At 70.3% G+C, this 57,671-nt stretch carries 38 protein-coding genes (1 of these 38 running past the window's edge); 19 read left to right on the forward strand and 19 right to left on the reverse strand.

Annotated features, from left to right (window positions below; translation table 11 throughout):
- The 4 genes from AC16DP_RS06825 to AC16DP_RS06840 form a co-directional block, all read right to left on the reverse strand.
- The coding region (locus AC16DP_RS06825) for a hypothetical protein (RefSeq protein ID WP_483956654.1) at positions 1-1,009 on the reverse strand (1,009 nt) is incomplete at its 3' end.
- 236 nt (positions 1,010-1,245) lie between these two features.
- Positions 1,246-1,503 (reverse strand): helix-turn-helix domain-containing protein, encoded by a 258-nt coding sequence (locus AC16DP_RS06830; protein WP_329728190.1) that lies wholly within the window; start codon positions 1,501-1,503, stop codon positions 1,246-1,248.
- Positions 1,504-1,569: 66 nt separating this feature from the next.
- On the reverse strand, positions 1,570-2,511 hold the full coding sequence (locus tag AC16DP_RS06835) for a DUF2381 family protein (protein WP_329728191.1): 942 nt from the start codon (positions 2,509-2,511) through the stop codon (positions 1,570-1,572).
- 89 nt (positions 2,512-2,600) lie between these two features.
- Positions 2,601-4,619, reverse strand: a complete 2,019-nt coding sequence (locus AC16DP_RS06840; RefSeq protein ID WP_329728192.1) for a serine/threonine-protein kinase — start codon at positions 4,617-4,619, stop codon at positions 2,601-2,603.
- A gap of 237 nt (positions 4,620-4,856) precedes the next feature.
- Here AC16DP_RS06840 and AC16DP_RS06845 point away from each other — a divergent pair, with 237 nt between their 5' ends.
- A complete protein-coding gene (locus AC16DP_RS06845) occupies positions 4,857-5,360 on the forward strand; it encodes an aminoacyl-tRNA deacylase (RefSeq protein WP_329728193.1) in 504 nt (167 codons plus the stop codon).
- 10 nt (positions 5,361-5,370) lie between these two features.
- Here the strand turns inward: AC16DP_RS06845 and AC16DP_RS06850 are convergent, their stop codons facing one another.
- On the reverse strand, positions 5,371-7,962 hold the full coding sequence (locus tag AC16DP_RS06850) for an O-antigen ligase family protein (RefSeq protein WP_329728194.1): 2,592 nt from the start codon (positions 7,960-7,962) through the stop codon (positions 5,371-5,373).
- Between the two features lie 91 nt (positions 7,963-8,053).
- Here AC16DP_RS06850 and AC16DP_RS06855 point away from each other — a divergent pair, with 91 nt between their 5' ends.
- Complete coding sequence (locus tag AC16DP_RS06855) at positions 8,054-8,431, forward strand: hypothetical protein (protein ID WP_329728195.1); 378 nt, start codon at positions 8,054-8,056, stop codon at positions 8,429-8,431.
- Positions 8,432-8,662: 231 nt separating this feature from the next.
- Here the strand turns inward: AC16DP_RS06855 and AC16DP_RS06860 are convergent, their stop codons facing one another.
- Positions 8,663-9,961: a UDP-glucose dehydrogenase family protein gene (locus AC16DP_RS06860; RefSeq protein ID WP_329728196.1), complete on the reverse strand. Its 1,299-nt coding sequence runs from the start codon at positions 9,959-9,961 to the stop codon at positions 8,663-8,665.
- A gap of 87 nt (positions 9,962-10,048) precedes the next feature.
- A complete protein-coding gene (locus tag AC16DP_RS06865; RefSeq protein ID WP_329728197.1) occupies positions 10,049-11,020 on the reverse strand; it encodes a nucleotidyltransferase family protein in 972 nt (323 codons plus the stop codon).
- A 190-nt stretch (positions 11,021-11,210) separates the two neighbouring features.
- Between AC16DP_RS06865 and AC16DP_RS06870 the strand changes: the two genes are divergently transcribed.
- From AC16DP_RS06870 to AC16DP_RS06890, 5 genes are all read left to right on the forward strand, one after another.
- Positions 11,211-12,548, forward strand: a complete 1,338-nt coding sequence (locus tag AC16DP_RS06870) for a DUF418 domain-containing protein (protein WP_329728198.1) — start codon at positions 11,211-11,213, stop codon at positions 12,546-12,548.
- A gap of 67 nt (positions 12,549-12,615) precedes the next feature.
- On the forward strand, positions 12,616-12,750 hold the full coding sequence (locus AC16DP_RS06875; RefSeq protein WP_329728199.1) for a hypothetical protein: 135 nt from the start codon (positions 12,616-12,618) through the stop codon (positions 12,748-12,750).
- Between the two features lie 502 nt (positions 12,751-13,252).
- Positions 13,253-14,944, forward strand: coding sequence for an IS1634 family transposase (locus AC16DP_RS06880; RefSeq protein ID WP_329728200.1), 1,692 nt, complete (start codon positions 13,253-13,255; stop codon positions 14,942-14,944).
- Between the two features lie 48 nt (positions 14,945-14,992).
- The gene (locus tag AC16DP_RS06885) at positions 14,993-15,178 is read left to right on the forward strand and encodes a hypothetical protein (RefSeq protein ID WP_329728201.1); all 186 of its coding nucleotides are present in this window, start codon (positions 14,993-14,995) and stop codon (positions 15,176-15,178) included.
- Between the two features lie 45 nt (positions 15,179-15,223).
- Positions 15,224-16,393 carry a DUF2235 domain-containing protein gene (locus tag AC16DP_RS06890; RefSeq protein WP_329728202.1) on the forward strand — a complete coding sequence of 390 codons (1,170 nt, stop codon included), beginning with the start codon at positions 15,224-15,226 and terminating at the stop codon, positions 16,391-16,393.
- Between the two features lie 188 nt (positions 16,394-16,581).
- Here AC16DP_RS06890 and AC16DP_RS06895 read toward each other — a convergent pair whose 3' ends face one another.
- Positions 16,582-17,721: an acyl-CoA dehydrogenase family protein gene (locus AC16DP_RS06895; protein ID WP_329728203.1), complete on the reverse strand. Its 1,140-nt coding sequence runs from the start codon at positions 17,719-17,721 to the stop codon at positions 16,582-16,584.
- A gap of 75 nt (positions 17,722-17,796) precedes the next feature.
- Here AC16DP_RS06895 and AC16DP_RS06900 point away from each other — a divergent pair, with 75 nt between their 5' ends.
- From AC16DP_RS06900 to AC16DP_RS06930, 7 genes are all read left to right on the forward strand, one after another.
- Positions 17,797-18,879, forward strand: a complete 1,083-nt coding sequence (locus AC16DP_RS06900; protein WP_329728204.1) for a hypothetical protein — start codon at positions 17,797-17,799, stop codon at positions 18,877-18,879.
- Positions 18,880-18,893: 14 nt separating this feature from the next.
- Complete coding sequence (locus tag AC16DP_RS06905) at positions 18,894-21,938, forward strand: CehA/McbA family metallohydrolase (protein ID WP_329728205.1); 3,045 nt, start codon at positions 18,894-18,896, stop codon at positions 21,936-21,938.
- Positions 21,939-21,952: 14 nt separating this feature from the next.
- Positions 21,953-22,783 carry a hypothetical protein gene (locus AC16DP_RS06910; protein ID WP_329728206.1) on the forward strand — a complete coding sequence of 277 codons (831 nt, stop codon included), beginning with the start codon at positions 21,953-21,955 and terminating at the stop codon, positions 22,781-22,783.
- Between the two features lie 103 nt (positions 22,784-22,886).
- Positions 22,887-24,332 carry a HAMP domain-containing protein gene (locus tag AC16DP_RS06915; RefSeq protein WP_329728207.1) on the forward strand — a complete coding sequence of 482 codons (1,446 nt, stop codon included), beginning with the start codon at positions 22,887-22,889 and terminating at the stop codon, positions 24,330-24,332.
- Positions 24,262-24,543 (forward strand): ATP-binding protein, encoded by a 282-nt coding sequence (locus AC16DP_RS06920; RefSeq protein WP_329728208.1) that lies wholly within the window; start codon positions 24,262-24,264, stop codon positions 24,541-24,543. The genes AC16DP_RS06915 and AC16DP_RS06920 overlap by 71 nt, the downstream gene beginning before the upstream one ends.
- Before the next feature lie 185 nt (positions 24,544-24,728).
- Entirely contained in the window at positions 24,729-25,241 is a 513-nt protein-coding gene (locus tag AC16DP_RS06925) for a response regulator (RefSeq protein ID WP_329728209.1), read from the forward strand.
- Between the two features lie 132 nt (positions 25,242-25,373).
- The gene (locus AC16DP_RS06930; protein WP_329728210.1) at positions 25,374-25,898 is read left to right on the forward strand and encodes a response regulator; all 525 of its coding nucleotides are present in this window, start codon (positions 25,374-25,376) and stop codon (positions 25,896-25,898) included.
- Here AC16DP_RS06930 and AC16DP_RS06935 read toward each other — a convergent pair.
- The 6 genes from AC16DP_RS06935 to AC16DP_RS06960 form a co-directional block, all read right to left on the reverse strand.
- Positions 25,862-28,108, reverse strand: coding sequence for a type I polyketide synthase (locus AC16DP_RS06935; RefSeq protein ID WP_329728211.1), 2,247 nt, complete (start codon positions 28,106-28,108; stop codon positions 25,862-25,864). The two genes, AC16DP_RS06930 and AC16DP_RS06935, sit on opposite strands and share 37 nt — an antisense overlap.
- Positions 28,109-28,117: 9 nt before the next feature.
- The gene (locus tag AC16DP_RS06940; protein WP_329728212.1) at positions 28,118-37,699 is read right to left on the reverse strand and encodes an SDR family NAD(P)-dependent oxidoreductase; all 9,582 of its coding nucleotides are present in this window, start codon (positions 37,697-37,699) and stop codon (positions 28,118-28,120) included.
- On the reverse strand, positions 37,696-45,405 hold the full coding sequence (locus AC16DP_RS06945; RefSeq protein ID WP_329728213.1) for an SDR family NAD(P)-dependent oxidoreductase: 7,710 nt from the start codon (positions 45,403-45,405) through the stop codon (positions 37,696-37,698). Before AC16DP_RS06945 ends, AC16DP_RS06940 begins: the two co-directional genes overlap by 4 nt.
- A gap of 330 nt (positions 45,406-45,735) precedes the next feature.
- Positions 45,736-46,908, reverse strand: a complete 1,173-nt coding sequence (locus AC16DP_RS06950) for a CaiB/BaiF CoA transferase family protein (RefSeq protein ID WP_329728214.1) — start codon at positions 46,906-46,908, stop codon at positions 45,736-45,738.
- A gap of 112 nt (positions 46,909-47,020) precedes the next feature.
- On the reverse strand, positions 47,021-47,350 hold the full coding sequence (locus tag AC16DP_RS06955) for an SCP2 sterol-binding domain-containing protein (protein WP_329728215.1): 330 nt from the start codon (positions 47,348-47,350) through the stop codon (positions 47,021-47,023).
- Between the two features lie 102 nt (positions 47,351-47,452).
- Positions 47,453-47,827 (reverse strand): response regulator, encoded by a 375-nt coding sequence (locus AC16DP_RS06960; RefSeq protein ID WP_211276549.1) that lies wholly within the window; start codon positions 47,825-47,827, stop codon positions 47,453-47,455.
- A gap of 195 nt (positions 47,828-48,022) precedes the next feature.
- Here AC16DP_RS06960 and AC16DP_RS06965 point away from each other — a divergent pair, with 195 nt between their 5' ends.
- Positions 48,023-49,027, forward strand: coding sequence for a sensor histidine kinase (locus AC16DP_RS06965; RefSeq protein ID WP_414640703.1), 1,005 nt, complete (start codon positions 48,023-48,025; stop codon positions 49,025-49,027).
- A gap of 77 nt (positions 49,028-49,104) precedes the next feature.
- Positions 49,105-49,338 carry a twin-arginine translocase TatA/TatE family subunit gene (tatA, locus tag AC16DP_RS06970; RefSeq protein ID WP_329728216.1) on the forward strand — a complete coding sequence of 78 codons (234 nt, stop codon included), beginning with the start codon at positions 49,105-49,107 and terminating at the stop codon, positions 49,336-49,338.
- Positions 49,339-49,440: 102 nt separating this feature from the next.
- On the opposite strand, the gene AC16DP_RS06975 is transcribed toward tatA, so the two are convergent.
- The 5 genes from AC16DP_RS06975 to AC16DP_RS06995 form a co-directional block, all read right to left on the reverse strand.
- Positions 49,441-51,291, reverse strand: coding sequence for an AMP-dependent synthetase/ligase (locus AC16DP_RS06975; RefSeq protein ID WP_329728217.1), 1,851 nt, complete (start codon positions 51,289-51,291; stop codon positions 49,441-49,443).
- Positions 51,292-51,431: 140 nt separating this feature from the next.
- Entirely contained in the window at positions 51,432-52,181 is a 750-nt protein-coding gene (locus tag AC16DP_RS06980; RefSeq protein WP_329728218.1) for a sigma-70 family RNA polymerase sigma factor, read from the reverse strand.
- Positions 52,182-52,409: 228 nt separating this feature from the next.
- A complete protein-coding gene (locus tag AC16DP_RS06985; protein WP_329728219.1) occupies positions 52,410-53,840 on the reverse strand; it encodes an FAD-binding oxidoreductase in 1,431 nt (476 codons plus the stop codon).
- A 66-nt stretch (positions 53,841-53,906) separates the two neighbouring features.
- On the reverse strand, positions 53,907-54,467 hold the full coding sequence (gene folE, locus AC16DP_RS06990) for a GTP cyclohydrolase I (protein ID WP_329728231.1): 561 nt from the start codon (positions 54,465-54,467) through the stop codon (positions 53,907-53,909).
- A gap of 91 nt (positions 54,468-54,558) precedes the next feature.
- On the reverse strand, positions 54,559-54,900 hold the full coding sequence (locus AC16DP_RS06995) for a Rieske (2Fe-2S) protein (RefSeq protein WP_329728220.1): 342 nt from the start codon (positions 54,898-54,900) through the stop codon (positions 54,559-54,561).
- Positions 54,901-55,027: 127 nt separating this feature from the next.
- Here AC16DP_RS06995 and AC16DP_RS07000 point away from each other — a divergent pair, with 127 nt between their 5' ends.
- From AC16DP_RS07000 to AC16DP_RS07010, 3 genes are all read left to right on the forward strand, one after another.
- Positions 55,028-55,444 carry a hypothetical protein gene (locus AC16DP_RS07000; RefSeq protein ID WP_329728221.1) on the forward strand — a complete coding sequence of 139 codons (417 nt, stop codon included), beginning with the start codon at positions 55,028-55,030 and terminating at the stop codon, positions 55,442-55,444.
- A 69-nt stretch (positions 55,445-55,513) separates the two neighbouring features.
- Complete coding sequence (locus tag AC16DP_RS07005) at positions 55,514-56,845, forward strand: zinc-regulated TonB-dependent outer membrane receptor (protein WP_329728222.1); 1,332 nt, start codon at positions 55,514-55,516, stop codon at positions 56,843-56,845.
- Between the two features lie 26 nt (positions 56,846-56,871).
- Positions 56,872-57,671: the 5' portion of a metal ABC transporter substrate-binding protein gene (locus tag AC16DP_RS07010; RefSeq protein ID WP_329728232.1), read on the forward strand. 124 nt of this gene lie beyond the right edge of the window; 800 of the gene's 924 nt are visible here — the first part of the coding sequence; it begins with the start codon at positions 56,872-56,874; its stop codon lies beyond the right edge, outside the window.

The raw sequence follows: 57,671 nt of genomic DNA on the forward strand, positions 1-57,671 counted from the left end.
GGACGGACAAGCCATCCATGACGTTGTAGCTCGTCTGGAAGCGCCTGGAGCGCAGGGCGATGGCCTTGCGCAGGGGCTCGGCGGCTTCACCGAGGGAGGGCCAGTCCTCGTCCCGCCAGGGGCCGAGCGCCTGGAGGTAGCGGTCGAAGTAGCTCTGCCCGGCCCCGTCCGGAATGTCCGAGCGCTGGGCCCAGCGCAGGCCGCGTTCCACCAGCGCGGCGGCCGCGGCCCTGTCCGGGGCAGCCGCCGAGAGCTGGGAGCGGCTCCAGGCCACATCCGCCTCCCACTGCGCCTCCAGGGCACCGCGCAGGGTGGCGAGCAACCGTGGCACGAGCGCTGGCGGGTGGCGCACGCGCACGCAGAGTTGGAGGACTTCAGCGGCGCTGGAGGGAGGCGCACGGGGCTCGATGTCGAAAGCGCCCGCCGCCGCGCCATCCCCGAAGAGGCGCGAGGCGAGCTCCTCCCGCGAGGCGTACCCAGGCACCCAGAGCAGCTCGGGCCGCTCCGGGTCCACCTGCACGGGGAAGGAAGCCTCCTGGGCCGAGAGGAATGTGAGCGCGCCGTTCTCCCCATCCTCGGGCATGTCCTCCCGCTCCGTTTCAACCCACTCGTCCTCCAGCCACTCAGGTGGAATGTCCTCCAGGGGTGGGAGGCGCCAGGTGCGCTCCAGGGCGGGCGTGTCCCGATAGTCCCAGCCCCACTCAAAGGTGAGGGTGAGCATGGCCCCGGCGCCCATGCCCTCCGGGACGTCTACTTCCACCTCTTCCCGGCCTGGCTCGCGGCTCACCACCCGGGGCAGCGGTGCTGGAGGGTGTCCCTCGAGCGGGTCCACCCGCAGCCGCTTGTCCTCCCCCCAATTCAGCTCGCCCGCGGCGATGACTTCCTCGCCTGCCTTCACCACGAGTCGGCCGGGATCCACCACCCGGAGGGAGAGCGCGCCTTCCTTCCAATCTTCCAGACGGGGACCGCGGGCTCCCCCGCGCATATGTGCGTCGGCCGAGAGCGTCACCCCAACCCGTCTCGGCTCCTCGCCGGCCGCGCTCATGCTGACCACGAGGCAGCTTGCGAGCACGAGGACCTGGAGTGCCCTGGCAGGCAAAGCCACCCGTGCCGGGTGCGGCCGTGTGCACGCGGTGGACGCATCACCTCGACGGGTGGACATGCCGCACCTCCTCACCTGTACCATGCGGGGGCCGCCTGAAACGGCAACCGCCCGGGAACATAGCCCGGGGCACGGGTCCGTCTTCAGCCCTCTGGAGGCTCCTCCCCGCGCGTCACCCGCTCCACCAGGGATGGGTAATCCAGCTTCAACACCTGACATATCCGCTGGAGCGTGGGCTCGGTGGGGATCATCCCCGCGCGCTCGATCCGGCCGTACACCCCCGTGAAGACGTCACTCGCCTCGGCCACCTGCTGCTGGGTGAGCCCCGCATTGACCCGGGTGGCGCGCAACCAGCGGGCCAGTTGGGGCAGATATCGGGTGGGAACGGGAATCGAGGACATGGGCGGCGCTCCGGTGAAGGGACCCGCCGAGGTTAGCACGCGGAAGAAGACCTGTTGAGTCTTCCCTCACGGAAAAGTCACCCCCGAGAGGGTGACCGTCCGGGTCATGCCCGCGTCCCACAGCTCGAGCACGTAGGGGCCAGAGGCCGCGCGCCCGGGCCGCTCCCCCTCCACCAGCACACGGTCCTCCTTGCCCGGCCCGAGTGGCCCCGGCACCCACACCGCCAGGTCCCACCGCGCGCCCTCCCCCACGAGCTGCGCGTGCGTGGGCGTCCACGGTTTGGACCCCTCGTTCCACAGCCTCAGCTCCACCGCCAGCCGTGTCACCTCGGACTCCTTCTCCCCGCCCGTGGCGCGGTAGCTCACCGCGTGCTCCACGTGGAAGGCTTCTCCGGGGCGCGGGGTGACCTCCTCGGTGATGACCTTGGAGCGGATGCCCTCCTCCCCCATCTGCCGCAAGACGAGCAGGCCGATGATCCCCCGGGGCGCCTCCCGCTCCGCGCGCTCGCGTGCCAACTGCGTCTGGCACTGCTGGTGCTTCGCCTCCGTCTCCTCCGCCTGTTGCCGGTACGAGTCGCACGGGCGCAGCTCCCGGTACACCTCCACCTGCGCTTCGGCCCGCGGAGACACCACCAGCGTGAAATCCGCGCTCGTGGGCGTGGCGCCATCCGCGAAGCGCACCGTCAGCCGCAACCGCTGGCCCGTCTTCAGCTCGTCCGAGGGCAGCAGGTTGAGCATGCGCCCGTCCTCCGACAACGACACCTGGAGGAAACGCTCCCGCTCCTCCACCACGACGCCCCCACTGCGCACGGGCATGTTGAAGAGCAGCGCGAGGGCGCGATGGGGGCTGATGAGCACCTCCCGGGCCTCACCGGCCGTGTCCGCCGTCACCGTGAAGCGCGGCGCGCCCGACATGTCCCAGGAGGCCATGGCGGGCTGGGCGGGGGTGGGAAGGCCCGGGTGGAGCAGCAGCAGCAACAGAACGGTGGTGGAGCATGGAACGGGCATGACGGGGGAACCTCCGAAGTGGACACGCTAGCAGAGACTTCTGACGTTGGCCCCGCCCTTCTCGCACTCCCGCCGCGCGCGGTGTCCCGTTACTGGAAGCGCTCCACCGGACTGATTTTCACCGAGGAGAAGATGATGGCGGCGTCCGGAGTGCTTCCAGGCTTCATCACCACACCCCGCTGGCCGTCCACCGAGGCGTCGTAGAGGTCGAAGCAGACGGAGTACGTCAGACCGTCGGGGGTCCGCGCCTGCGTGAAGCGCCCGTAGACACGCCCCTCGCCGAAGAGGAGCTGCCCGGTGTACACGGTTCTCGCTGGGAGCTTCCGAAGCGGCTGGCCCATGGTGAGCGTGACCACCTGCCCCGGGTGCACGGTGATGCGCTGACTGATGACGAGCCTTCCGTCGATGAGGAAGACCGCGCCGAGCTTTCCCCCAAAACCCTCGAACCCCAACACCCGCGTCATCGTCTCCACGGAACCCGCGGGGCACTCGGCGGGCGGAGGCACACGGGGGGCGGGCGCCGTGGGGCGCAACTGGGGCTCGGGGCTGGCGCAGGCGAGCTGACCCGCAGCCCACACCAGGGTGCATGTCTTCGCGGCGGTGTCGAGCAGCGAGCCCTGCTCGCGCCGCGGTTTGCGCTGGGGGGTGGAAGCCTGCTGAAGAGTCCTCACGCGCGTGCCATCCTTCCGGGGCGTCGCCAGGGCGACGGGCGCGGGGGTTGCGGCCTTCTCGGGCGCCGCGCCTCCGTCACCTTCCAGCGGCCCGGCCCCTCCCGCCACTTCCTGGCCGGTTTCCGTCACCCGTCGCATGCGGTCGCCGGACGTCACCTGGGAAGTGGGGACCGGCCACCACCAGAGCCATACCATCCATCCCAGCACCAACGCGGCGGCCCCCCAGGCCAGCGCGCGCCAGGACACGGGCCGTGCTCGCGGCGATGACGGGAAGTCCTCCGCCTTCGCGTCCCCCTCCGCTCCCGGTGGCGGCTCCTCCGGGGAGCGCGACAGCGTAGACGCCTCCGCCAGGGGCTCGGGCCGGCCCCGCCGAGGGAAGCGCCGCGCGTACTCCAGCAGCCGCCGCGCCTTCTCCCGCATGTCACCCCAATCCAGCCACGCCTCCTGGGGCGTGGAGGCATCCTCCGGGCTCCACTGCTCGCACAGCGGCACGTCCCAGGTGGCATCCGCCTCCGCCAGCACCGCCTCCAGCGCCGCCTCCACGGCCCCGGCCTCCGGGAAGCGCGCCTCGGACGACTTCTCGAGCATGCGCAGGCACAGCTCGCTCAGCGCCCGGGGCACGCGCGGGTTGAGCACGTGCGGCGGCGGGGGCTCGTGCTTCAGGATGAGGTCCGCCAGCGCGCCCTCGTCGGGCACCTCCGTGTCGAAGGGGTAGCTGCCCGTGAGCAGCCAGTAGAGGACGACGCCCAGCGCCCACAGGTCATCCGTGGTCCTCGCCGGGGAGTGCTCTCCGGCCCGCTCGCGCCGGAAGCGCAGGGCCTCGGGGCTGCGGTAGTGCCGGGTGCCCGGCAGCCCCAGGGGGTTGGTGATTTCGGGCGCACCCACGTACGTGCCCACCCCGAAGTCCACCAGCACCGGCCGCCCCTCCTTGTCCACCAGCACGTTGCTGCCCTTGATGTCCCGGTGCACCACACCGGCCGCGTGCACCCGCGCGAGCAGCCGCGCCACCCACCGCACCATGTCCGCCACCTGCCTCGCGGTGGGATTCCGTGTCCGGGCCCAGGCATACAGCGAGCGCCCCCGCACATACGGGGTGACGAGGTAGAGGAAGCGCGGGGCCTCGTGCGGCCACAACCCGTGGCACTCCACCGCCAGGCCGCCCACGCGCCGCAACCGCAGCCGCACCTCCAGCTCCCGCCACGCCCAGTCCGGAGAGTCCAGCGGCAGGAACTTGAGGGCGTATAGCCGCCCCGCGCGGCGCGCCCGGTACACCGTGCCCTGTCCGCCCTCGCCCAGCCGCCGCTCCAACCGGTAGCCGTCCACCACCGTCCCGAGCCCGGGGGGCCCTGCCTCCTCCCACTCCCGCTCGGCCCACCGCGGCCACTTCCCCGCCCACCGCCGCCCGGCTGAAAACCGCTCCTCCATGGCCTCGCTCATAAGTACGTGACCTCCCTGGTGGGTCAGTCTAACATGACCGCGCATGATGGGCTGGCGCGCACTCGAGCCCAGGCACGCAGGGCCAGGACCCCGACACCGGACGCGCACTCGTTGACGTCAACGAGTGCGGACATGAGAGGCATGGAGCGAGTACCCGCCCGCCCGGGAGGCACGCGCCCGGCCAGCCATGGCCTGAAGGGCGGGGGCAGTCCAACTTCGAGACAGAAGGTACCGCTCATGATCCCCGACTCCATCCAGCACTATCTCCAGCAGCAGCACGTGCCCTTTCTTCGCCACTGGCATCCGCGCGCGGTGACGGCGCAGGAGCTGGCCCAGGCGCTCCACGTGACGGGCTACCGCGTGGCCAAGTCCGTCATCGTCGAGGCCGACGGGCGGTTGTGCATCTGCCTCATTCCCGCGGCGGACACCCTGGACCTGGAGAAGGTCCGCCAGGTGCTCGGCGCGCGGGAGGCCCGGCTGGCCAGCGAGGGCGCGTTCGCGAACCGCTTCCCCGAATGCGAGCTGGGCGCGGAGCCGCCCTTCGGCCACCTCTATGAGCTGCCGGTGCTCATGGACGAGGGACTCGGCGTGGCGGAGGACCTGCTGCTGCGCGCGGGCTCCCACGAGGAGGCGCTCGAGGTGAGCGTCGAGGACTTCATCGGCCTCGAGTCACCGAGGATGGCCGCCATCACCCACGGGCACGCGGGGCATCAGCCGGTGCATCACGACATGCACCCGTGAGCCGCCGGGCTCAGGGCTGCTCGCCCTCCGCCGTCCCCATGTCCTCCTCCGCGCCCAGGGCCCGAAGGAGCATGGAATCCTTCGCGCCCGAGCCCCCACGCGCCCGGCTCCGCTCCTCCACACGCTGGCGCTCCGCCGCCTCCAGACGCGCCACCCACGCCTCCCCTTCCCCTCGCTGCGCCTCGGGCAGCAGCAACAGGCCCTCGCGCACCGCCCGCGCCGCGGCGTCGAACTGGTGCAGCGACTCGTGCAGCCCCGCCACCTTGAACCAGAGACTCCCACTCGGCTGCATGCGCACCGCGGACTTCCAGGACTCCAGCGCCCGCGCGCGCAACCCCTCCCGCTCGTAGCTGGAGCCCTCGAGCATGTAGAGCTGGGCGCGCTGCGCGTCGTTGGACACGAAGGGATTCACCTGCTGGAGCGACTCCCTCGCGCGCCGGGTCAACCCCAGCGCCACCTGCAGCCGCGCGAGCGCGAAGGCCCGCTCCACGTTGCCCGGAAACCGGGTCCCCACCGCCTCCAGCACCGCGAGCGCCTCGTCCCCACGGCCCAACGCCTGGAGCACGTCCGCGCGCAACAGGTACGAGGAGAGCGCGTCCGGAGCCCTCCGTGACACCTCGGCGCTCGCCGCCTCGGCCTCCGCCAGCTCGTGCCGCTCCAGCCGCACCCGGGCCTCGCGCTCCCAGAGCCGCACCGCCTCGGGCGCCGCGTCGAAGCGCTCGCGCGCCCAGGCCAGCCAGGGAAGGAGCACCTCCCGATGCCCCGCGCGCTGGAGCTGGGCGGCGAAGGTCTCCACGTGCCGCGCCGTGTCCGGCGTGAGCGCCCGCAGCTCCTCGAGGGTCCGCGCCCGCACGAGCGCCTCGCTCCACATCAGCGCATGGTCCCCCGCCTCGAAGGCCAGCCGGTACTCGAGGAAGGCCTGGGTGCGCTGCCCCAACGAGAGCAGGGCCCGCGCGGCCACGCGGTGGGCCCACGCATCCACCGGATTCAGGAAGAGCGCACGGTTGGCGAAGGCGAGTGCCCCGGCCGCTTCCGCACGCCCCGCGTTCGCATGGGCCAGGCCCATCAGGTCCTGCAGGGCATGGTCCGCCGGGTGCCGGTCGATGAGGGCGAGCCCCCGGGCGCGCACCTCGGAGAGCGGGGCCCGCGTGGTGACGAGCGCACCGAGCTCCGCCTCCGCCCTGTCCAGCGTGCTCCAGCCGGGAACCAGCGCCACCAGGGCCACCCCGGTGAGCACCCCGCCCACCGCGAGCACACGCAGGGGCGCATGGCCACGAGGGGCCTCGGCACGCGTCCGCTCCTCGGGGCGGGCCACGCTGGCCAGCGCCACCCAGGCCGCCACGGCGCTCGCGGGCAGCTCCAGGCTGAAGTCGAAGAGCTCATGCAGCCCGAGCGCCGCCACTCCCGCGAGCACCGCCCGCTCCGCCGCGCCCAGCCCCTCCCGGCGCGACAACCGGACGAAGCCCCACAGCATCACGGCGAGCAGCAACAGCCCGGGCACGCCGAACTCCGTGGCGAGCTGCAACACCGCGTTCTCCGGGTGCGTCGAGGTGTTGATGACGGGCCGCGTCTGGTAGCGGGGGAAGACGGACTCGAAGGCGCCGCGTCCCAGGCCGAGCGGGTAGGCCCTCGCCACCGAGGCCAGCACCGGCCACTGCTGGAGCTTGCTCTGGCGCAGCTCCTCCACGCTGTCCGCCGTCTCCAGCTCGGCCGCGAGGTGCTCGGAGGCCAGCAGTCCGCCCACCGCGAGCACCGCGAGGAGACACAGCAGCACCCGGGCGCCCCGGCGCCACGAGCGGGCCCACGGGAGCGCGAAGGCGAGCATCCCGAAGACGAAGAAGACGATGCCCCCGCGCGAGAGGGACAGCAGCACGCCCGTCCCGCCCAGCACCGAGGCCAGCACATGGGGCACCGCGCGCGTCCGCCCCTCGCTGGAGAGCGCGAGCCCCAGGGACACGGTGGCCGACAACCCGAGGAAGGCCGCGAGGTGGTTGGGGTTGCCGAAGGGCGTGACGAGCGGCGGCCGCGCGTGGACGAAGGCGATGACGCCGAAGAGGCTGTCGAGTCCGAGCAGCGCGTGCAGCAGGCCCAGCACGGCGATGGCCGCGCCCGTGAAGCCGAGCGTGCTCAACAGCCGGCGGCGCGCGCGTCCGGAGCGGCACACCTGCACCGCGGCGACGAAGGTGAGCAGGTACGCCAGGTGCCGGGCCAGCTCGCGCCAGGTGGCCGGCGGGTCCATCGACAGGGGCCGCGGGCCGTCCAGCCCCAGGGGCACGAGGACGAAGTCGCGCAGCCCGGCCGCCTCGGGACTGAGCACGGCGAGCAATCCCGGCGGCAACGGGACGAGCTGCAGCGCGCACAGGAGCGCCCCCGCGCCCAGGGGCAGCGCGAGCAGGGGCAGGTGCAGGGAGCGCTGCTGTCTCCACGCCCCCACACACGCCAGCACGAAGGCGAGTCCCGAGAGCACCACCAGCGGCCCGTGCACCCACGTGGGCGCGCTCCCGAGCGACAGGGGCAACACCGCCAGCAGCAACGCCAGCACGGCCTCGGCCCCGAGGGAATACCGGGACGTGCGCGAGCGGGAGTGGGACACGGAGGCCATGGACGGCTCCCGAGTATGGCACGGGTCCAGCGGGTCGCCCGGACTCCCCGCCCGCCTGAGCGCCAGGGCCGCACGGAGGCCGCGGGGCTCGGTGAGCAGCCGGAGAAGCGACCATCCGACCTTCCGGCCGCCATTGCTTGCATCCAGGACGCCTTCTGGCATCTTCGCCCACCCCATGCGCCGCGCCACCGCCCTCACCCTGCTCTGCTCCGCCCTGCTCGCCCTCGCCGGTTGCAAGAGTCCGTGCCGGCAACTGTCGGAGCGGCTCTGCGACTGCGTCGAAGCCTTCCAGCGCGACGACTGCATCCAGGCGGTGGCGGACCGCGAGCGGAGCCTCGAGCCGACCGACGAGGATCTCGCCGCCTGTGAGGAGCGGCTGGACACCTGCAAGATCGACGCGAACGATCGCAAGACGTGCGACCTGCTCCTGACGGACGAGGGCAAGGCCGCCTGCGGTCTGGCGCGCTGAACCCGGTCCTCCTGGCGAGGAGCCCGGCGGCTGCCTGAGCGCCCGCCTGTCTTGTCGCATTCCCGGAACGTCACCGATCCAGGACGGCATCGAGGTGTGCGCGGTGCTGCCCGCCTCCCTGGAGGAATCGGGCGACAAGTACCCGGTGCGGTGGGTGGACGTGGAGCCCCCGCGAAGCTCCGGGACGCGCGCTCCCGATGAGGAAGAGCGCGGTCCCTGGCTGCACTGAGACTACTTCCGGCCCAGGCCCATGTACGTGAAGCCCAGCTCGCGCATGCGCGACGGGTCGTAGATGTTGCGGCCATCGAAGATGACCGGGCTCTTCATCAGCGCCTTCATGCGCTCGAAGTCCGGGTGGCGGAACTCGTTCCACTCGGTGACGACGAAGAGCGCGTCCGCGCCCTCCAGCGCCTCGTAGGGCACCGTCGTGTAGCGGATGCGGTCTCCCAGCACGCGGCGCGCGGTGCGCTCGGCCACCGGATCATGCGCCGCCACCTTCGCGCCCTTGGCCAGCAGGCCCTCGATGACCTCCACCGACGGCGCCTCGCGCATGTCGTCCGTCTTCGGCTTGAAGGCCAGGCCCCACACCGCGAACGTGCGCCCCTCCAGCGAGCCGAAGTGCTTCAGCGCCTTCTGCACCAGCACCTTCTTCTGCCGCTCGTTGGTGCGCTCCACCGCGCGCAACAGATCCAACTCCATCCCCAGCTCGCGGCCCTTGGCCACCAGCGCCTTCACGTCCTTGGGGAAGCAGCTGCCGCCGTAGCCCACGCCCGGGAAGAGGAACGGGTAGCCGATGCGCTTGTCCGCGCCCATGCCCTTGCGCACGAAGTCCACGTCCGCGCCCACGCGCTCGCACAGCGCGGCGATGTCGTTCATGAACGAGATGCGCGTGGCCAGCATCGCGTTGGCCGCGTACTTCGTCAGCTCGGCCGAGCGCGTGTCCATGTAGAGGATGGGGTTCTCCGTGCGCACGAACGGCGCGTACAGCTGGCCCATCACCTTGCGCGCCCGCTCGGACTCCGCGCCAATCACCACCCGGTCCGGCTTGAGGAAGTCATCCAGCGCCGCGCCCTCCTTGAGGAACTCGGGGTTGGAGACGACGTCGAACTCCACCTCCGTCACCCGGGAGATGACCTCGCGCACCTTGTCCGCGGTGCCCACCGGCACGGTGCTCTTGTCCACCACCACCGTGTACTGCCGCATGGCCCGGCCCACCTGCTCCGCCGCCGCCAGCACGTACTGCAGGTCCGCCTCGCCGCTCTCGCCCTCGGGCGTGCCCACCGCGATGAACACCACCTGCGAGCGCGCCACCGCCGGCGCCAGCTCCGTGGTGAAGCTCAACCGCCGGTCCCGCGTGTTCTTGCGGATGAGCTCCTCGAGCCCCGGCTCGTAGATGGGGACTTCCCCCTGCTGCAGCTGGGAAATCTTCCGCGCGTCGATATCCACGCAGACGACGTCGTTCCCCGAGTCCGCGAAGCAGGTGCCCGCGACCAGTCCCACGTAGCCGGTTCCAATGATGGCGATGTGCATGAGCGTCCTGGCTGTCAGCAGCCGGGTACGCTCTTACCCGGGAGTGGCCTCGCGGGGGAAGGGGCGAGTGGCAGCCGGCCCCTCGTCTCACTGCCCGGTCAGCAACCGGCGCAGCCGCTCCGAGCCCCGCACATGGCTCATCTTCCCCGGCACGCTCGCCGGCTGGACGACCAGGCGTTCCAACAGCTCGCGCGTGGCGCGGCGCAGCGGCGGCAGGGCGGGCTCGAGCGCCTCGGCCGTCTGGGGGAAGAGCCCCGACACGATGGACAGCGAGGTGTAGAGGGCGCGCTCCAGCTTCCACGCCTTCGCCCGCTCCAGCAGCACCGCCACGTCCACGGGGCGCGAGTACACGCCGCCCATCGCCTTCGCCCCCGTCATCAGCTCGCGCAGGTCCACGAAGGACAGCCAGGGCACCTGGTAGCCCTCGCGCGCCTGCTCCAGGCACACCAGCAGCACCGCGTCCTCCAGGTCCGGGCGGAACAGGGAGGGGCCGTACATCTTCATGGGCTTCGCACGATCGAAGAGGCCCTGCACCTCGGCACGGCGGCTGGTGCCGAGCACGTCGGCGTAGAGGTGGATGGCGGTGCGGCCATCCGACAGCACCTTGACCGCGCCGTGGGCGGGCGCATCGGGCTCGGGGCGGAACTCGTGCTGGGCGAGGTAGCCCGCGAAGCCGTCCACGTCCATGCGCCGCAGCAACAGCTGAATTTCCAACACGGGGCGGAAGGCCACGTGCGGGTAGAGCGTGTCGGCGAAGGCCGCCGCGCCGATGAGGAGCAGCTTGCGGCCCTCCAGCTCGTCCACGCAGCGCTTGAAGTTGACGAGCTTCATCACGTTGTCGTTGACGGAGCCCGAGTAGATGCTGAGCAGCTGATCCCTCACCCACTCCGGCGCATCCGCTCCGGGCATGCGGTACTGGAGGTTGTAGGAAGCCAGCGGCGCCAGACCCTGGGCGATGGCCCAGTCCACGTACTCCTCCCAGGGAGCTCCACGCAGCGAGACACGGGGCGGGTCGAAGGAGGCGAGGACGCGAAGGGTGTCGAGGAGGCTGGTGGCCATGTCGCCGCAGCTTTAACGACTCCCGCGTACATGACGCAATCGGAAGCCGCACCCCCTGTCACATCGCCACCGCGGAGACGGGGTTGTCCGGATATGGAACGGCGCTGTCCGGATACGGACGGACAGGGGAGCCCCGCGCCCGGCGGTCTCCTGCCCGCTGGGAATGGGGGCGGGCTGGCACGAGTTCGGCATGTCTTTTCCGGACATGAGCCAACCGCCCTCTTCACTCCCCGCTCCGCAGGCCGAAGCCCGCCCCGTCGACGCCAGCGAGCGGCTCGCCCTGCTCGACGTGCTGCGCGGCTTCGCGCTGTGCGGCGTCTTCGTCTCCAACGTCCACATGTGGTTCTCCGGCCGCGCCTACATGACGCGAGCGCAGATGGAAGCCGCCATGGCCTCGGCCACCTGGGTGGACCACACCCTCATGTACACCCTGGGGCTCCTCGTCAACGGCAAGTTCATCACCATCTTCTCGTTCCTCTTCGGCCTGGGCTTCTCGGTGCAGATGATGCGGGCCGAGGCGCGTGGCGCCGCCATCGCCCCGCTCTACAGACGGCGGTTGGTGATGATGTTCCTCATCGGCTGCGTGCACCTGTTCGGGCTCTGGCTCGGCGACATCCTCACCACGTACGCGACCATCGGCTTCGCGCTGCTGCTGTTCCGCGAGCGCCAGGACAAGACGCTGCTCATCTGGGCCGCGCTCCTCATCTTCATCTGCATGCCCGTGGTGAGCGCCGCCATGAAGTACGTGCCCATGCTGCTGAGCGGTGGAGCGGAGGCGGGGCCCGAGGCGGCCAAGGCGGCCATGGAGCGCGGCAACCAGCTCCGGGCCGAGACGATGCAGGCCTTCTCGAGTGGCACCTACGTGGAGATGGTGCGCGCCAACGCGCGCCACTTCTTCGGCCAGTTCCTCCCGGGTCTCGCGGGCTTCCTGCTGCCCATCCTCGGCCGCTTCCTGCTCGGGCTCATCGCCGGGCGGCGGCGCCTCTTCCACGACGCGCCCCAGCACCTGGCGTTCTTCCGCAAGCTGCTGCGCTGGAGCCTGGGCATGGCGGGGATCGGCAGCATCTTCGGAATGGGGGTGCAGTACATGATGCGCCAGAAGATGCTGGAGCCCCAGTCGCCGTGGATGATGTTCCTGAGCCCGGTGCGGCAGCTCAACGAGATGGGGCTCGCCGCCGTCTACGTCGCGGGCCTGGTGCTGCTCTTCCAGCGCGAGGCGTGGCAGCGGCGGCTGATGGTGCTCGCCCCGGTGGGCCGCATGGCGCTGACGAACTACCTGAGCCAGACGGTCATCAGCCTGTTCATCTATTACGGCTTCGGCCTGGGACTCATGGGGAAGATCAGCCCCGGGGCGAGCATCGCGCTCACGCTGGTCATCTTCGCGGTGCAGGTGGTGCTCAGCCACTGGTGGCTGGGACGCTTCCGCTTCGGCCCCGCCGAGTGGGTGTGGCGCTCGCTGACGTACGGCAAGGCTCAGCCGATGCGCCAGCCCGTGGCTCCAACCAGTGCGGCCGTCACGGCCGTCTGACGCTCACACGGGAGAAGAGGCGCGGCACGGCCGCCTGGGAGGCTTGACGTCTCTGGGTGGCCGGAAGTTGGCTGCGCGCGCCATCCGCTCGTTCCTGGGCATCTACTGCAACCACTCTATCACCCTCTCCGGTGACGTGTTCCAGCTCAGCCCGGCCGCGCCCGGCGCGCCGAAGGTGACGAGCGTTTCCCTGTCGCAGTAGTCGGGCCTACTTCAAAAGGAGGCTAGTCGCAGGTGTATCCTACATTCCGCACATCGCGAAGCTGCTTTCGTACTGATTTCAGATGCGGCTCAATCAGGGCAGGCCTCAAATAATCGCGCCTCCGCTTGAAGCTCGAAGCTCGTTGATGGAAGGGACTTCATGGGAGCCTCCTCTCGGGCTCCTCCAATCTCGCGCAATCTCGCTGATGTTCTAGAGCTGCCTGTTTCTGAGCACTCCTGGGTGGATGTTCACCCATCATGTATCCACTGAAGAGGTCCCAGGCGAGCACTACCGCCGCATGCGGTACCTGTCCAATCCCTCCGTCAATGAGCGACCCAGCCCTCGTTCTGCGCCCTGAGGGCGGGCCAGGAGTAGAGGTGTATCCAAGAACAGCCTTGCCCCACCTCTGAAGTCGCCCCATCATCCTGACGTGCGAAGGACGGTTGACAACCACGGGCCTGGTACCTCCTCTGATGCCGATGAACCAGGTCTGGAGTCAAAGGTGGTGGGGGCGCTGCCCATCATCAACCATTTCCTTGAGTTGGCGGGGGTGGACGAGGCCCTCCAGCGCTTTCTGCCCCAGCCAGGCTCTCGCGACCGGCTGGCGCCCGCGGTAGGAGTGGGCATCCTGCTGCGCAACCTTCTGGTAGCCCGCGAGCCGCTGTACAGCCTGCGGGACTGGTGTCGTCGGGTCGAGGGCTCCCTCCTGGGACTACCTGGCAGCGGGGCGGAACTGCTCAACGATGATCGGCTCGGCAGGTGCCTGGACAAGTTGTTCGAGGCAGACCGTGCCGCGCTCATGACGGCGGCTGTCGTCCAGGCCGCGCGGAGCTTTGAGCTCAATCTCGAGGAGTTGCACAACGACAGCACGACCGTCACGTTGTCCGGGGAGTACGCAGACGCCAAGGGGCAGCGGAGGAATGGAAAGCCTACCCATCGCATTGTCCACGGCTACAACAAGGACCACCGGCCCGACTTGAAGCAGTTGCTCTACCTGCTGACGACCACGGCGGAGGGGGCCGTTCCAATCTGGTGCAGCGTCGAGCACGGGAACACCACCGACGACAAGACGCACATCGGCACATGGAGTGTCCTGCGTGAGCTGGTGGGAAGACCCGACTTTCTGTACGTAGCGGACTCAAAGCTGTGTACTCGTGAAAACATGGACCACATTGCCCGTCACGGGGGGCGGTTCATCACGGTGCTGCCACGGACCCGGGGGGAGATACAGTCCTTTCGTTCCTGGCAGGAGAAGTTCGGCGTCGAGTGGGTAGAGGTTCTACGTCGCCCCAACTCGAGACTGAAGGACGGTCCGGATGATGTATTCAAGGCCTATGAGTCACAATTCCCATCCGATGAAGGCTATCGGATTGTGTGGATATGGAGCTCACAGAAGGCCGAGTGGGACGGGCTGTCCCGGCGGCGGCGGGTGGCGCGGGCGACCGAGGAACTGCAGAACCTGGCGACACGGATACAAGCGCCCCGCTCACGAGTCAAAGACGCCGTGCATGCTCAGGAGTTGGTCAAGGGCATTCTGGCTCGCACCCGGACCGAGGAGTTGATAAACGTCGCGGTCGAAGTCCAAGAAGAAGAACGCTTCAAACAAGCAGCCCCTGGCCGGCCAGGAAAGCAGACCATCTATGTGCGAGTGCCACGGGAGAAGCTGCAACTGCACTGGAGCACTCAAGCCGCGGCGCTGGAGCTCGAGCAGGCGATGGACGGCATCTTCCCCCTCGTGCTCAACGACCGGCATATGACACTGAAGGATGTCCTGCTGGCATACAAGCATCAGCCTCGGCTGGAGAGACGCTTCGAGCAACTCAAATCCGTCCTGGATGTGATGCCCGTCTTCCTCAAGAGTCCAAGTCGAATCGAAGCACTTCTCTTCCTGTACTTCCTCGCGCTTCTCGTCTACTCGCTCATTGAACTTCAGCTTCGACGCCAGATGGCCGCCGAAGGCCTTGCTGACTTGCCACTCTACCCAGAGGAAAGAGCGTGCGAACGCCCCACTGCGGATAGAGTCCTGCACCTCTTTGGAGACGTGCGCTGCCATCGACTTCGGAGCCCGTCGGATGGGTCCTGCCGGATTTTCAAGGACAAGCTGACTCAAAGACAGGCCGTCATCCTCCAGATGCTCGGAATGCCACCGTCCCGCTACTTCACAGGGATTCAAGAGGTGCCGCGAAAATCATGAGTCGAAAATCCATGGGAAATCAGCTCCTCGATGTGCGGAAAGTAGGATATGGTCCTCATCAACCCCGAGTTCCACTTGCAACCGAGTCTGCACATGCTTCTCCTTGACAAAAACATTGACGATCTCGTCCGTATGGAACGGTTGCTCACCGACACCACCGAGGCCGACTGGGTCCAGGCTGCGGCAATGTGTGAGCCAATGCGCTATTGGAAGCCGTACCGCCAACCAACCTGACACATACACATCGTCCACCGATAGCCATTACCAGGAGTACAGCCCATGCACGCAAGCGGACATGCGATCATCACGCAAGCGAGCTTAAATCAGGCACAGGCCCAAAGCTTCCGGGCCGATCAATCCCCACCGGCCCAGAGCTGTCCACGTACTCTTGTCCTTGGCGCATTCTTCGACGGCTCAGGCAATAACATGTACCGCGATTACACCGGAGCGCTCGGGGCCGGCAGTGAAACCAACGTCGCCAGACTCTTCCGCGCATACCAGGATCACGACGATGCAGAGAAAATCCGCGAAAAGATTTATGTAGTCGGGGTCGGCGCAATGGACGCAGAAGCCGGCAGTGATCTCGTTGCGGAAATGGGCTCGAAGAAAGAGAAGCGCATAGCCCAAAGACTCATGGCAGAGGAATTTGCTCGTCAGATCCCTTTCGCTGGCGATGTCGGAGGCTTAGCCTCTGGGCTCGGAGGAAGGGAGCGGCTCATCATCGCGTATCGCTGGGCAAGGAGTTGGTGCACAGCCACCTGCGCTGACACGAAGAAAATCATCGACATCTATGGATTTAGCCGCGGGGCTGCAATGGCCCGCACCTTCGTCAAGCTTATCAACATGGGCTTACGGCGCGAGATCCCCAACCTATCCGTGAGATTCCTTGGAATCTTTGATACCGTGGGGTCATTCGGCATTCCTGGTGACGATGTCGACGTCGGACAAAACATGGGTATTACCCAAGGTGACGTCGGTGATGCACGGCATTTCACTGCCAGGCACGAGATCCGCCAGAATTTCCCGCTAACTGCACTTGAACTCGGTCATCGCGAGTACGCGGGAGTTCACTCGGACGTAGGTGGTGGGTATGCGGCGATGGAAGGAAAAACCACCAATCACCTCGCGTTTGTCCCGCTCAATGACATGCATCAAGCCAGCATGAATAACGGGGTCGAACTCAACACGTTGGCGTTCCCGGCTGGAGTTAGTATTGAGCAAATTCGAGCTGATTCCGAGAAGTACTTTCCAGCTGGCGAGATTGTCTTCGACCCGAATAGCAAATACGCTCATGAGCGCACTCAGTTCTACGAACGCTATATACACACCTCGCATAGCATGTTGCACCCAGCCCATTACCCTGAGCCGAGTCGCCAGCGCCGAATCTTTCCCAACCCACCAGTAAAGCCTTTTCGTAGGTTGCCGCCAGAATATGAATGGGTGGAGTAAAACCTACAAGGCGAGCACCGCGCGCAAGAGAACAAAAAGAAGGTCGGGCGAGCCCCCTTCAGAACATCCACAGATCCGGCAAGCAAAGGACAGCGTTCAGGCTGCACACTTCAGGGTGCATCCGCTGACGTCCACATTGAAGACAACAGCAACTGCGCCAAGTGAGGCCTATTGCGACCGGATGACTCTCAGAAGCCAGACATCTTGGAGAGAATCTCCTTCATGACCTCGGAGGTCCCGCCGCCGATGGTGATGAGGCGGATGTCTCGCCAGGCCCGCGCGATGTGCGTCTCCTCGATGTAGCCCATGCCGCCGAAGAACTGCTGGACGTCGTAGGCCACCTTCTGCGCCAGGTCTCCCGCGAACAGCTTCGCCATGGAGATCTCCCGCACCGGGTTCTCCTTCGCGTCGAACAGCGCCACCGCGTGGTACGTCAGCCGCTTGGCCGCCTCGATGGCCGCCATGTGCTCCACCAGCTTGTGCCGCCACACCTGGAAGCCCAAGAGCGGCCTGCCGAAGGCCTGCCGCTCCTTGCCGTACTCGAGCGCGTCTTCGATCATCCGCTCCATCCCGCCCACCGCCGAGATGGCTCCCACCAGGCGCTCGCCCTGGAAGTTCGTCATGATGTGGTAGAAGCCCTGGTTCTCCTCGCCCAGCACGTAGCGGCGCGGAATCCGGCAGTCCTCGAAGTAGAGGATCGCCGTGTCCGAGGACAGGTTGCCCACCTTGTCGAGCTTCTTGGACACCGAGAAGCCCTTCACGTCCGTGGGGAACGTCACCAGGGAAATCCCCCCGTACCCCGGCCCGCCCGTGCGCACGGCCAGCGTGAGGAAGTCCGCCCGCGTGCCGTTCGTGATCCACATCTTCGAGCCGTTGATGACGTAGTCATCCCCGTCCACGCGCGCCGTCGTCTGCATGTTCGCCACGTCCGAGCCCGCCCCCGGCTCGCTCACGCCCAGCGCGGCGATCTTCTCGCCCGCCAGCGCCGGGGCGAGGAACTCCCGCTTCTGCTCGTCCGTGCCGATCTCGTTGATGATCGGCGTGGCCATCTGGCTCTGCACCAGCAGCGCCATGCCCACCCCCGCGTTGCGGCTGCGCGTCAGCTCCTCGGTGAAGGCCGTCACGTACCAGTAGTCCAGCCCGCTGCCGCCGTACTGGGGATCATGGTTGATGCCGAAGAAGCCCAGCTCGCCACACTTCTGGAAGATCTCCCGGGGGAAGATGCCCGCCCGGTCCCACTCCAGCGCGTGCGGCGTCAGCTCCTTCTCCACGAACGTACGCACCGTCTTGCGGAAGGCCTCATGCTCCTCGGTGAACGGGTTCAGCATGGTCGCTGTGGCTCCTCGGGATGATTGATGGGTGAGTCGATAGTACAAGGGTCGTCCTCGCGGACAAGGACACTCATGACTTCTGTCACCCTCGCGTTGCTCGCGCTCCTGTCGGCCACTCCGGCCGCACGCCCCTCGGCCGAGGAGGTGCTCCGCACGCAGTGCCGCACCTGGGCCGCGGATCCGAAGAACCCCTGGGCGCTCGCTCATGGAATCGCCGCCGAGGGCCGCGCCTTCAAGGCCCGCGATGGCCGCCGCGCCGCGGACGTCATCGTCTCGGACTTCCTCCACCGCGAGGGCCCGGACCTCCGCTTCGACGCCTTCGCCGCCGACGGCACGCCCGTGGAGCCCCACCCCCACCTCCTCGTGAAGACGCTGCTGCTCGCGGGCGTCCCGGCCTCCCAGTCCTTCCGCGCACAGGGAGGCCCCGTCACCCTCGGCGCGCTCGTGGAGGACCTGAAGCGCGACTTCCGCCGCGACGCCGCCCTGTCGCCCCATGGCGCCTGGACGCTCGATGCCCTCTCCCACGCCCTGCCCCCGGGCGCCACCTTCACCACCGGCGCGGGCGAGACGGTGCGCCTCGACGCGGTGATGGACGAGGCGCTCGCCCTGCTCGAGCGGGAGCAGGCGGAGCTGCTGGCGGGAATGAAGGCCGGGCTGCCCCAGGTGCCCAAGCGCAAGCAGGGCATCTACGCGCACCCCTGTGGCGGGCTGCACCTCTTCCAGGCCGTCGCCAGCCACGCACGCCACCCCGCCGTGCGCAAGGCCTGGGGCCCCCGGCTCGACACCCAGGTGGACGTGCTCGTGTACCGGCTCGGCTCCGAGTCCCGTCAGTACGACGCCGCCCTCACCTCCGCGCCTGCCGCGTACCGCCTCCCCGTGCTCGTACAGATGGTGAAGTTCCACGGGCACTTCCTGGAGACGCTCGGCCGCTACCGCGAGGAGACGGGCTGGAAGCCCACGCCCGAGCAGTCCCAGGCGGTGGAACAGGCCCGCGCGCTGCTCGATGGCGCGGTGCGTCGACTCGAGGCCTCCGGTGCCTTCCGCGACATGGAGTCCGTGAAGGCGGCGCAGTACCAGCTCTACCTGGACCTCATCGGCGATGCCTGCCACGCCGCCCACGGGCTGAGCTACTGGAGGAACCACCCGGGAGGTTGATACAAACCTCCACCATGTCCTTTCCCCTCCGCCTCCTGGCCGCGAGTCTCGCCCTGGTCGGGCTCACGCTCGCCGGCTGCAAGAAGGAGAGCTGCCTCGGCAACGATGAAGGCTGCCGGGTCGTCAGCCCCTGCGAGAAACTGAGCTACTCCTGTGAGGCCGCCTCCGGCTCCCTGCTCGAGGTGCGCACCCTCACCCCCACGGACAAGCGCGTGGGCAGCCATGCTCCCAGCGAGGGCGCCGAGACCGTTCCGGGCGGCCTCAACGCCCTCGGCGCCCGCGGCGACATCCTCCTGGGCAATGACCGGGCGGTGGCCGTCATCGCCGGCCTCGGCAACACGAACCTGCTGGATCCCAACGGCGGCTCGCTGCTGGACCTGAGCGCCCGCGGCAAGGACAACGACGGCCTCAACCAGGTGCTCCAGGTGGTGGGCATCCTCCCCGGTGACGCCGCGCACTACACGTCGATGAAGATCATCGACGAGCGCCCCGCCCGCGTGGCGGTGCAGTTCAACGGCACGCTCGACGGCAAGCCCGAGTTCCCCATCCACACGATCTACGAGATGCGCCCGTGCGAGCCCGGCATCCGCGTGCGCACCGAGGTCCTCAACACCTCCGTGGATCCGCAGCTGTGGGCCCTGGCGGATGGCTTCTACTGGAGCGGCCGCGAGGCCCTGCCCTTCACGCCCTCGGAGGGCTCGGGCTACCAGCACCCGTCCTTCAGCCTCCTCAGCATCGGCGACGCCTTCAAGAAGTTCCCGTACCTGACGGCCGCCATGGCCTCGGATCCGGCCTCCAGCTACGCCCAGGTGGCCTGCGGCGAAGCGGATGTGCTCGAGGGCTTCCAGAGCGATCAGATCTCCTCCTCGGGCCTGGGGCGCACCGTGGTGCAGCCGCGTGACTACCTCGTCTTCGAGCGGTTCCTCGCCGTGTCCGAGCGCGGGGACGTGGCCGCCGCCGCGGACCTGGCCCTCGAGGCCCGGCAGAAGCTGCACGGCGAGAAGTACGTGACGCTCACGGGCGTGGTGACCCGGAACGGAGCGCCCGAGTCCTCTTCGGGCCGCGAGATCAGCGTGCTCGTCAGCGAGGGCGAGCTCACCACCGCCGCGGCCAACCGCGTCCCGTGGACCCAGGTGACACCTGACAAGGAGGGCCGCTTCCAGGCCCGCGTGCCCGCCGGCCGTGACTACGTGGTGGAGCTGCACGCCTTCGGCCGCAAGGTGGCCGACCGCCAGCTCGACAACGTGAACGCGGACACGGACGTGGGGACGCTCGCCGTGTCCTCGCACTCCAAGCTCACTGTGAACGTGGTGGATTGGGTCTCCAACGCGGGCCTCGACGCCGAGGTCTTCCTCGTTCCCGTGAATGACAACACGCTGAAGGACACCGAGGGCACGCTGCATGGCCGCTTCGGCACCTGCGCGCCGTGGCTGGGTCCGCCTCCGGGCCCCTCGCCCGCGTGCAACCGCTTCCTCGTCAATCGCCGTATCAATAACGGCACCGTCACCGTAGACGCCCCCGCAGGCACCTTCTACGTCTACGCCTTCAAGGGCCCCTTCTGGACCATCGACCGGAAGACCGTGACGCTCGGCGACGGGGACGTCACCGTGAACCTCGCCCTGTACAAGCTGGCGATCCAGCCCCTCGACACCGTGGGCGCGGACCTGCACGTGCACGGCGCGGCCAGCTTCGACAGCTCCATCCCCGAGTACGACCGCGTGCTCTCCTTCGCCGCCACGGACCTGGACGTCATCGTCTCCACCGACCACGACGTCATCTACGACTACGCCCAGACGGTGTGCGAGCTGGGCCTGGAGAACAAGATGAGCGCCGTGGTGGGCCTGGAGACCACCGGCCACATCCTCTGGATGAAGCGTCCCGGCGCCACCGTGCCCCTCGTCGTGGGCCACTACAACTTCTGGCCGCTCCAGTACGACCCGACCAAGCCGCGCAACGGCGCCCCGGCGGACGAGCTCGTCGAGCCCGGTGAGCTCTTCGACCGCGTGAAGGAGAGCGCCCTGCCCGCCCTGCGCGACCAGCTCCTGGTGCAGCTCAACCACCCGTGGGCCGACGCTGAGTTCGGCCGAGACCTGGGCTACCCGCGCGCACTCGCGCTCGACCTGACGAAGAACCTGCCCGCGAATGACAACGGCACCAACGCCGGCATGTACGTGCGCACCCCCAAGGGCGGCTTCGCCAACAACGGCCAGCACGCCCAGGAGGTGATGAACGGCACGCAGAACGACATGCTGCTGCCCTACCGCGCCTTCTGGTTCTACACGCTCAACCAGGGCCACCTGGTGGCGGGCACCGCCAACAGCGACTCGCACAGCCTCGCCGACAACACCGTGGGCCTGCCGCGCAACATCGTCTACACCGACGCCATCCCCGGCAAATTGTTCGACACCGCGAAGTTCAACAAGGCCCTCAAGGCCGGTGAGTCCTTCGGCACCAACGGCCCCGTCATCGAGGCCACCGTGGACACCGCGAGCGGGGCCCGCCGCTTCGGCTTCACCCCGCTGGCCCCCACGGCCGACGCGAAGCTCCGCCTCACCGTCTCCGCCGCCCCCTGGGTGCCCGTGGAGGAGGTGCGCATCGTCGTCAACGGCACCATCGTGAAGACGCTCAGCGGCACGGACCTCTTCCATCCGGAGAATCCGCTCGATCTCACGAACGTCGAGAGCAAGCTCGTGCGCTACAACGGCAGCCTCGCACTGTCCGAGCTGCTCGGCGGCGTGAGCGGGGATGCGTGGGTGGTGGTGGAGGCCGGCGCCCGCCTGCCGCTCGCCGCCGACCTCGGTGGCCCCGAGGGCAAGCCGGATGGCATCCCCGACACCGGCGACAACAACGGCGACGGCAAGGTGGATCGCGCCGACATCGCCGAGGGCTCCAGCTACGGCCCGCTGCGCACCCCGGCTCCGCCCACCAGCGAGGGCAACCCGCAGTTCCACTTCTCGCAGGTGGTCACCGGCGGCTACCCCATGTCCTTCACCAACCCCTTCCTCCTCGACCGGAACGGCAACGGACGCTTCGATGCCCCCGGCGTGGCCGCCCAGTGAATCGAGGGCACACCGTGAACCCGTCCCGACTGCTCTCCGCGCTCGCCGTCATGCTGCTGCTGCCCGCCACCGCTCGCGCGGAGGGCGGGTGTGAGCAGTGGATCTCCCCCGCGCTCGCCGAGGGCCCCCTCACCTTCGGCTTCCTCTCCGCCGATGTCGCCACCGGCCGCCGCGCCTGCCCCCGCACCGAGGTGGGCTTCGGCATCCAGGGTGGCGCCATCGTCGAGACGGAGAACTTCTACGGCGCCATCACCGGGGCCGGCCTGCTCTCCGGCAGCTACGCCGTGCGCCCGGACCTGGAGGTGTTCGCCACGCTGGAGGCCACGCGCTTCCAGTTCGTCCAGAACGCCACCCTCACCGGCACCACCCTGCACCTGGGGCAGCTCACCGTGGGCGGCACCTGGGTGGCGCTGACACAGGGCGCCTTCGTGCTCGCCCCGAGCGCGCGGCTGCAACTGCCCACGTCCTTCTCGAGCCCGAGGACGCGCACGCTCGGCGCCGAGGTGGGCGCCGCCCTGCTGTACCGGCCCAACAACCGCTTCGAGGTGCACGGCTACGCGGGCCTGGATGGGGACATGGGCGTGGGCCCTGGCCCCGCGCTGCCCCGCGCCGGCTTCCTGATGAACGTGGGCACCGAGTACGCGCTCTGCAGCGGCTTCGCCGCCGTGCTCGACGCAAACCTCCACTTCGGCCACCGCGCCGTGCTGGACTACGTGGCCCCGGCGCTCGGACTGCGCTTCCGCGCGGGCGAGCACTTCGGCGCGGAGCTCGGCGCCAGCCTCCCCCTGCTGGGGGCCGAGCGTGCTCTCGCCATCGGTGGGCTGAAGCTCACGTACCGCCTGTAACACCGTCCCCGTCCTGGAGGGCACACCCCCCAGGCGGGCAACACCCGGCCGGCCCCTGGCGGAATTCCCGGCTCGCGTCTCGTGTCAGTGCGGCCAGTTCCTCATGCCGCCGACTCTTCGACCTCGTGCTCCGCTCGCCCGCTCGACGCTCATCAAGATGGGCGCTCGCATCGCCGTCGTCATCGCGCTGACGACCTTCTTCAGCTACCTCCACATGCAGCACACGCTGCGCACCGAGGCCCTCGCGCAGCTGGAGCAGCATGTCTCCGAGCGGGGACAACGCGAGCAGGCCATCTTCCTGCTCGCCGAGGACAACCACGTCATCCTCAAGCAGGCCCTGGAGGAGCGCCTCCGCGCCCTGGGCCCCGAGGACCTCGGCCCGCGCTTCGAGCGGCTGTTCGTGCGCCTGCCCGACGGCTCGCTCCGCAGCCGTCCCGAGGGCTTCGATGGCAGGAAGATGGTGGGTGTCTTCGTGCCCAGGGGGGTGAAGGTCGACGAGGACATGCGCCGTCGGCTGCTGGCCTCGTACGACGTGCTCACCCAATACGGGCCCGCCTTCCACGTCCGCTTCTCGGACACCTTCGTCACGCTGCCCGAGGGGCCCATCGTCATCTACTGGCCCGAGCGCCCCACCTGGGTCCATGACGCCAAGCCCGGCTTCAGGGTCACCCAACAGGTCTACTTCTCCACCAGCCTGCCGGAGAACAACCCGGAGCGGCGGACGCGCTGGTCCGAGATCTACACGGACGAGGTCAGTGGCAAGTCCATGTCCACGTCCACCACGCCCCTGGACCTCGAGGGCCGGCACGTCCTGTCCATCAGCCAGGACGTGATGCTGGAGCAGTTGATGGCCCGCACCATCACCGATCACCTGCCCGGTGCCTACAACGTGCTCTCCCGCGATGACGGCACGCTCATCATCCATCCCGACATGCAGCGGAATGGCACGGGCGCCCCGTCCGGCACCGCGGGCGGGCAGGAGCACCTGCGGCGCATCATCGAGCGCGTGAAGGCCCGTCCGCCCGGGCAGTCCGTGTTGGAGCTGCCGGAGCACGACGAGTACCTCGCCGTGGCCCGGCTGAAGGGACCCGGCTGGAACCTCGTCACCGTGCTCCCCGAGCACGTGGTGTCCCAGCCCGCCCTCCTCGCCGCCCGCTACGTGCTGCTGCTCGGCATCCTGTCGCTCTCCCTGGAGCTGGCCATCATGGCCTGGGTCCTCAAGCAGCAGATCACCCGGCCCCTGCTCGCCTTCACCCAGGCCACCGGCCGCGTCGCCTCCGGCGATTTCCACGTGGAGCTGGACACCTCGCGCAACGACGAGCTGGGACAGCTCGCCCGCTCCTTCCAATGCATGGCCGACGAGGTGCGACGCCGCGAGCAGGCCCTGCGCGAGGCCAACGGCAGCCTGGAGCAACAAGACGCTGATGATCCTCGTCAACCTCGTCAGCAACGCCAAGTACGCCATGGACGGCGTGCCCGTGGCCGAGCGGCTCCTCACCGTGAAGCTGGAGCGCACCACCTCCGGGCTGGTGCGCATCCAGGTGCATGACAACGGCATGGGCATCGCGCCGGAGATGCTCACCCGCATCTTCCAGTACGGCTTCACCACCCGCGAGGAAGGGCACGGCTTCGGCCTGCACTCCAGCGCCCTGGCGGCCCAGGAGCTGGGCGGCTCGCTCACCGTCCACAGCGAGGGGCCCGGACATGGGGCCACCTTCACCCTGGAGCTCCCCTACGTCGCGGCCCAGCAGGCCGCGTGAGGGCGCTCCTTCGTCCCCCTCCAGCTTTGTGATGCAAGAAAGCGGGAAAAATCTTACAGTTCCACCATATGTGGGGGACAGAACATTCCAGCAACTTCCGGCAACCCGTCCCTTGAACCCGGCTCTCGACAGGGTGGTGGCCGAACGGCTTCTGCCCGTGTCCATCTATCGGCCCAGGAGCGAGCATGAGCAATCCCACGGACAAGCGGAGGATCCTCGTCATCGATGACTCCGAGGCCATCCACACCGACTTCCGCCGCATCCTCAACCCCGAGCAGCGCCGAGGCCGGGACGATCTGGATCTGCTGGAAGAGGCCCTCTTCGGCCCGGCGCCCACGCGGCCCCAGGAAGCCGAGCCGGAGTTCGAGGTGGACTCGGCCTTCCAGGGACAGGAGGGCCTGAGCAAGGTGCGCGACGCGCTGGCGGCGGGCCGCCCCTATGCGCTGGTGTTCCTCGACTACCGCATGCCGCCGGGATGGAACGGCGCCGAGACGCTCCGGCGGCTGCGCGCGGTGGCGCCCACGCTGAACGTGGTGCTGTGCTCGGCCTACTCCGACTACTCGTGGACGGAGATCTTCCAGGAGTTCGGCGAGCAGCAGACGCTGCGCGAGCTGCGCAAGCCCTTCAACGGCCAGGAGGTGCGCCAGCTCGCGCTCACCCTCACCACGCCGAAGGAGACCGCCGCGAAGTCCGGGTGAACGGGGCGCCCACACGGTACCCAGGGTCCCGCCTGACGAGCCCCCGCGTCACGCGGAATTCCCATGACGGCTCTGGTGTCCATTCCGTCACCCCCGGCCCCGTGATGGCCATTCGCCGGTGCAGGAGGTTGTATGAGCCAGTGCGCGAACAAGAAGCGTGTCCTCGTCATCGACGACTCCGAGGCCATCCACACGGACTTCCGCCGCATCCTCAACCCCGAGCAGCGCCGTGGCCAGGATGATCTGGAGCTGCTGGAAGAGGCCCTCTTCGGCCCGGCGCCCACCCGTGAGCTGGCCCGCGAGGAGCCGGAGTTCGAGGTGGACTCGGCCTTCCAGGGACAGGAGGGCGTGGCGAAGATCCGCGAGGCGCAGACGGAGGGCCGCCCCTATGAGCTGGTGTTCCTCGACTACCGCATGCCCCCCGGCTGGAATGGCGCCGAGACGCTGCGGCGCATGCGCACGGTGGCCCCCGAGCTGCGCGTGGTGCTCTGCTCGGCCTACTCCGATTACTCCTGGGCGGAGCTGCTGCGGGAGTTCAGCGATCTCCAGTTGCTCAAGGAGTTGCGAAAGCCCTTCAATGGCCAGGAGGTGCGGCAGCTCGCCCTCACCCTCACCACGTCTCAGGACGGCGGACCCGCGAGCGGCGTGAGCCAGTAGCGCTCGCGCTGGAAGGGATGGGTGGGCAGGGCCACCCGGCGCCGCGCGTACGGCGCATCGAAGGCGGCCCAGTCCACCTCCACGCCCTTCACGTACAGCTCGCCCAGCGTCTTCAACAGCCGCGGCCACTCCGCTTCGCCCGGGTGCAGGACGAGGGGCTCGATGCCCTCCGCCGTGGCCGCCGTCTCGCGCTCCAGCGGCTCCCCGCCCACCGCCCGCCGCAGGCCTTCCTCCAGGCCGAGCACCCCCACGTCCACCGCCGCCACGTACTCGCCCACGCCCTGCCCCACGGACCGCCGCGGCACCACGCCCCAGGCCCTCCACATCCGCGCCAGCGCCCACTCCAGCGCGAACACCACGGCCCTCCCGTACGGCGCCTCCTTCAACAGCGCCGGCTCCGCGCCGTACAGCACCTGCACCAGCGGCTTCTCCAGCACGCCCTTCAGCGCCGCCGCACAGTGCTCCACTGCCTCGCGGAAGACGGGCTGGGACTCGTACAGCTCGCGGCCCATACCGGTGGGCCACGCGCCTTCCGCGCCAAAGACGAACGCCACCCGCGGCGCCACCGTGACCGGGCCCCGCGGCTCCGCCGTCAGCAGGCGCTCTCGCAGCTGGGAGGCATCACGGCCCACCACCGCCAGCCGGTGCTCGAAGTGCGCCCGGCCCGCCGCCGCCGTGAAACACACGTCGCCGAGTGGCTCGCGGCCCTCCTCCAGCACCCGGGCGTAACGGCCCACCTGTGCTCGCAGCGCCTCCTCGCTCCGCGCCGACAGCACCAGCACGTGCTCCGGCCGCTCCACCTCCCGCTTCACCTCCGGCCTCGCCGGTGGCTCCTCCAGCACCACGTGCGCCACCGTCCCCGTCCTCCCGTACGACGTCACCCCCGCGATGCGCCGGCCCTGCGCCGGCTCCCACGCCGTCAGCTCCACCGGCACCTTCACCCCCATGGACTTCCAGTCGATGTGCGGGTTGGGGTTCTTCAGGTGCAGGTGCGCCGGGAGCTGCTTGTGCTGCATCGCCAGCACCACCTTCATCATCCCCACCACCCCCGAGGCCGCCTCCGGATAGCCCAGGTTCGTCTTCACCGAGCCCATCCACAGTGACTCGCCGCCCTGGCGCCCCTCCTTCAGCACCGCCCACGCCGCCTCCGCTTCGATCGGGTCCCCCATCGCCGTGCCCGTGCCGTGCGCCTCCAGGTAGCTCACCTCGGAGGGCCGCACCCCCGCGGTCTCCAGCGCCTGACGGAGGACGGCCTGCTGCGCCACGCCGTTGGGCACCGTGAACGAGCTGCTCGGGCCGTCATGACCCACCGCCGAGCCTCGAATCACCGAGAGGATGTTGGCGCCTCTCGCCTTCGCGTCCGACAGCCGCTCCAGCACCAGCACGCCACAGGCCTCGGCGCGGCTGTACCCGTCCGCGGACGCATCGAAGGTCTTGCACCGCCCGTCCGGCGCCAGCGCTCCACTGCACGAGAGGTAGACGCTCGCCTCCGGCGAGAGGATGAGGTTCACCCCCGCCGCCAGCGCCATCGTGCACTCGCCATTGCGCAGGCTCTGACAGGCCAGGTGCACCCCCACCATCGAGGAGGAGCACGCCGTGTCCACCACCAGGCTCGGGCCCTGGAAGCCGAAGAGGTACGACAGCCGCCCGGAGATGGCGCAGTTGGCCCGCGCGCCGATGAAGTACGGATCGATCGCCGCCAGGCCTCCCTGGTCCAGCGCGAGCTGCCCGTAGTCGTTGTTCATCGCCCCCACGAACACGCCCACCCGATCCCTCCGGGTGCGATCCACGGCGTGCCCGGCCCGCTCCAGCGCCTCCCAGGCCACCTCCAGCACCAGCCGCTGCTGCGGATCCATGCTCTCCGCTTCCCGCCGCGAGATGCCGAAGAACCGCGCGTCGAACCGCTCCACGTCCTTCAGGAAGCCCCCGCGCTTCGTGCGGATCTTCCCCTTCGCCTGGGGATCCGGATCGTACAGGGCGTCGGCGTCCCAGCGGCCCGGTGGGAGCTCGCTGGTGGCGTCCACGCCCTTCACCATCAGCTCCCAGAAGTCCTCCGGGCCCTCCACGCCTCCCGGCAGCCGGCACGCCATTCCGACGATGGCGATGGGCTCACGGCGCGCGGCCTCGGCCTGCTCCAGCCGCGCCTCCAGCTTGCGGATCTTCACCAGCTGCTGCTGCAACAACTGGCGGTAGTTGATCTCCTCGGACATGTCCGGCCCTCACGAATCCTTGGCGAGATCCTCGGCCACCAGCCGCGCCAGCTCGGCGTCGGACAGGGCGTCGAGCGAGTCTTCCAGCTGACCCTCGAGCTGGCCCTCGGGCTCGGGCCTGGGCACGGGGACGGGCTTCGTCTCCGGTGCCTTCGGCCGCGGCTCCTGGACCTCGAGCTTCAAGACGTTCTCCAGCAGGTGCCGCACCAGGAAGTCGATGGTGGGGTGGTCCAACGCCACCGTCGCGGGCACCGACACACCGAGCCCCTTCTGCAGCACGTTGCGCAGCTCGATGGCCATCAGCGAGTCCATGCCCATCTCCGCGAAGCCCTGGCGCCAGTCGAGCTGCGAGGGCTCTATGCGGAGGATGCGCGCGACCTCCTCCTGGAGGCCGCTGGCCAGCACCTGGTGACGCTCGTGGGGCAGGGCCGCCTTCAGCCGCTCCGCGAGCGGATGGCGCGGCTGCGAGGTGGCCACGGCCGTGCCCGGTCCAGGCGCGGGGCGAGCGGGTGCCACGGCCTCGTAGAAGGACGAGCGCCCCTTGGCCCCGAGCACCTCCAGGTATACCGGCCACTGCACGGACATGAGGGCCAGCTGGGGCCGGCCACTCGCGAGCGCCTCGCCGAACAGCGCGAGGGCCTGCTTCGTCGCGAGCGGACGGATGCCCCGGCGTTCGAGCGCTCGGGCCAGCGTCCCATCCGGCGCGCCCACCATGCCCGTCTCCGCCCACGGGCCCCAGTCGAGCGACTGCGCCACCAGCCCGCGAGCACGCCGCTCGTGGGCGAGCGCGTCCAGGAAGGTGTTCGCCGCGGCGTAGTTGGCCTGGCCCCGCGAGCCGAGCAGCGCCGAGGCCGAGGAGAAGAGGACGAAGAAGTCCAGCGGCCGGCCCTCGGTGAGCCGGTGCAGGTTCCACGCTCCCGCCACCTTCGGCGCCATCACCCGCTCGAAGCGCTCGAGGTCCTGCTGCGGCAGCGCTCCGTCATCCAGCACGCCCGCAGAGTGGACGACGCCGCGCAGGGCCGGTGAGTCCTTGTCGATGCGCTGGAGCAGCCTGGCCACCTCCGCCTCGTTGGAGATGTCCGCGGAGGCCACGGTGACCCGGGCTCCCGCCTGCTCGAGCGCACGCACCGCCTCGGAGGCCCGCGCCGAGGGCGCACGGCGTCCCACGAGCACCAGGTGACGCGCGCCCTGCTCCACCATCCACCGCGCCACCTCCAGGCCCAGTCCGCCCAGTCCGCCCGTGACGAGGTAGGTGGCATCCGCCCGGAGCGGGAGGGTGCTGGCGCGCGAGCCCGAGTCCTTGCGCAGCACCGGGTGCAGGCGCACGCCGCCGCGGAAGGCCACCTCGCGCTCGGTCGCGCTGCCGCCACTGCCCAGCTCGGCGTACAGGAGGTGGAGGCTGCTCTCGAGGTCCTCGGGGTCCAGGTCCACGCGGGTGCAACGCAGCTCCGGGACCTCCAGATCGATCACCCGGCCGAAGCCCCACAGCGGCGCCTGCGCGAGCGCGAGGCCCCCACGCGTGTCCTTCACCGCCTGGGCGCCCCGGGTGACGAGCCACACGGGAGGTGCCTCGTCGCGGCCCGCAAGCCCCTTCACGAGGTGCAGGACCGCGCCACTCGCCTCCAGCGCGGCCCGCTGCACCGACTCCGCCGAGGCGTCGTCCGCGGTCCGCTGGTCCATGCCCCACAGGTACACCACGCCCGCGCAACGGGCCGGGATGAGCGTTTCGATGGACACGCGCGCGAAGCCCTCGGGACGCACGCGGAGCACGGGCGCACCCTGCTCCTCCAGCATGCGCCCGAGCCGCTCGCCCACGCCCTGCGCATCCATCAGCAGCACCCAGGGCCGCTTGTCCGCCAGCGAGGCCGGGACGGGCTGGACCTCGGACGCGGGCTTCCAGGTGACCTCGTAGCGCGCCTCCTCCCGCCGCGCGTGCGTGTTGAGCCGCACCGCCTCGCGGTTCGCCATCCGCGCCCGGAAGCCCACCACCTCCGCCACCAGCCCCTGCTCGTCGAGCACACGCAGGTCGCCCCCGATGGGATCTCCCGCTTCGGGCCGTCCGCCGCCCTCGATGCGGGCATGGCACCACATCGTCCCCCGCGGCCGGCGGTAGACGGTGAAGCGCGAGACGCTGAAGGGGATGAGCATCGCCTCGGGGTGCCGCGCCTGGTACTCCAGCGTCCAACTCGTGAGCACCTGGAAGCACGAGTCCACGAAGCCCGGGTAGAGCGGGTAGTCCTCCAGCCTGTCCGGCAACGGAGGCAGCCGCATCTCGCCAAGAATCTCATTCCCCGCCCGGGCGACCGAGCGGATCCACTGGTACCCCGAGCCGAGCGTGTAGCCCTTCTCCCGCATGCCCCGGTAGAGGTCTTCTCCCTGCATGCGCTCCTGGACACGGGACAGCAGCTCCTCGCGAGGGGTCCACGGCGCCGGCTGCGCCTCCCGGCCCACGCGCACCCCGCCGCTGGCGTGCAGCACCCACGTCTCCGTGCCGCCGTCGTCGCCGAGCGACTTCACCTCGAATGCGTGGCCCTGCTGCTGAGGCGAGAGGATGACCTGGAGCGTGCGCTCCTCGTCCTCCGCGAGCACCAGCGCCTGGGGGAAGGCGAGGTTCTCCAGGGAGCACGCGGGCGTGCCCCAGGCGTCCTCGATGACCGACAGCACCAGCGACACGTGCGAGGAGCCCGCCGCCACGATCGTCCCGTTGAGGCGGTGCTCATCGAGGTGCCCCGGACGCGAGGGCCCGTAGGTCGTCTCGTAGACGAGCGCATCGAGGGCCGGAGAGCGCAGCCGGCGGCCGAAGTGCGGGAGGCGCTCCGTCTCGTGCCGGGGCGCGAGGGCCGTGCGAGGCGCCGCGCTCCGCCACCAGTAGCGCTGGCGCTGGAAGGGATAGGTGGGCAGCGTCACCCGGCGCCGCTCGTAGGGCGCGTCGAAGGCCGCCCAGTCCACCGCCACGCCCTTTACGTACAGCGCGCCGAGCGTCTTCAACAGCCGCGGCAACTCCGCCTCGGCCGGGTGCAGGGGCAGGGACTCCAGGCCCTCGGTCGAGCCCGTCTCCGCATGCACCCACGGCACCTGGCCCACCGCCATCCGCAGCCCTTCCTCCAGGCCGAGGACACCGGACTCCACCGCCGCCACGTACTCGCCCACGCCCCGCGCCACCATCGCCTGAGGCACCACGCCCCAGGCCCTCCACATGCGCGCCAGGGCCCACTCCAGCGCGAACACCGCGGCCCGGCCGTACGTCTCCTCCTTCAGCAGCGCGGAGTCCGCCCCGTACAGCACCTGCACCAGCGGCTTCTCCAGAATGCCCTTCAGCGCCTCCGCGCAGTGCTCCAGTGCTTCGCGGAAGACGGGCTGAGAGTCGTACAGCTCCCGGCCCAGGGCCGCGGGCATCTCGGAGTCACCGCCAAAGACGAAGGCCACCCTGGGCGCCGGGCCCACCGCACGCCCCGGCACCACGCCCTCCACCTCGCGGCCCTGCTCCACCGCCCACAGCAGCTCGCTCAGGTGCCGGGCGCTGCTTCCCACCACCGCGAGCCGGTGCTCGAAGTGCGCGCGGCCCACCGCCGCCGTGAAGCACACGTCTCCCAGCTCCGTCCCGCCCTCCTCCAGCACCTGGGCGTAGCGGCCCGCCTGGGCCCGCAGCGCCTCCGCGCTCCGCGCCGACAGCACCAGCACGTGCTCCGGCCGCTCCACCTCGCGCGTCCGCACGGGCCTCGGCGGCGCCTCCTCCAACACCACGTGGGCATTCGTTCCGCTGAAACCGAAGGAGCTCACCCCCGCGAGGCGCCGGCCCTGCGTCGGCTCCCACGCCGTCAGCTCCACCGGCACCTTCACGCCCATGGACTTCCAGTCGATGTGCGGGTTCGGCTTCTTCAGGTGCAGGTGCGCCGGGAGCTGCTGGTGCTGCATCGCCAGCACCACCTTCATGATGCCCGCCACGCCCGCCGCGGACTCCAGGTGGCCCAGGTTCGTCTTCACCGAGCCCATCCACAGCGACTCCCCGCCCTGGCGCCCCTCCTTCAGCACCGACCACGCCGCCTCGGCCTCGATGGGGTCTCCCAGCGACGTGCCCGTGCCGTGCGCCTCCAGGTAGCTCACCTCGGAGGGCTTCACGCCCGCGCTCCCGAGCGCCTGACGGATGACGGCCTGCTGCGCCAGTCCGTTCGGCACCGTGAGGCCGCTGCTCGCGCCGTCCTGGTTCACCGCCGTGCCTCGGATGACCGCGAGGATGGGGTCCCCCTGCGCCCGCGCCTCCGACAGCCGCTTGAGCACCAGCACGCCCGCGCCCTCGGCCCGCGCGAACCCATTCGCCGAGGCGTCGAACGTCTTGCACCGCCCGTCCGCCGCCAGCATGCGCGCCTTGCACACCGCCATCATCGGCTCGGGCGAGAGGATGAGGTTCACCCCCGCCGCCAGGGCCAGGGTGGACTCGCCGTTGCGCAGGCTCTGGCAGGCCAGGTGCAGCGCCGTCAGCGAGGACGAGCACGCCGTGTCCACCGCCATGCACGGGCCCTGCAAGCCGAGCGTGTACGCCAGGCGCCCGGCCACCACGTTCAGCGAGGTGCCCGAGGCGAACCACGCATCCACGTCCTCCGGCGCTCCCTGGAGGATGACGCGCGAGTAGTCCGCCGTGGTGATGCCCACGAAGACGCCCGTGCGCGTGTTGCGCAGCGCGCTCGCGTCCTGGCCGGCCCGCTCCAGCGCCTCCCAGGCCACCTCCAGCACCAGCCGCTGCTGCGGATCCATGCTCTCCGCCTCGCGCGGGGAGATGCCGAAGAACTGCGGCTCGAAGCGGTCCACCTCGCGCAGGAAGCCACCGGAGCGCACGTACATCTTCCCCGGCGCCTCCGGGTCCGCGTCGTACCAGGCGTCCACGTCCCAGCGGTCCGCCGGAATCTCCGAGATGGCGTCCGTGCCCTCGCGCAGCAGCCGCCAGTAGGCCTCCGGCGTGTCCGCTCCGCCCGGCAGCCGGCATGCCATGCCGACGATGGCGATGGGCTCGTCCGAGGCCACCGGGGTGTGGACCTCGGGCGCGGCGGCGGCGCGGGGGGCCTCCGACTCGAGCAGCGAGGACAGGTGCTCCGTGAGCGCCCGCACGGTGGGGAAGTTGAACGCCAGGGTCGCCGGCAGCGGAACGCCCAGCGCCTTCTGCAGCCGCTCCTTCACCTCCACCGCCATGATGGAGTCCAGCCCCATCTCGTTGAAGCCGCGCTCGTCCTCCACGGACTGGCCGGGCTGCAGACCGAGGATGCGCGACACGGACTCCTGCACCAGCTTGCGCAATGCCTCGCGCCGGACGGTGGCCGTGGGGGCCTCGCGCCAGGGGGCCGGGGCGGTGCTCTTCGCCACCGGAAGCGCCTGGGGCTGGGCGGCCAGCTCGGTGCGCAGCCGGGACAGCAGGGGGTGGGGGCCTCGGGCCTCGAAGATGGGCAGGAAGCGCTCCCAGCGGATGGTGGCCACCATTGCCTGGGGCACGCGCGCGCCCACGAGCCGCTCCATCCAGCCCAGCGCCTCCTGCCGGTCCAACACCTCCACGCCCATGTTCATCAACCAGCGGCCCTGCTCCTCGGAGGCGGCGCCACGGCCGCTCCAGAGACCCCAGTTGATGCTGGTGGCCGCGAGCCCCAACGCGTGCCGGTGCGCCGCGAGCCCATCCAGGAAGCTGTTGGCCGCGGAGTAGGACCCCACGCCCGACGAGCCCCACACCGCCGAGATGGACGAGAAGAGGATGAAGAAATCCAGCGGCTCGTCCCGCGTCAGCGTGTGCAGGTTCCAGGCGCCGGCCACCTTGGGCGCCAGCACGCGCTCGAGCGAGTCCGCGTCCAGGTCGCGCACCCGCGACGTCACGGACACCACCGCCGCGTGGACGATGCCGCGCAGCAGAGGCATGGACGCGCGCACCCGCTCGAGCAGGGCCGCCATGTCGTCACGGAGCGCCACGTCCGCCTGGGCCAGCAGCACCTTCGCGCCCGCGGCCTCCAGCTCGCGCACGCCGGTGATGCGATCGGCCAGCTCGCCACCCTGGGCCAGGACCGTGTCCCACTGCGAACGCTCGGGCATGGCCCGGCGCGCGGTGAGCACGAGATGCCGGGCACCCCGGCGCACCAGCCAGCGAGCCACCTCGAGCCCGAGCGCCCCCTGCCCTCCCGCGATGAGGTACGTGGCCTCGGCCTGGACGGGCACGGGCTTGGACTCTGGAGACTCACGCTCCACCAGCCGCGCCACGTAGCGTTGGCCGCCTCGCAGCACCACCTGGTCCTCGTCCCGCGCCGTGCGCAGCTCCTCCCAGAGTTGCCGCGCGCCGTCCTCGGGGCCCAGGTCGATCAACCCGCCCCAGCGGCCCGGGCTCTCCAGCGCCACGCTCCGCCCGAGTCCCCACAGCGTCGACCGCGCGGGCTCCACCTTCTCCGCACCCGGGCCCACGGCCTGGGCGCTCCGGGTCACCACCCACAGCCGTCCACCGGGCTCCGGCGCGCCCTCCACGACGCGCAGCACGGAGGCCACGCTGGCACAGGACTCGCGGATGCCCGGGCCTTCCACGCTCGTCACGTCCAGGGCGCCCAGGTACACCACGCCCGCGCAGGGCGAGCTCGCGGAGAAGCGCTCGCGCCACACCCGCTCCAGGGCCGAGGCATCGCCCGCGTCCACCTTCACGCAAGTGCCACCCTGGGCCTCGATGCTCGTGGCGAGCTGCTCGCCCACTCCGCCGCGATCGCACAGCAGCAGCCAGGTGCCGCTCGCCGGTGCGGGCTCGGACGCCGGGCGCGGTGCGGGCTGCCACTCCAGCGCGTAAAGGTCACCCCGCGTGCCGTCCGGAGCCTGCGAGGTGACGTCCTGCTCTTGCCCGGCCTGTGAGGAAGACCTACCGGCGGAGGCCGACTCCGGAATGGCCCAGTACCGCTGGCGCTGCCAGGGGTAGCGCGGCAGCACCACCTTGCGGCGAGCGGGCTCGGGGTCCACCTTGCTCCAGTCCACCGCCTGGCCCCGGACGAACAAACGTCCCAGGGCGCCCAGCACCTGCTCCAGGTCATCCTTGCCCTTGCGGAGCGACGGCAGCCACTCGGGCCCGTCCCCCAGGCACGTCTTGCCGAGCCCGAGCAACGTGGTGTGCGGGCCGATCTCCACATAGGTGTCGATGTCCAGGCCGCGCAGCGACTCCATGCCCTCCTGGAAGCGCACGGCCTCGCGGGCATGACGGCGCCAGTAGCCCGGAGCACCCAGCTCGTTGGGACCCACCGGCCGGCCCGTGACGTTGGAGATGAGCGGCAGCTTCCCGGGAGACCGGGCCATCCGGGACGCCCGCGCCTCCAGCGCCTCGAGCATCGGCTCCACCAGGGGCGAGTGGAAGGCATGCGAGACGTTGAGCTTGCGCGTCGCGATGCCCTGGGCCTCCAGTGCCGAGGTGACGCGCTCCACGGCCTCGGCCGCGCCGGACAGGGAGAGCTGGCCCGGTCCGTTGTACGCGGCGATGGACACGCGGTCCTGGTACGGCGCGAGCAGCGGTGCCACCTGGTCCTCGGTGGCGAACACCATGGCCATGACTCCGCCCGGAGGCAGGGCCTGCATGAGCCTGCCGCGCTCGGCGATGAGGTCCAGCGCGTCCTCCATGGAGAGGATGCCGGCCACGCACGCCGCGGCGAACTCGCCCACGCTGTGTCCCATCACCGCGTCCGGAACCACGCCCCACGAGCGCCACAGCTCGGCCAGCGCGTACTGCAGGGCGAACATCGCCGGCTGGCTGTAGCCCGTCTGGTCGATGGGAGACGAAGCGCCATCCCGCGGGTACAGCACGGACAGCAGATCCATCCTCGGCTGCAGCCGCGCGGCGCACCGGTCCAGCGCGTCGCGGAAGACGTCCGAGGTGTCGTAGAGCCTCCGGCCCATGCCGGCGAACTGCGCGCCCTGGCCGGTGAAGAGGAAGGCCACCCTGGGTGGAGCGTTGCCCGCCCTGCCCTGCGCCACCTGCTCCGGCTTCGAGTCCGAGGCGAAGGCGGACAGGCTCGCGGCGAGGGCCTGCGTGGAGCCGCCCACCACGGCCAACCGGTGCGGCAGGCGCGCGCGGGTGGTGTTGAGGGTGAAGCACACGTCCGCCGCGTCCAGCTCCGGGTGGGCGGTGAGGTGCTCGGCCTGACGGCGCGCGAGGGCCACCAGCGCCTCCTCCCCGCGCGCCGAGAGCGTCAGCAGGTGCGTGGGGCGAGGCACGGGCGTGCGCGTGGGGGCAGCCGGGGGAGGCGCCTCCTCCAGGATGATGTGCGCGTTGGTGCCGCTCATGCCGAACGCGCTCACGCCGGCCAGCCGGGGCACCGCCGAGCGCTTCCACGGCTGGAGCTCGGTGGGGACGTAGAAGGGAGTGCCCTCCAGCCGGATGCGTGGGTTGAGGCGGCTGAAGTTGAGGTGCTTGGGGATGGCCTCGTGCTGGAGCGCGAGCACCGTCTTCATGAGGCCGGCGATGCCCGCGGCGGCCTCCAGGTGGCCCATGTTCGTCTTCACCGAGCCGAGCGCGCACCGCGAGCCATCCGGCCTCGGCCTGCCCAGCACCTCCACGAGCGCCTCGACCTCGATCGGGTCTCCGAGGGGCGTGCCGGTGCCATGGGCCTCGATGTAGCCGAGGGCCGAGGGGTCCACCTTCGCGCTCGCCAGGGCCTGCCGCAGCAGGGCCTGCTGGGCGAGCATGTTGGGCGCGGTGAGTCCCTGCGAGCGTCCATCCTGGTTGACTGCGGAGCCGCGGATGACGGCGAGGATGGTATCGCCCTGGGCCTGCGCGTCCGACAGGCGCTTGAGCACGACGAGGCCGCAGCCCTCGCCACGCACGAAGCCATTGGCGCGGGCGTCGAAGGCACTGCACCGGCCGTTGGGAGAGAGCGCCTGCATGCGCAGGAGCGTCTCCGTGACGGACGGGTCCAACACGAGGTTCACGCCACCGGCGAGCGCCACGGAGCACTCACTGGCGCGCAGGCTCTGGCAGGCCAGGTGGATGGCCACCAGCGAGGACGAGCACGCCGTGTCCACCGCGAGGCTCGGCCCCTGCAACCCGAGCGTGTACGAGACGCGCCCGGGCGGAAAGCAGTGGCCGTTGCCGGTGCCGTAGTAGGCGTCGATGCGCTCGGGCTCGGTGGGCAGCAGCCGGTAGTAGTCATCTCCGGTGAGCCCCACGAAGACGCCCGTGGCCGACTGCGCCAGACGCTCCGGATCCTGCCCCGCGTGCTCCAGTGCTTCCCAGGCCACCTCCAGCAACAGGCGCTGGCGCGGGTCCATGCTGGAGGCCTCGCGCGGGGAGATGCCGAAGAAGGCCGCGTCGAAGCCGCTCACGTCCTCCAGGTACCCGGCCCAGCGCGGTGCACTCGCGTCCGAGCCCACGCGGCGTGAAGCGGGCTCGCGGCGGACGGCATCCCGCCCGGCCGACAGCAGCTCCCAGTACGCCTCCGGCGTGTCCGCTCCGCCGGGGAAGCGGCACCCCATTCCGATGATGGCGATGGGTTCGGTGCGGGCCCGCTCGAGCGAGTCGATACGGGCCTGCATCTTCTGCATCGCCATCACCGCACGAGCCAAACGCTGCTTGAGCTCGTCCTTGACGTCTTCACTCACTGCGTGTCCTCCCAGCCCGCCAGCGCGTCATCCACCATCTCGAGCAACTTCCCTTCCGACAGCTCCGCGAGCTGGTGGGCGTCTGGCTCCGCTTGCGCGGGGGACCGGTTCATGAGGATCGGCTGCTCCGCCGGGGCGGCGGGAGCCGGTGCATCGGCCTGCTTGGGGGTGAGGCCCAGCTGATCCAGCAGGTACACCGCCAGCGCCGCCAGGGTGGAGTGCGCCCACAGCAGCGTCACCGACAGCTTCAGCTCCAGGGTGGCCTCGATGCGGTTGCGCAGCTCCAGGCTCATCAGCGAGTCGAGCCCCAGGCCGCGGAACGGCTCGTGCCGGCCCACGCGCGACGGATCGATGCGCAGCACCTGGGCGAGCCGCTCGCGCAGGTAGGTCTCCATCTTGCCCGTGCGCTCGCTCGCGTTGGCCCGCCGCAGCTCCAGCAGCAGGGCGGAGCGGCCGCGCTGACCCTCGCCCTGGCGCTCCGCGGCCAGCTCCTCCCAGATGCGCAGCGACGCCGCGCTCGGGAAGAACTCCAGCCACTGGCGCACGTCGAGCGACACCGCGCCCACGTGCACCGCGCCCTCCTGGAGCAGGCGCTCGAGCATCATCTCGCCCTGGCGCGGGGTGAAGCTGGCCATGCCCTGGTGCGCCAGCCGCTCGCCGCGGTTGGCGTGCGCGGCGGCCAGACCGACCTCGGAGAAGGGACCCCAGTTCACGCTCAGCGCCGGCAGGCCCTGCTGGCGCCGGTAGTGGGCCAGCGCATCCATGGCCGCGTTGGCCGCCGCGTAGTTGCCCTGGCCCGGCAGGCCCAGCAGCGCGGACATGGACGAGTAGAGGACGAAGAAGTCCAGCGACTCGTCGCGGGTGAGCATGTGCAGGTTCCACGCGCCCTGGATCTTCGGGGCCATGACGGTGCGGAAGCGCGCCGGCTCCTGTTGCTCCAGGGTGCCGTCATCGAGCACGCCCGCGCAGTGCAGCACGCCGCGCAGTTGGGGCATTTCTCCCCGCGTACGCGCCACCACCTCGGCCAGGCGCCGGGCGTCCGCCACGTCCGCCTTGGCCACCTCGACACGCGCGCCCTGGGCCCGCAGCGTCTCCAGCTCCTTCTGCACGGCCTCGGAGGGAGTGCTTCGGCCGGTGAGCAGCAGGTGCCGCGCGCCATGCCCCACCAGCCAGCGGGCCGCTTCCAGGCCCAGGCCGCCGAGGCCACCGGTGATGAGGTACGTCGCGTCCTCGCGCACCCGGAAGCCCGCGCGCGGCGGCACCACGCGCAGGTGCGGATCCTCCATGGTGACGACGAGCTTGCCCACGTGCTGGCCCTGCGCCATCTCGCGGAAGGCCTCGGAGGCCAGCGACACGGGGAAGGCGCGGTGGGTCACGGGCTTCAGCCTGCCCGAGGCCATCTGCTCCACCACCTCGTGCAGCAGCCGCGAGCACAGCGCCGGGCGCTGCTCCCGCAGGCCCACCAGGTCGATGGCCGCGTAGATGAGGCGGCGGCTGAACTGCGACAGGTCCAACGCGCGTCCGGCGTGGATGTCGCGGTTGCCCACCTCCAGGAAGCGGCCGTCCGGGGCCAGCACCTCCATGCTCCGGGTGATGGCGTCGCCGGAGAGGGAGTTGAGCACCGCGTCCACGCCCTCGCCATTCGTGAGGCGCATCACCTCGTCGGCGAAGGCCAGCGTGCGCGAGTCCATCACGTGCTGAATCCCCAGGGAGCGCAGCAGCTCGCGCTTCTCCGGGGTGCCCGCGGTGGCGAACACCTCCACGCCCAGGGACCAGGCGATCTGCACCGCCGCGAGGCCGAGTCCGCCCGCGGCCGAGTGGATGAGGACGCGCTCGCCCTTCTGCAGCCGGGCCAGGTGGTGCAGCGCGTACCAGGCCGTCATGAAGACGCTGGGGATGGAGCTGGCCTCGGCCGCGCTCATGCTCGCGGGGCGGCGCACGGCGAAGCGTGCATCCGTGACGACGTGCGAGGCCATGGCCGAGGGCGTGAAGGCCACCACCTCGTCACCGGCCTTCAGGTTCGTCACCCCCTCGCCCACCGCCACCACGCGGCCGGCGCAGTCGAGCCCCAGTGGCAGGCCCTCCAGCGGCACGCCGGGGGCCCCGCCCTTGCCCTTCATGACGTAGAGGCCCATGGTCTTCATCACGTCGATGAAGTTGAGGGCCGAGGCCTCGACGGCGATCTCCACCTCGCCCGGGCCGGGCTTGCGCCGCTCGGCCATGCGCACGGACACGCCGCCGAAGGAGCCCGCCGGGGGCGTCTCCACCTGGAAGGGCCGTCCCGCCGCGGGCAGCAGCGGCTCCAGGAACATCTCCTTCGCGCCCGAGCGCCGGACGAGCCGCGCCACGAAGCGCGCACCGCAGCGCAGGGCCACCTGCTCGTCCTCGGCGCGCGCGGCCAGCTCGCGGCCCAGGGCCTCCACGTCCACCAGGGGCGAGGAGGGGTCCAGGTCCACGCACGTGCAGCGCAGCTCCGGGTGCTCGTGGCCCACGGCGCGGCCCAGGCCCCAGAGGGCGGCCTGGAGCGCTCCCGTCGCGGGCGAGCCCTGCACGGGGTAGGCGCCCCGCGTCACCAGCCACAGGCGCGGCGGATCCCTCCACCCGAGCCGCAGCACCTCCTGGACGATGCGCAGCGCGCCGCCGCAGGCCCGCACCGCCTCGTCGATGGCCTTCTCTCCCGGCATGTCCGGGGCCGGCATGTCCAGGCCCCACAGGTACGCCACGCCCGCGCAGGCGCCGCCGGACGGCAGGCACTGCTGCAACATGGCGCGCAGGTCCTCGCGCGAGCCGGGCGTCACCGCGAAGTGACGGGCCCCCAGCTTGCGCAGGCCCGAGCCCGCCTCCACGCGGATGCAGGCCCCGCCCCAGGACTCCAGCATGTCCGCGAGCGAGGCGCCCACGCCGGACGCGTCCTGGAAGATGAGCCAGGGCGACTCGTCCGAGCCGGGCTCGAACACGGCGGGCAGGCCCATCCGGCGCCAGGCCAGCTCGAAGAGCGAGCGATCCTGCTCGGAGCGGGCGCGGCCATAGCGCGTGGGCAGCGCGGAGAGCTCCAGGCCCTCCACCTCGACGAGCGGCACGCCCTGCCCGTCGAGCAGGACGACGTCGCCCTCCAGGGGCATGCCCTTGCGCCAGGACTCGGGTGGCGGCAGACGCGCATGGGCCCACTTCGGCGAGCCCTTGCGCAGCACCTCGAAGCGGCGCAGGCGGACGGGGACGAAGGTGGTGTCACCGGCGGGCAGGGCCTCCAGCAGCACCTGCAGCGCGGCGTCGAGCACCGCGGGGTGGAGCTCGCCCTGCTGCGCGAGCGACTCGGGCGGAGAGAGGCGGCCCACGGCCTCGCCGTCCTGGCGCCACACCTCCTTGAGTCCGCGGAAGGTGGGGCCGTACTGGAGCCCGCGCTGCTCCATGTCGAGGTAGTGCACCTCGGTGAGGCGGACCTCGGAGCACCGCCGTTGGATGTCCTCCACCCGTACCGCGGGCAGCGCGCCACGCCCGTTGGAGTCGGACGCGCGCACGCGGCCCTGGGCATGCAGCGTCCACATCTCCGCGCTGCTGCCGCCGGGGGTGGGGATGAAGCTGGACACCTTGAAGGAGATGGCTCCCGTGGAGCCCACGTCCACCAGCAGCTCGGCGCGGCGGGTGCCGTCCCCCAGCAGGGCCAGCGCCTCGTGGATGCGCACGTCCTCGAGCGTCCATGGCCCGGGGCCGAGCGCCGACTGCACCGCCGTGGACACCCAGTCCAGGTACGCCGTGGTGGGCAGGATGATGGTGCCCTGCACGCGGTGGTCTCCCAGCCAGGGCAGGTTCTGCGCGCCCACCTCCACGTCCCAGAAGAAGGCCCCGGGACGCAGCGACGAGCGGCGCACCGGCCCCAGCAGCGACTGGTTGCGCTCCTCGCGGGACTGCTTCGGGACGGGGCTCGCGCCGGGCTGGAACCAGCAGTCCTGGCGCTGCCACGGGTAGTCGGGCAGCCGCACCAGCCGGCCCCCTTCCGGGTGCAGCGCCTTCCACTCCACGTCGCGGCCGGCGGCATAGAGGCCGCCGAGTGTCTCCAGCATCACCTCGCGCTCGGGCTGCTCGCGCCGCACGGACGGCAGCACGGTGGCCTCCATGCGCAGGTGGGCGATGGTCTGCTCGATGGCGGGCAGCAGCACCGGGTGCGGGCTCACCTCCACGAAGAGCGAGTGCCCGTCATGGGCGAGCCGCTCCACCACGGGGGCCAGCAGCACGGGCTCGCGCAGGTTGCGCACCCAGTAGGCGGGCTCCAGGTCCTTGCCGTCCGTCACCTCGCCCGTCACGGTGGAGAAGAGCGACACCTCGCCGCGCCGGGGCGCCAGGCCCTCCAGCGCGCGCAGCAGATCCTCGCGCAGCGGCTCCATCTGCGGGCTGTGCGAGGCCACGTCCACCTTCACCCGGCGGCAGAAGACGTTGCGCGCCTCCAGCTTCTCCAGCACCTGGGCGAGCGCGTGCGGCTCGCCGGAGAGCACGGTGGAGCGCGGGCTGTTGCTGGCCGCCACGGACAGCCAGTCCTCGAGGCCGCGGATGGCCATGCGGGCCTCGTCCAGGGTCAGCTCGACCATGGCCATGCCGCCCTGGCCGCTCACCCGGCGCAGCAGCAGGCTGCGGCGGCAGATGATGCGGGCCGCGTCCACCAGGTCCAGAGCGCCGGCCACGTGCGCGGCGGCCACCTCGCCCATGCTGTGGCCCACCACCATGTCGGGCACCACGCCCCAGGCGCGCCACAGCCGGGCCAGCGCCACCTGGATGGAGAAGAGCGCGGGCTGCACCTGGTCGATGCGCTCCATCCACCCCGGGTTGTCCGAGGCCAGCAGGTCCATCAGCGACCAGTCCACGAAGCGGCGCAGCGCGGCGTCACACTGCTCGAGCGCGGAGCGGAACACGGGCTCCTCGGCCATGAGCCGGCGGCCCATGCCGAGCCACTGCGAGCCCTGGCCCGGGAAGACGAACACCACGGGCTGGTGCCGGCCATCCGCGTGGCGGGTGACGGAGAGTCCCGGGCGGACCTCGCCGCGCAGGAAGGCGGACAGGCCGTCGCGGGCCTCGGCGGAGGTGCGGGCCAGCAGCGCCATCCGGTAGTTGAGGTGGCTGCGGGTGACGGACGCCGAGTAGCAGACGTCCCGCGGCGACAGGGGGTGCGACTCCAGGCGGGCGATGACGCGGCGGGCGGCCTCCGCGAGCGCCTCGGGCGTCTGGGCGGACAGGGGCAGCAGGTGCGTGCGGCCCGGAGCCAGGGCGGGGGGCTTGTCGGAGGGCAGCACGGCCACCGGCGTCTCCGGCGGCGGCAGCGCCTCCCAGCGCACCGGGACGCCCCGCACGTGCAGCGCGCCGAGCGCCTCCAGCAGGGCGGCCCGCGCCTCGTCGCGGCGCAGCGAGCCCACCACCACGCCCGTGCGGCCGGCCTTGCGCAGCAGCTGCTCCACCGGACGGCACAGCACCGGGTGCGGGCTGAGCTCCACGAAGGCGTCCACGCCCTCGGCCATCAGCCGTTCCACGGCCTGGGCGAAGCGCACCGGCTGGCGCGGGGTGCGGCAGCGTGCGTCTCCGAGGCGTCCATCCGGCCCCACCTCGCGCGCCACGGTGGACACCCAGCGCACGCCCTCCTGGCGCTCCCACAGCTTCTCCTGGGCCGCCTCCAGCTCGTCGCGCAGCGGCTCCCACTGGCTCAGGCGGCTGGCGCGGTACACCTTCCACACCGCGTCCGCGGCCTCCAGTCCTCCGGCGATGCACGCGGCGGCCACCTCGCCCACGCCGTGGCCCACCACCACCTCGGGCTCCACGCCCCAGGCGCGCCACAGCGCCGCCAGCCCCACCTGCACCGCCAGCGTCAGCGGCTCGGCCGCGTCCTCGTCCGACAGCACCCGCGCGTGCGGATCCCTCAGCGCCTCCACCAGCGACCAGCCCGCCAGCGGCATGAAGGTGGTGTCCAGCGCCTCCAGCCTCGCGCGGAACACCGGCTCCGTGGCCAGCAGCTCGCGGCCCATGGCGGGCCACTGCGAGCCCTGCGGCGCGCAGATGAAGGCCAGGCGCGGCGGCTCCCCGGGCTCGCTCGTGAAGAGGCCCGTGCGGCGCTTGCCCTGCCGGAAGGCCTTCAGCAGCGTGGCCAGCTCCGCGCGCGTGCGGAAGGTGAAGGCCGCGCGGTGCGCCCCCTGCCCCGCGTACGGCGCCCAGGTGCGGCACAGGTCGCGCACGCACACCGGCGCCTCGTCGTGCTGCACCAGCTCCTCGGCCTTCGCCGCCCGGGCCAGCAAGTCCTCCGCGCTGTCCGCCGCCAGCGCCAGCAGCTCCTCGCGGCCCACCGGCGACTCCTCCAGCACCACGTGCGCGTTGGTGCCGCCCCAGCCAAAGGCGCTCACGCCCGCCGTCGCGGGCTCGTCCTCGCTGGGCCACGGCATCACCCGCTGCGGCAGGCTCAGCCGCAGCTCGCCGAAGGGAATGCGGGGGCTCACCTCGCCGTGCAGCATGTGCGGCGGCACCAGCCGGCGCGAAATCGACAACGCCACCTTGATGAGGCCCATGATGCCCGCCGCGCCCTCCAGGTGGCCGACGTTCGCCTTCAACGAGCCGATGAGCAGCGGCCGGTCGATCGCCCTCCCCTCGCCCAGGGCCGCGCCCAGTGCGCTGGCCTCGGTGGGGTCTCCCAGCGCGGTGCCCGTGCCGTGTGTCTCCACGTAGTGCACGCGGTTGGTGGGCACGCCAGCGCGCGCATACGCCTCGCGCAGCAGCGCCGCCTGTCCGGGCACGCTCGGCGCGGTGAGCCCGTTGCCGGTGCCGTTGTTGTTCACCGCGCTGCCGCGGATGACGCAGTAGATGTGCGCGCCGGAAGCGAGCGCCGCCGACAGGGGCTGCAGCACCACCAGGCCCGCGCCCTCGCCGCGCCCGAAGCCGTCCGCGCCCGCGGCGAACGCCTTGCTGCGCCCGTCCGGCGCCAGCCCGCCGAACTTGGACAGCAGCACGTTCGCCTCGGGCGAGAACATCAGGTTGACGCCGCCCACCAGCGCCAGCCGCGACTCCCCCGAGCGCAGGCTCTGGCAGGCCAGGTGCACCGCCACCAGCGACGAGGAGCACGCCGTGTCCACCGTGAGGCTCGGCCCCTTGAGGCCCAGGAAGTACGAGAGCCGGTTGGCCACGATGTTGAGCGACTGGCCCGTCGCGCTGTGCAGCGTCACCGCCGCGCGCTCGCTCAGGTGCCGGTCCGCGTAGTCGTGCCAGATGGCGCCCATGAACACGCCCGTGCGCGAGCCCTTCAGGCCCACCGCCGGCACCCCCGCGTCCTCCAGCGCCTCCCAGCACACCTCCAGCATCAACCGCTGCTGCGGATCCATCTCCGCCGCCTCGCGCGGCGAAATCCCGAAGAAGAGCGGATCGAACCCGCTCACCCGCTCCAGGAAGTAACCATGCCGGGTGTTCGCCTTTCCCGGAGCCTGGGGGTCCGCGTCGTACCAGGTGCCGTTGTCCCACCGGTCCGCGGGCACCTCCTGGAGCAGATCCTTCCGCTCACACAGCAGACGCCAGAAGGCCTCCGCGTCCGATGCGCCTGGCAGACGGCACGCGAGCCCCACCACCGCGATGGGCTCCGCCTCCTTCACTCCCTGCGTGGCCCCGGCCTCGGCACCCGTCAATTCCTGCTCCGCCTTCGCGGCGGATCCGGCGCCCGGTCCCAGCTGGCTCTCGCTTTCCGTCATGGTTGTCGCCTTCCTGTGTCCGTCAAAGGTCCACTGCACCGTCGGCCCATGTCAACCGACCGGCTGTCAATGAATTGCGCTCCTCACGGGTTTCGCTTGGTTTTGCGGTCCCGGCCTGTTGGTGCCTCTCACGGATGCGATTCCCCCCGGCATGAGCCCAGACGCGACTCGCGGAGAAATGCGAGGCGCTGGCTCGGCTTGCCGCCAACGTCTCATGACGCCAATTACATGGGTAGCGGGTAAAGACAGACCCCCGCACTTCACGGGAGATCCGGGATTCATGACGCCCCGTGTCTCCCGTCTGAGCTCCCGGCCAATTCCAGACAGAACCTATTTGACCAGTCTTTCAATTTCTTCCGAGCTAAAGCCTGCCTCGAAAAGAATTTTATGTGTGTGCTGTCCAAGAACCGGGGGAGGACGCAGCGGTGTCTCGCCCATGCGCAGCGGCGTGAGGAGGTGGGTCACTCTTCTCCCACGTTGGGTGTCTTCAGACTCCACGAACAGATTTCGTGCGCGCAGTTGGGGATCCGCCAGGACTTCATCGCCTTCGAGTACGGGTTCGACACACACATCCGCGCCCGCGAAGCGCTCCGTCCAATACGCCAGGGGATGCTCGGCGAAGATGCGGGAGAACTCCGCCTTCACGCGCGCGCCGGCCTCGCCGGTGTCATAGGCATCCGCGAGCAGGTCCGGCCGTCCCAACACCTGACACACCCCGGCGAGGAACTTGGGCTCCAGCGCGCCCACGGACAGGTAGCGGCCGTCGCTCGTGCGGTACAGCCCATAACAGGCGAAGCCGCCATTGAGCGTCTCGCGGCCGCGGCGCAGGGGTTGGCCCTGCTCGCCCATGAAGAGCCGCGCCGCCAGGTGCATGTGGAGGAAGGCCGTGGCGCCATCCGTCATGGACACGTCCACGAAGCGGCCCTGCCCGGTGCGCTCGCGCTCGTGGAGCGCCGCGAGGAGGCCCACCAGCGCGAAGAGGCTGCCGCCGCCGATGTCGCCCAGCTGCACGCCGGGGAAGGCCGGGGCGCCGTCCGCCTCGCCGCCGTAGCCGAGCACGCCCGCGCGCGCCGCGTAGTTGAGATCATGCCCCGCCTTGAGCCGGTCCGGCCCCGTCTGTCCGTAGCCGGAGATGGCGCAGTAGACGAGCCGCGGGTTCTCCGCGTGCAGCACGCTCCAGCCCAGGCCCAGCTTGTCCATGACGCCGGGGCGGAAGCTCTCCACCAGCACGTCGTAGCCGCGCACCAGCCGCTTGAAGGCCTCGCGCGCCTCGGGGGCCTTGAGATCCAACGTCAGCGAGCGCTTGTTGCGGTTGAGCCCGTAGAAGAGCGCGCTCTCGTCGTCGCGCAGGGGGGCCATCTGGCGGAGGTAGTCACCGCCCTGGGGGTCCTCCACCTTGTCCACCGTGGCGCCGAGGTCGGCGAGCACCAGCGTGGCGTAGGGGCCGGGCAGAAGACGGGAGAGATCCAGGACCTTGAGTCCGGACAGGGGAAGCGTGTTCATGGTGGGGGGGAGGGGGGCTGAGGGGGGGATAAAAAAGAAGCGGCGCGGCCCCCGAGGAGGAGCACACGCCGCCCGTGGAGCCTCGCGCCCGAGGGCGCGGCTCCGGGTGTGACTAGCCGAGCAGCTTCGCCAGCTTCATGGCGAGGCCCATGTCCATCGGCTTGAACTTGAGCTTGCCCTGCATGGCGGCCATCTGCGCGTTGAGCTGCTTGGCGCGGATCTTCACGAAGTCGTCGTTGCTGACGGTGACGGTCATCTTCGGGCTGCCCTCGGCGCCCTTGGTCACCCAGTTGTCGGACCTGGTGCAGTCCAGCGTCCAGGTGCCGCCGTTGTCGCCAGTGATGTTGAAGTGGATGACCGAGTTGATGTCCTTGGCCAGCTCCGGCTTCTCCTTCAGCACGCCCGGAATGTCGTTCTCGATGATGTCCTGTGCGCTCGCCATCGCTCTCTCCTTTGAGGGAATTGACTGGTGAATCAACGTCCGGGCGGCACCGTAATGACGGGGCCCGGGCGGGTCAAGCCGTGAGGTGGCCCGAGGGGGGACTCAACGTCCGGCGCTGGAGGCCTGGGCCTGGCTCAGCGAGCGCCGGACCATGTCCAGCAGGTCATTGAGCTCGAAGGGCTTGGCCAGATGACCCACCGCGCCAATGTCCGTGGCCTTGCTGCCCACGTTGCGATCCGCGCTGAGGACGATGAGGGGGATGCCGGCCACGGAGGGACGCTGGCGCATGCGCTGGGCGAACTCCCAGCCGTCCATCACCGGCATCATCAAGTCCAGGAGGATGAGCTGGGGCGGATCCGGCTCGAGCCGCTCCAGGGCCTCCTTGCCATTGCGGGCGCGGCGGATCTCGAAGCCCTCGGCCTCGAGGATCTCCGAGAGGGCCTCGAGGATGTCCGGGTCGTCATCGACCACCAGCACGACGTTGGACCCCTGGTGCTGAAGATTGGCGGAAGACAGGTTCTTCTCCTGGGTGGCGCGCCCTCGATCTTCTCTCAAGGGACGGGAAAGGGAGGATGAATTCAACCGGCTCGCAGGGCAACGGGGCAGGCTCGTTGCAAAATCGACACTGCCTGCCCACCGTTTTCCTAACCCATGGACCAGGAGACGGCAGGCGTGAATCACGCGGGGGAATGGAGGCAGGCGGCGGCCGGAGAGGACGAGCCTGGGTTCGCCATCCTCTCGCGGCGAGGCCTGGTGCGGGAAGTGGACGGGCGGTTGAGGGCCCACCTGGGCCTGGAGCAGCTGCCGGAGAGCGCGGGCTCGCTGGTGGAGCTGATGGAGGCGGCGGGCTTCCAGCGGCGGCCGGGGGCGGACCTGTGGGAGCACGAGGGGCGGCTGGTCCGGGCGGGCGAGAGCCCCCTGGAGGACGGGACGCGGCTGGTGTGGACGCAGCCCGCCGAGGGCGACGAGGAGCTCATCCGCCGGCGGGTGCGCTACCTGGGGCTGGCATCGCATGACTTGAGGGGCTCGCTGGCCAACGTGCGCTCGTACGCGGCCCTGCTGCTCAATGGGCGCATTCCGTTGGAGCCCAAGGCGAAGCGCGGGCTGGAGACCATCCTGCGCAACACGGACAAGGCACTGGCCTTCGCCCAGGACTTCTTCGACGCGAGCCGGGCGGACCTGGGCATGCTGGCGTGCGAGCGGGAGCGGCAGGCGCTCGAGCCCCTGCTCGCCAACGCGGTGGAGCACCACCTGGAGGCGGCGGGCACGGCGAGCGTGGCGCTGAGCCTGGAGCTGCCGGGAGGCTCCCTTCCCGAGGTGGACGTGGACGGAGGCCGGGTGCAGCACGCCGTGGAGGCCTTCATCCGCCACCATCTGTTGCGCGCCCAACCCGGGGAGCAGCTCCGGGTGCGGGCCCGGCCGGAGGGAGGCATGCTCCGGGTGGAGGTGCGGCGTGATGGCGTGCCCCTGACGGAGGAGGAGCTCGCCCTCGCCTTCGCGCGCGAGGAGCGGGCCTTCCGGGAGAAGAAGCTGGAGGATCCCCTGCGGCTGGGGCTCGCCCGGCAGGAGGTGGAGGCGCTCGGCGGCTCCGTCGGGGTGACGGCCGACGCGGGGGGCACCACGCTCTACCTTACACTCCCCATCGCCCTCGCTTCCTCGGCGGGCATGCAGGCCTGAGTGGCCCTTTCGTCGTGCTGGCGACGCGCGCCCCGGGGGGCTATCCTGCCCGGGCCTTTTCCTTCCGGGAGTGCGCGATGGGTCTGAAGATGTCGGAGATTCTGCTGATCATGGCGGTGCTGCTGCTCCTGTTCGGAGCCTCGCGCCTGCCGCAGCTCGGCTCTTCGCTGGGGAGCGCCATCCGCAACTTCAAGCGCGGCTTCAGCGGTGACGAGCCCGCCGCCGACGAGAAGAAGCCGGCTGGCACGCTCGCCAGCAACGGCACGGTGGAGAAGGACGCCACCGCCCGCAGCACCAGCCACCACGGCTGAGCTCGCTTCCGCGCCCCCAGTCGCACCGCGCCCGCGCCGGTCTCTCGCCTCCGAGAGATGGGCACGGGCGTCGTCGCTTGCGGGCCCGGCGGAGGAGGCAGCTCACTCCGCGCGGTCTTCCTTGTCGTAGAGCCCGTCCAGCACCGCCTTGTACTTCTGGCTGACGAGCTTGCGCTTCACCTTGAGGCTCGGGGTGAGCTCGCCCGTCTCCTGGCTGAAGTCCGCCTCCATCACCGCGAAGCGCTTGAGGGTGCTGTAGGACGGCAGCTCCGCGTTCACCTTGTCGAGGATCTCCCGCACCGCGGCCCGGACCACCGGCTGGCGGCACACCTCCGCGTAGCTGCTGGCCTTCACGCCCACGCCGTCGAGCAGCTTGCGCGCGGGCTCCTCGGCCACGGTGATGAGCGCCACCAGGTACTTGCGCTTGTCGCCGTGGACCACCGCCTGGCTGATGAGGGGGTACGTCTTGAGCGTGTTCTCGAGGTTCTGCGGCGACACGTTCTTGCCGCCCGAGGTGACGATGATGTCCTTCTTGCGATCGGTGATGGTGACGTAGCCGTCCACGTCCACCTCGCCGATGTCTCCGGTGTGGAACCAGCCATCCGCCTCGAGCACCTCGGCGGTGGCCTCCGGGTTCTTGTAGTAGCCCTTCATCACCCCCGGGCCCCGCAGGAGGATCTCCCCGTCCGGGGCCACCTTCACCTCGGTGCCGGACATGGGCGGGCCCACGGTGCCGATCTTGATGCGCTCCGGCGGATTCACGCAGGCGGCGGCCGACGTCTCGGTGAGGCCGTAGCCCTCCAGCACCTTGAAGCCGAGCAGCTCGAAGAAGTACCCGATCTTCCGGGACAGCGGCGCGCCGCCGGAGACGAACAGGCGCATGTTGCCGCCCAGCTTCTCGTCGAGCGACGCGCGCACCTTGCTGAACACCAGCTTGCGCGCCAGGGCCAGCCCCACGAGCGCGGGCTCGCGGCCCCGCGTCTTCGCCTCCACGTAGTCCTCGAAGAGCCCGAAGGCCCAGCGGAACAGGCGGCCCTTCAGGCCGGGCGCGGCGGAGCCGTGGGCCACCACGCCGTTGTAGACCTTCTCGAAGACGCGCGGCACCGCGGGGAGGATGGTGGGGCGCGTCTCCACGAGGTTGCTCAGCAGCTTGTCCGCGGACTCGGCGAACACCACGCGGAAGCCCATGGCCAGCCACGAGGCCTTCACCACCTGCCCGAAGGAGTGCGCCAGGGGCAGGAACATCAACACCGCGTCGGTGGGCGCCATCGCCCCCACGCCCTTCACCCCGAGCGCCTCGTAGGCCCAGTTGCCGTGGGTGAGCAGCACCCCCTTGGGGTCCCCCGTGGTGCCCGAGGTGTAGATGATGCAGCACACGTCCTCGGGCTTCATCTCGCGCGTCCGCTCGTCGAAGGACTCCAGGCGGGCGGCGTGCGCCCCCCTGCCCTGCTCCATCACCTGCGCGAGCGTCAGCTCCGCCTCACCCGTGCTGGCGCCCTCGAAGAGCACCACCTTGCGCACGCCGGGACACTCCGCGAGCTTCTGCCGCAGGCGGGTGACGCGGCCCGCCTGCCTGGGCGTCTGCCCGTCATGGTCCACGAAGACGAGCGAGGCCTCGGAGTGGTTGAGGATGTAGCGGACCTCGTCCGGCGTGTTGGACGCGTAGATGGGGACGGTGATGGCCTGCGCGGCGGAGATGGCGAGATCCGCCACCACCCACTGGAGGCTGGTGTCCGCGAAGATGGCCACCCGATCCCCCGGCTTCACCCCCTGGGCGACGAGGCCGGCGGACAGCGCCTGCACGTCCTCCAGGATGCGCCCCCACGTGACGTCCTCCCAGCGGCCCCCCGTCTTCCAGCTCGCGGCGACCTTCGTGGGTGACTGCGCTCGTTGGAGCAGCAACTCGACGAGGTTGCGCGCGTCCGAGGTGGCCAGCCGGGTCTCCGCCCTCATGTGTGCTCCTCCTCTCCTACATTTCCTTCAGTAACCTCCAGGAAGCACTCGTGCGCCGAAACGACGAAGGCGGTACCCGGGGTGCACCGCACCTCGAGTACCGCCCGAAGCTGTCGCCTGCATGGTGCCTGTCCCGGAGGTCAGGCGGCATCGGCGGAAGAGGAGTCCTGCTGCTCCTCGTCCTGATTGAAGGCCGCCAGGTAGCGCTCGAGGAAGTTCTTCGTCTTGAGCTCCACCTGCCGCACGCGCTCGCGCGACACGCCCCAGCGCTGGCCCAGCTCCTCCAGCGTGCGCGGCTTGTCCTGCGTGAGCCGCTCCTGGAGGATGTCCCACCCCAGGTCGCCAATGCGCTTGCGCACCTTGGCCAGCGCCTCCTGCACTTCCTCGTTCTGCTCGCGAGCCAGGAACACCTGCTGAGGCGAGGGTCCTCCGTCCTCCAGGCGATCCAGGAAGGTCGTCTCGCCTTCCTCGTCGATGCTCGCGTCCAGCGAGAAGTCCGTCATGCTCCCGCGCTCGGCCTCACCGCCGCGCACCTGGCTGCGGTTGTCCTTGAGGTAGCGGGTGATGTAGGCGCGAATCCACCACACGGCGTAGGTGGCGAAACGCACGTTCTTCTTGGGGTCGAAGTGCTCGATGGCCTTCATGAGACCCACATTGCCTTCCTGGATGAGGTCATCCAGGCGGGCGCCGCGGTTGGAGAATTTCTTCGCCACCGCCACCACGAAAGCCAGGTTGGACGTCGCGAGCGTCTGTCGCGCCGACTCATCTCCCTTGCGAGCGCGCCCGGCCAGCTCGTACTCCTGCTCTCGGGTCAACTGCGAATGATCCCCGAGATGACGCAGGTAGTGCGACAGGCCCTCGGCTCCATACTTCATCGTCCTGTTCGCCATGTTTCGCGTCTCCAGTTCCTCTGTGTGACGGACGCGCTCGCCCCCCGGTTCCGCGTCCACATTTCTAGGACGCACAACGTGCCGAAGCGTTTCTCATTTCCATTCGGGGGTATTCGACCAGCTTACCCTGGCGACAAGCGGGCCTGGGGTCCGTTACGACCACGTAACGGGCTCCAGTCCTGGGTGGGAAGTGACTGCTCCCCGAAGAACGAGCGTGTCCGCTGAGGACTAAGAACGCTTGGGCGCGGGAAAGATTTTCTCGGGGTTGAGCATTCCTGAAGGATCGAAGAAGCCCTTCAGGCGGCGCTGCAGCTCCAGCACCGCCTCGGACTGCTCCATCGCCAGATATTCCCGCTTGGCGTGGCCCACACCGTGCTCGCCCGTGATGGTGCCGCCCATGGACACGGTGAGCTCCAACATGCGCCGGATGGCCGTCTCCACCAGGGCGCGCTGGTACGGGCCCTCGTAGAGGATGTTGGCGTGCAGGTTGCCGTCCCCCGCGTGGCCGTACGTGGCCACCGGCAAGCCCAGCTCCTCCCCCATCTTCTTCAGGGCGAGGATGATGTCGGGAATACGGGACCGGGGTACCGCGATGTCCTCCGAGATCTTGTGCGGCCGCAAGGAGCGCAACGCGGTGGAAACCACCCGGCGCACGGCCCAGAGCTTCTCGCGCTGGGACTCGTCCTGGGCCACGAGCACTTCCCGGGCGCCATGCTGCTCGCAGATTTCACCCAGCCAGACGAGCTCGGCGAACAGGCCCTCCTCCATGTTGCCGTCCACCTCGGCGATGACGGCCGAGCCGGCGCCCGGGGGAAAGTTGAAGCCCCTTCCATCCACGGCCTGGAGCGCCACGTCGTCGATGAGCTCCAGGGTGCGCGGGAGGATGCCGGCCTTGAGCACCTCGGTGATGGCCCGCGCGGCGGTGTGCACCGAGTCGAAGATGACCAGGGCCGTCTTCACGTGCCGGGGCCTGGGGATGAGCTGGAGGGTGATCTCCGTGGCCACCCCGAGCGTGCCCTCGGAGCCCACGAAGAGGCCCACCAGATCGTACCCGGCCACGCCCTTGATGGTGCGGCGGCCCACGCGCACCACCTCGCCGCTCGGCAGCACCCACTCCAGGCCAATGACGTAGTCGCGGGTGACGCCGTACTTGAGCGCCCGGGGGCCTCCGGCGTTCTCCGCCACGTTGCCGCCGATGGTGCAGAACTCCCACGAGTTGGGATCCGGCGGATAGAAGAGGCCCTGCGCCTCCACGGCCTTCATCAGATCGCCGGTGATGACGCCCGGCTGCACCACCGCCGTCAGGTCCTCGCTGGAGACGGAGAGGATGCGGTTCATCCGCTCCAGGCTCACCGCCACGCCTCCCAGCAGGGCGAGCGAGCCGCCGCTCTTGCCACTGCGCGCCCCGCAGGGCGTGAAGGGCACCCCGAGCTCCTGGCAGGTGCGGAACACGGCGGACACCTGCTCGGTGTTCTCGGGGAAGACCACGAGGTCCGGTGGGTAGACGCCCGAGTCGGACTCGTCCTCGGCGTAGTTCTCCAGGGTGGACGCGTCACGGCGCACCTGGTCTGGAGAGAGCACCGCCCCCAGCGCGGCCCGTGCACGCTCCACGAGGGCGGGAGAAACTCGGGTAAAGGTACGCTCCGCGGGCAGGGTCATCCGAACGGCTCCACTCGACTGCGCGTCACTCCACTCAACGCCACCGCCACTCCACGCCACTGCCACTCAACGCCGCATGGTGCTCAACCGTGCCCACAGCTCCCGGCGCAGGGCCCCGTCCTTGCGCAGCTGGCCCTCGTAGGCCTCCGAGTGCGTGCGGGCATCGCGCTGCCGGTCTCCCCGGATGCGCAGACAGGACTGCTCCGCCTCGATGATGCAGGCGGTGGCCGGGCTCTTCAGCACCCGGGCCAGCGACGAGGCCACCGCGCGCGCCAGGTCCTCCTGGAGGATGAGCCGGTGCGCGAAGCAGTCCACCAGCGCGCCCAGCCGGCCGAAGCCCACCACCCGCGAGCGTGGCACGTAGGCCACGTGCGCCCGGCCCTCGACGGGCAGCAGGTGGTGCGGGCACATGGACTGGAAGCGCAGGTCCGTCACCACCACCAGCTCCCCGGACGCGTCCGGCGGGCCCGGGAACGTCTCCCCCAGCGCATCCTCCGGCGTCCGCCCATAGCCATCGAGGAACTGGCCCCAGGCCTCGGCCACCCGCTCCGGAGTGCCCACGAGGTTGGGATCGCTGTCCAGCGGCAGGCCCGCCGCGCGCAGGAAGTCCCGGACCGCCGCGGCCATGGCCTCCCGATCGGGTTTCACGGACGGGGCTCCTCGAGTCCTTCGAGCTGCGGCCATGGTGCGTGTCTTCCTCGGTTGCCGGGTCGGTACCTCAGGGGACGGGCAACCTATCCGAAGCCTCCACCTGAATCTCGTCTCCGATGACCCGTACCGCGTAGATACGCACGCGGGCGTCCGGATTCGTCGGGCTGATGCCCGTCCGGACGTCGAAGGCCCAGGCGTGGAGGGGACAGTAGAGGAGCCACCCGTCCTGATCGCCCTCGGACATGGGGCCGCCCCGGTGGGGACACGCCTGCTGCACCGCGTGCAGCCGTCCGTCCACCTGGACCAGCGCCACCCACTCCTCCCCGACCCGCACCACCGCCCGGCCCCGCCTGTCCAGATCCGACAAGCGCGCCACGGGAATGAAGTGCTCGTCCCCCTGTCCGTTCATGGCTCGTCCTCCAACGCCCCGCGTCGAGCGCGTCCTCCAGGCCTGAATACCGGGGCACAGGGGCCGTCGCACCCTTGACACCCCTCCAGGGGGCCAGTAGAGCAAATAATTACCGTCCTCCTGCCCGATGAGAATCCGCGCCCACATCGCTGGCCACCTCATCGCCACCCTGTTGGTGGTGCTCTGGGTTGCCCAGCCGCTGATCGCCATCGCGCACGCGCAGGAGCACGTCCACCGCTACTGCCCCACACACCGCGCCTTCGAGGAGAGCCCGGCCAGCAAGGGCTCGGCGCTCTCGGCCCGGCTCCGGGACGCGAAGTCCTTCGAGAAGCTGCCCCCCGCCGCCCCCGCGGGCACGCTCAAGCACGAGTCGTGCGCCCTCGTCTCGGTCAGCTCCCGGGACGAGGTGACGAGCCCCGAGGTCCAGCCCGTCATCCAGGCCTGCCTCGAGGTGGGCCGCCCGGCCACCGCGCCGCCCCGGCCCCAGTCCTCGCTGTCCGTCCTCGATACCGCCCCCAAGGCCTCGCCTCCCGCGCGCGTCTAGCGCGGTCGAAGCGAAGTTGCAGGGTCGACGTCCGCCTTCTCTTCGGACGTCCGGTTCGCGGAGTGCCTTGTGCCCCCCACGTCGTGCCGGCTCGCCGGTCTCGCTGTCTGGCTGTCGTTCTGTCTGTCCCCTCTCTCACCCGCCTCGGCCCAGACGCCGCCGGACGCGGGCACGCCTCCCCAGGAGCAGGAGCCCGCCCCGGACACCGGCCTGTCCGCCGAGGACTTGAAGGCCATCGAGGAGGCGCTCGGCCAGGATGCCGCCGCGGCCGCCCAGGCGGGCACCCAGCCTCCCGCCACCCCCTCCCCACCCGCGTCCTCCAGCGGCGTGACGATCAGCCCGAGCAACATCGACTTCCAAGGGCTGAACATCGCCTTCATCCTGGACGTGGCCGCCGCCGCCTTCACCTCGAAGGAGCCGCTGCAGACGGGCGGGCATGATCCCTCCGTCAACGGCTTCAACCTCCAGCAGCTGGAGCTGTCCGTCAACACGGCGGTGGACCCGTACTTCCGCTTCGACAGCAACATCGTCTTCAGCCAGTTCGGCGTGGAGATCGAAGAGGCGTACGCCACCACGGCGAACCTGCCGGGCAACCTCCAGGTGCGCGCCGGCCAGTTCCTCACCCGCTTTGGCCGCATCAACCCCACGCACCCGCACTCGTGGGAGTTCGTGGACCAGCCCTTCGCCATCGGCCGCGTCTTCGGCGGCGAGGGCAACCGCGGGCTCGGCGTGGAGGGCTCCTGGCTCACCCCGCTGCCCTGGTACGTGGAGCTGCTCGGCTCCGTCACCGACGCCACCGGCGAGTCCACCGCGCGCAGCTTCCTGGGCGCCGACCTGGGCGGAGTCACCTCCCCCTTCGACTTCCAGTTCACCGCCATGGTGAAGCAGTTCTTCCCCCTGTCGGATGACCTGTCGCTGCTGTGGGGCCTGTCCGCCGCCGATGGCCCCAACCCCACCGGCTACCGCAACCGCACCGACGTGTTCGGCACGGACGTGTACCTCAAGTACCGGCCCCTCGCCGGCAACAGCTTCACCACGGTGGCCCTCCAGGCCGAGCTCCTCTACCGGCGCCGCCAGGTCCCCGGGGACGTGCTGTCGGACCTCAACGGCTACGCGCAGCTGTCCTGGCGCTTCGACCAGCGCTGGGCCGTCGCCAGCCGCTACGAGCTCGGCACTCCCGCCACCCGGCAGAACGGCGCCCTCGCGGACGATCCCCTCGACGCCGAGTGGACCGGCAACCGCCAGCGCCTCTCCGCCAACGTCACCTTCTGGCCCACCGAGTTCTCCCGCCTGCGCCTGCAGGGCGCCACCGACCTCGCCGGCTGGCGCGAGCGTCCGGACTACTCGCTCTTCCTCGCACTCGAAGTGGTGATGGGCGCGCACGGCGCCCACGCCTTCTAACCCCTCTCGCGCTGGAGCCTCCGATGATGAGCCCCTTCCGATTCCTCGTGGCCCTGAACGCCGTCCTCCTGGGCCTGCTGTCCCTCCCCGCTCGCGCCGACCTCAAGGTGGTCACCACGCTGCCGGACCTCGCCGCCCTCACCCAGGCCGTGGGCGGCGAGCACGTGCAGGTGACCGCCCTCGCCCTGCCCACGCAGGATCCGCACTTCGTGGACGCCCGGCCCAGCCTGGCCCTGGAGGTCAACCGCGCGGACCTGTTGATCGCCATCGGCCTGGAGCTGGAGGTGGGCTGGCTGCCCGCGCTCCAGAACGGCGCCCGCAACACCCGCATCCTCACCGGCAGCCCGGGCTACCTCGAGGCCGCCGCGTTCGTGCGCACGCTCGAGGTCCCCACCACCCGCGTGGATCGCAGCCAGGGAGACGTGCACGCCGGGGGCAACCCGCACTTCCTCTATGATCCCAGGGCCGCGCTGCTGGTGGCCCGGGGCATCACCGACCGCCTGGCGTCGTTGGACCCGAAGAACGCGGCGGCCTACCGCGCCAACCTGGAGAAGTTCACCGCGGAGCTGGAGAAGGCGCGCGCGGGCTGGGAGCAGCGGCTGGCCGGGCTCAAGGGCACGCCCGTGGTGGCCTACCACCGGACGACGGCGTACCTGGCCAACTGGCTGGGCTTCGACACCATCGCCTACCTCGAGCCCAAGCCCGGCATCCCGCCCAACCCCGCCCACGTGGCCCAGGTGCTGACCCAGGCCCGCCAGCGCAAGGCCCGCTTCGTCCTCCAGGAGGACTACTACCCCACCACCACCTCCAAGCTGGTGGCGAGCAA

The sequence above is a fragment of the Archangium sp. genome (genome assembly GCF_057119385.1).

Excerpts from the sequence above, each read along its gene's own strand:
- AC16DP_RS06865 (WP_329728197.1), bottom strand. The coding sequence starts at position 11,020 with ATGGCCACCAGCCTCCTCGACACCCTTCGCGTCCTCGCCTCCTTCGAC.
- AC16DP_RS06975 (WP_329728217.1), bottom strand. The coding sequence starts at position 51,291 with ATGAGGGCGGAGACCCGGCTGGCCACCTCGGACGCGCGCAACCTCGTC.
- AC16DP_RS06905 (WP_329728205.1), top strand. The coding sequence starts at position 18,894 with ATGTCCTTTCCCCTCCGCCTCCTGGCCGCGAGTCTCGCCCTGGTCGGG.
- AC16DP_RS06870 (WP_329728198.1), top strand. The coding sequence starts at position 11,211 with ATGTCTTTTCCGGACATGAGCCAACCGCCCTCTTCACTCCCCGCTCCG.
- AC16DP_RS06860 (WP_329728196.1), bottom strand. The coding sequence starts at position 9,961 with ATGCACATCGCCATCATTGGAACCGGCTACGTGGGACTGGTCGCGGGC.
- AC16DP_RS07000 (WP_329728221.1), top strand. The coding sequence starts at position 55,028 with ATGAGAATCCGCGCCCACATCGCTGGCCACCTCATCGCCACCCTGTTG.
- AC16DP_RS06985 (WP_329728219.1), bottom strand. The coding sequence starts at position 53,840 with ATGACCCTGCCCGCGGAGCGTACCTTTACCCGAGTTTCTCCCGCCCTC.
- AC16DP_RS06850 (WP_329728194.1), bottom strand. The coding sequence starts at position 7,962 with ATGGCCTCCGTGTCCCACTCCCGCTCGCGCACGTCCCGGTATTCCCTC.
- AC16DP_RS06915 (WP_329728207.1), top strand. The coding sequence starts at position 22,887 with ATGCCGCCGACTCTTCGACCTCGTGCTCCGCTCGCCCGCTCGACGCTC.
- folE (WP_329728231.1), bottom strand. The coding sequence starts at position 54,467 with ATGGCCGCGGCGGTCCGGGACTTCCTGCGCGCGGCGGGCCTGCCGCTG.
- AC16DP_RS06945 (WP_329728213.1), bottom strand. The coding sequence starts at position 45,405 with ATGACGGAAAGCGAGAGCCAGCTGGGACCGGGCGCCGGATCCGCCGCG.
- AC16DP_RS06900 (WP_329728204.1), top strand. The coding sequence starts at position 17,797 with ATGACTTCTGTCACCCTCGCGTTGCTCGCGCTCCTGTCGGCCACTCCG.
- AC16DP_RS06950 (WP_329728214.1), bottom strand. The coding sequence starts at position 46,908 with ATGAACACGCTTCCCCTGTCCGGACTCAAGGTCCTGGATCTCTCCCGT.
- AC16DP_RS06935 (WP_329728211.1), bottom strand. The coding sequence starts at position 28,108 with ATGTCCGAGGAGATCAACTACCGCCAGTTGTTGCAGCAGCAGCTGGTG.
- AC16DP_RS06925 (WP_329728209.1), top strand. The coding sequence starts at position 24,729 with ATGAGCAATCCCACGGACAAGCGGAGGATCCTCGTCATCGATGACTCC.
- AC16DP_RS06955 (WP_329728215.1), bottom strand. The coding sequence starts at position 47,350 with ATGGCGAGCGCACAGGACATCATCGAGAACGACATTCCGGGCGTGCTG.
- AC16DP_RS06895 (WP_329728203.1), bottom strand. The coding sequence starts at position 17,721 with ATGCTGAACCCGTTCACCGAGGAGCATGAGGCCTTCCGCAAGACGGTG.
- AC16DP_RS06890 (WP_329728202.1), top strand. The coding sequence starts at position 15,224 with ATGCACGCAAGCGGACATGCGATCATCACGCAAGCGAGCTTAAATCAG.
- AC16DP_RS06980 (WP_329728218.1), bottom strand. The coding sequence starts at position 52,181 with ATGGCGAACAGGACGATGAAGTATGGAGCCGAGGGCCTGTCGCACTAC.
- AC16DP_RS06995 (WP_329728220.1), bottom strand. The coding sequence starts at position 54,900 with ATGAACGGACAGGGGGACGAGCACTTCATTCCCGTGGCGCGCTTGTCG.
- AC16DP_RS06830 (WP_329728190.1), bottom strand. The coding sequence starts at position 1,503 with ATGTCCTCGATTCCCGTTCCCACCCGATATCTGCCCCAACTGGCCCGC.
- AC16DP_RS06930 (WP_329728210.1), top strand. The coding sequence starts at position 25,374 with ATGAGCCAGTGCGCGAACAAGAAGCGTGTCCTCGTCATCGACGACTCC.
- AC16DP_RS06835 (WP_329728191.1), bottom strand. The coding sequence starts at position 2,511 with ATGCCCGTTCCATGCTCCACCACCGTTCTGTTGCTGCTGCTGCTCCAC.
- AC16DP_RS06845 (WP_329728193.1), top strand. The coding sequence starts at position 4,857 with ATGATCCCCGACTCCATCCAGCACTATCTCCAGCAGCAGCACGTGCCC.
- AC16DP_RS06840 (WP_329728192.1), bottom strand. The coding sequence starts at position 4,619 with ATGAGCGAGGCCATGGAGGAGCGGTTTTCAGCCGGGCGGCGGTGGGCG.
- AC16DP_RS06885 (WP_329728201.1), top strand. The coding sequence starts at position 14,993 with ATGGTCCTCATCAACCCCGAGTTCCACTTGCAACCGAGTCTGCACATG.
- tatA (WP_329728216.1), top strand. The coding sequence starts at position 49,105 with ATGGGTCTGAAGATGTCGGAGATTCTGCTGATCATGGCGGTGCTGCTG.